The sequence below is a fragment of the Burkholderia sp. MSh2 genome, assembly GCF_000731655.1.
GTDB classification, from domain to species: Bacteria; Pseudomonadota; Gammaproteobacteria; order Burkholderiales; family Burkholderiaceae; genus Burkholderia; species Burkholderia paludis.
Genome location: NZ_JPGM01000015.1, coordinates 1 through 56862 on the forward strand (window position 1 = coordinate 1; position 56862 = coordinate 56862).

Consider the following 56862-nt stretch of genomic DNA (forward strand, 5'->3'; position numbering starts at 1 on the left):
TAAATTTCATATACCGGTTGTATTGCGAAGAGCAGCTGCAGTTGCGCTCGAAATTGCCGAAGCGACGAAAGATGGTGGTGACGCGCGTGGCGAAGATCGTGCCGGTCAGGCCAAACGACGCTTGGAGTATGGATTTTGTGGCTGACCAGCTTGCTGATGGCTCGAAATTTCGCACTTTGACGATCGTGGATGTGTTCACGAAGGAGGCGTTGGCGATCGAAGTCGGGCAACGCTTGAAAGGCGAACACGTGGTGTCTGCATTGAGCCGGATCGCCGCTCGGCACGGCGCCCCGCGGTATCTGTTTGTCGACAATGGCAGCGAATTTTCCGGGCGGCTGCTCGATATGTGGGCGTACCACTACCGAGCAAAAATCGACTTCAGCAGGCCCGGTAAGCCGACGGACAATTGCCACATTGAGACGTTTAACGGATCATTCCGCGACGAGTGCTTGAACCTACATTGGTTCGAAACGCTGGGCGAAGCCAAAGCGATCGTCGAGGCCTGGCGCCGGGATTACAACGAGAGCCGTCCTCACTCTGCTCTTAAAGAGTTGGCACCAGCTGAATTCGCCCGTCAACTGGTGCCTTTGCCGGGTTCAACCAGACCCGAAACGCCGGAAAACTCGCTCTAGATCTGGTCCGGGAAACCCAAGCGGATCACGAGCGTTTTCTGCTTGCCAAGGAATCGGTACGACAAGCGCCAGTACTTCGCGCCGTTCGGTTGGACGAGCAAGAACATCCCGTTGCCGTCCGTCAGTTTGTATGGTGCCGCGCTGGCCTTCGCGTTCCGCACCTGTATGTCAGTGAGAGGCATTGTTGGTATCTGCTGATACCAACAAAAATACCAACACTTTCTCCGGCTGTCACTGAGCAACCTTGAGTAACGATGGGAGCTAGAAGGCCGCCAGACGGGCGTGAGCGGGGCGTTTCTTGTGAATCTTGGGGGAGGTTTGGGGCTTGGCTGGTCCCCCCGACAGGAATCGAACCTGTATCTAGCGCTTAGGAGGCGCTTGTTCTATCCATTGAACTACGGGGAGAGCCGTGTCCGGGCGCTCGCGCGACAAACGCGAACCGGACGGCGATGTGGACAGCGCGCAGAGTATAGCAAACGCGTGGCGCATCGGCGGGCGGAATCCGCACCGCCGTGCATATCGTGCGATCGACGGCAGTCCGCCGCGATCGGAAAATCAGAAATCGACGACGACGAAATCTTCCTTGCCCACGTCGCACAGCGGGCAGCGCCAGTCGGCGGGAATGTCCGCGAACCGGGTGCCGGGCGCGATGCCTTCGTCGGGCAGCCCTTCCGCTTCGTTGTAGACCCACCCGCAAATCAGGCAGACCCAGCTCTGGTATTCGGTTACTTCGCTCATGTGGCGCTCGGGGTAATGATGGAAACTCGGTGATGCCGCCCGCGGCCTGTCCGGCGGACGAAAGGCGCAATGGTACCGGAATTTCGCCGAACGCCTACGCAACGTCGTTTTAAACGTGCGCATCGCGAACAACGAGCGCCATCGCGCCCGGCGGGCATGCAGTGTATGCTTCGTGAGCCTGTCAATCTGAAGGAGGAAACGATGCTCAACAAAAAGTGGATCGCGGGTGTGGCCTGTGTCGCGGCGCTGGCCATGTCGACGGTGGCGCACGCCGAAGCGCGCGTGTTCTTCGTCGAACCGCAGGACGGCGCGACGGTTTCGAGCCCGGTGCACGTGAAGTTCGGTCTGGAAGGCATGGCACTTAAGCCGGCCGGCGACATGACGCCGGATACGGGGCACCATCATCTGCTGATCGACAGCCAGCCGGTGCCGAAGGGCGTCGTGATCCCGGCCACCGATCATTCGCTGCACTTCGGCAAGGCCCAGACCGAAACCGACGTGACGCTGCCGCCGGGCCAGCATACGCTGACGCTGCAGTTCGGCGACGGCGCGCACCGTTCGTACGGTCCGGAAATGAGCTCGACGATCACGATCAACGTGAAGTAATCGCACGCGGCAATCGCGCGTGCCGCGTGCGGGCGCCCGAGGCGCCCGGCGCGGGATCGCCGGTCGGCCGTTTCGCCGCAGGAACCGCTGCCCGAAGCCGCGCACATCCGCTGCGCCCGCGCACCCACCGACGCGGTGACGGACGCCGCCGGCACGCCCTCCAGGGCGCGATCCGGCCCGTTTGCCACACTAGGCCGTTCAGCCATGCCGGTCCCGATGTCCGCGCCCGGTACAATGGGCGCTTCCGATTTCTCTCTTCGCCGTCTCCCCATGTCGCTCTATTCCATCACCGGCGCGCAACTCGCGTTCGGTCACGTCGCGTTGCTCGATCACGCGGATTTCTCGCTGGAAGCTGGCGAGCGCGTCGGCCTGATCGGCCGCAACGGCGCGGGCAAGTCGTCGCTGCTGAAGATCGTCGCCGGGCTCGCGAAGCCCGACGACGGGCTGGTTACGCGCCAGCAGGAACTCGTGACCGTCTATGTGCCGCAGGAGCCCGAATTCGAGCCGGGCGCGACGGTGTTCGATGCAGTCGCGTCGGGGCTCGCGCACACGCGCGAACTGCTCGAAGAATACGATTCGATCGCGCACCGTCTCGCGGATATCCCCGAAGGCGCCGAACACGATGCGCTGCTCGCGCGGATGAACACACTGCAGTCGTCGCTCGACGCGCACGACGCGTGGAGTTGGCGCACGCGCGTATCGATGACGCTTGCGCAGATCGGCCTGGCGGACGTCGATGCGCCCGTCGATGCCTTGTCGGGCGGGATGCAGAAGCGTGTCGCGCTGGCGCGCGCGCTGGTGTTGCAGCCCGACGTGCTGCTGCTCGACGAACCGACCAACCACCTCGACTTCGACGGCATCCGCTGGCTGGAAGAACTGCTGGTTGCGCAGCGCGCGGGCCTGCTGTTCATCACGCACGATCGCGCGTTCCTCGACCGCGTCGCGACGCGCATCGTCGACCTCGATCGCGGTCGGCTGCTGTCGTACCCGGGCAATTTCTCCGCGTACCAGACGCGCAAGGCGCAGCAGCTCGAAATCGAGCGCGTGGAAAACGAGAAGTTCGACAAGCTGCTCGCGCAGGAAGAAGTGTGGATCCGCAAGGGGGTCGAAGCGCGCCGCACGCGCAGCGTCGGCCGCATCGCGCGGCTCGTGCAGATGCGCAATGAGCGCGCGGAGCGCCGCAACACGCTGGGCAACGTGAAGCTGGATGTCGCGCAGGGCGAGAAGTCCGGCAAGATCGTCGCGGAGCTGACCGACGTGACGAAGCGCTACGGCGGCCGCACGGTTGTCGATCGCTTCTCGACGACGGTGATGCGCGGCGACAAGATCGGCTTCATCGGCCCGAACGGCGCCGGCAAGACGACGCTGCTCAAGCTGATTCTCGGCGAACTGAAGCCCGACGAAGGCACGGTGCGCATCGGCACCAACCTGCAGGTCGCCTATTTCGACCAGATGCGCGCGCAGCTCGACCAGGAAAAGAGCCTCGCGGATACGATCAGCCCCGGCAGCGAATGGGTCGAGATCGGCGGCGTGCGCAAGCATGTGATGAGCTACCTCGGCGATTTCCTGTTCGCGCCGGAACGCGCGCGTTCGCCGGTGAAGTCGCTGTCGGGCGGCGAGCGCAACCGGCTGCTGCTCGCGCGCCTGTTCGCGCGGCCGGCCAACGTGCTGGTGCTCGACGAACCGACCAACGACCTCGACATCCAGACGCTCGAACTGCTCGAGGAACTGCTGGCCGACTACGACGGCACGGTGCTGCTCGTCAGCCACGATCGCGCGTTCCTCGACAACGTCGTGACGTCGGTGATCGCCGCCGAGGGCGACGGCAAGTGGCGCGAATATGTCGGCGGCTTCAGCGACTGGCAGATCCAGAGCGCGCGCGCGGATCAGCTCGCACAGCAGGAAGCCGCGAAGCGCGCGGTCAGCGAGGCGGCACCCGTCAAGGAAGAACCGGCGAAAAGCGCCGCGGGCCGCAACGCGCAGCGCACGGTGAAGCTGTCGTTCAACGAGCAGCGCGAACTCGATTCGCTGCCGGAGAAGATCGCCGCGCTCGAAGAGGAGCAGAAAACCATCAACGCCCGGCTCGAAGACGGGTCGATCTTCGCGAAGGACCCGCAGGAGGGGACGCGCCTGACCGAACGGTTCGCGGCGATCGACGACGAATTGCTCGCCGCGCTCGAACGGTGGGAAACGCTCGAGGCGAAGCGTAAGCCGGCGTAATGCACAGGGCGCGCAATCCCGCGATTGGCGCGCCACGCGGAACCAGTAAAATACCGCGCGTCCCGGGCAGCGCAGCGCATGCTGCGCGCCCGCTTTCGGAGCAGTCCAAGCACACCGTTGTTTCGATTCGCTTTTTTACGGAACTCAACGTTTTGTCCACGACGTTATCCACACGAGGTGTGGACAATGTCCCGATGAATGACGAAATTCAGCGCCTATGTCAACGAAGAAACCCAGCGCGGCCTATAGCGAAGCATCGATCAAGGTGCTCAAGGGTCTCGAGCCGGTCAAGCAGCGCCCCGGCATGTACACCCGTACCGAGAATCCGCTGCACATCATCCAGGAAGTCATCGACAACGCGTCCGACGAGGCGCTCGGCGGCTACGGCAAGCAGATCACGGTCACGCTGCACGCGGACCAGTCGGTCTCGGTCGAGGACGACGGTCGCGGCATCCCGTTCGGCATGCACCCGGAAGAGGGTGTGCCGGTCGTCGAGATCGTATTCACGCGCCTGCACGCGGGCGGCAAGTTCGACAAGGCCGCAGGCGGCGCCTACACGTTCTCCGGCGGCCTGCACGGCGTCGGCGTGTCGGTGACGAACGCACTCGCGACGCGTCTCGACGTGACGGTCTGGCGCGACGGCAAGATCGCGGCGCTCGGCTTCGCCGACGGCGATGTCGTGAAGCCGCTGGCGACGCAGGGCGCGGGCCGCGGCGAGAAGAAGTCGGGCACGCGCGTGCAGGTGTGGCCGAATCCGAAGTACTTCGATTCGCCGAACCTGCCGCTCGGCGAGCTGCAGCGCCTGCTGCGCTCGAAGGCCGTGCTGCTGCCGGGCGTCGAGGTCGTGCTCGTCAACGAGAAGTCGGGCGAGCGCCAGACATGGAAGTATGAAGACGGCCTGCGCGGCTACCTGCTCGACGAAATGAACGGCAGCGAGCTGCTGATCCCGCTGTTCGAAGGCGAGCGTTTCGCCGATTCGCGTTCGGGCGACGACACCTTCGCCGAAGGCGAGGGCGCGTCGTGGGTCGTCGCATGGAGCGAGGAAGGCTCGCTCGTGCGCGAGTCGTACGTGAACCTGATCCCGACGCCGGCCGGCGGCACGCATGAATCCGGCCTGCGCGACGGTCTCTACCAGGCGGTGAAAAGCTTTGTCGAACTGCACAACCTGCAGCCGAAGGGCGTGAAGCTGCTCGCGGAAGACGTGTTCGCGCGCGTGTCGTTCGTGCTGTCCGCGAAGGTGCTCGATCCGCAGTTCCAGGGGCAGATCAAGGAACGCCTGAACAGCCGCGACGCGGTGAAGCTGGTGTCGTCGTTCTCGCGTCCCGCACTGGAGCTGTGGCTGAACCAGCACGTCGAGCACGGCAAGAAGCTCGCCGAACTCGTGATCAAGCAGGCGCAGGCGCGCACGCGCGCGGGCCAGAAGGTCGAGAAGCGCAAGAGCTCGGGCGTCGCGGTGCTGCCCGGCAAGCTGACCGACTGCGAGACGGAAGATATCGCGCGCAACGAACTGTTCCTCGTCGAGGGCGATTCGGCGGGCGGCTCCGCGAAGATGGGCCGCGACAAGGAATACCAGGCGATCCTGCCGCTGCGCGGCAAGGTGCTGAACACGTGGGAAACCGAGCGCGACCGCCTGTTCGCGAACAACGAGGTGCACGACATCTCGGTCGCGATCGGCGTCGATCCGCACAGCCCCGATGAAAGCGTCGACCTGTCGAACCTGCGCTACGGCAAGATCTGCATCCTGTCGGACGCGGACGTCGACGGTTCGCACATCCAGGTGCTGCTGCTCACGCTGTTCTTCAAGCATTTCCCGCAACTGATCGAGCGCGGCCACGTGTGTGTCGCGCGGCCGCCGCTGTTTCGCGTCGACGCGCCGGCGCGCGGCAAGAAGGCCGCGCAGAAGCTCTATGCGCTCGACGACGGCGAACTGGAAGCAATCCTCGACAAGCTGCGCAAGGACGGCGTGCGCGAGACCCAATGGAGCATCAGCCGCTTCAAGGGTCTGGGCGAAATGAGCGCCGAGCAGCTGTGGGACACGACGATGAACCCCGACACGCGCCGCTTGATGCCGGTGAAGCTCGGCGAGCTCGATTACGAGGCGACCGTCGCGCGCATGACGATGCTGATGGGCAAGGGCGAGGCAGCCGCGCGACGCGGCTGGCTCGAGGAAAAGGGCAACGACGTCGAAGCGGACATCTAAGCCGAGCACCTGCGCGGCCGGGCAAGACGCCCGGCCCGGCCTTACGCCACTTACGAATACGGAATTCAGATGGACGACAACACTTCCGATCTCTTTGCGGGCCCCGACGCGCCCGAGAGCGACGCGCTGACGCTCGGCAACTACGCGGAGCAGGCGTATCTCAGCTACGCGGTCAGCGTCGTGAAGAGCCGCGCGCTGCCCGACGTGTGCGACGGCCAGAAGCCGGTGCAGCGCCGGATTCTCTTCGCGATGAACGAAATGGGCCTCGGCCCGGACGCGAAGCCGGTGAAGTCGGCGCGCGTGGTCGGCGACGTGCTCGGTAAATACCACCCGCACGGCGACCAGTCGGCGTACGACGCGCTGGTGCGTCTCGCGCAGGATTTCTCGCTGCGCTACCCGCTGATCGACGGGCAGGGCAACTTCGGCTCGCGCGACGGCGATGGCGCGGCGGCGATGCGGTACACCGAAGCGCGCCTCACGCCGATCGCGAAGCTGCTGCTCGACGAGATCGACCAGGGCACGGTCGATTTCATGCCGAACTACGACGGCTCGTTCGAGGAGCCGAAGACGCTGCCGAGCCGCATGCCGTTCGTGCTGCTGAACGGCGCGTCGGGCATTGCGGTCGGCCTCGCCACCGAAATCCCGTCGCACAACCTGCGCGAAGTCGCGGCTGCGGCGGTCTCGCTGATCCGCAATCCGAAGCTTTCGCACGCGGAGCTGATGAACCTGATCCCCGGCCCGGATTTCCCGGGCGGCGGCCAGATCATCTCGAGCGACACGGAAATCGCGGCGGCCTACGAAACGGGCCGCGGCAGCCTGAAGGTGCGCGCGCGCTGGAAGATCGAGGATCTCGCGCGCGGCCAGTGGCAGCTCGTCGTCACCGAGCTGCCGCCGAGCACGTCGGGCCAGAAGGTGCTCGAGGAAATCGAGGAACTGACGAACCCGAAGCTCAAGCTCGGCAAGAAGACGCTGACGCCCGAGCAGCTCAACACGAAGAAGGCGATGCTCGACCTGCTCGACGCGGTGCGCGACGAGTCGGGCAAGGAAGCGGCGGTGCGGCTCGTGTTCGAGCCGAAGTCGCGCACGATCGACCAGACGGAATTCGTGAACACGCTGCTCGCGTACACGAGCCTCGAATCGAACGCGACGCTGAACCTCGTGATGATCGGCGCCGACGGCCGGCCGGGCCAGAAGGGCCTGCTGACGATCCTCGACGAATGGGTGAAGTTCCGCCAGCTGACGATGACGCGCCGTTGCCGCCATCGTCTCGCGAAGGTGGACGATCGCATCCATATCCTCGAAGGGCGGATGATCGTCTTCCTGAACATCGACGAGGTGATCCGCATCATCCGCGAGTCGGACGAGCCGAAGGCCGCGCTGATGAGCGCGTTCGGGCTCACCGACCGCCAAGCCGAGGACATCCTCGAAATCCGGCTGCGCCAGCTCGCGCGGCTCGAGAAGATCAAGATCGAGAAGGAACTCGAGGCGCTGCGCGACGAGAAGGCGAAGCTCGAGGAACTGCTCGCGAACGAAAGCGCGATGAAGCGGCTGATGATCAAGGAGATCGAGGCCGACGCGAAGCAGTACGGCGACGAGCGCCGCACGCTGATCCAGCAGGAAAAGCGCGCGACCTTCGAGGCGAAGGTGGTTGACGAGCCGGTGACGGTCGTCGTGTCGCAGAAGGGCTGGGTGCGTGCGCTGAAGGGCCACGGGCTCGATCCGGCAGGCTTCTCGTTCAAGGCCGGCGACAGCCTGTACGCGGCGTTCCAGTGCCGCACGCCGGACCGCCTGATCGCCTGGGGCAGCAGCGGCCGCGTGTATTCGGTCGACGTGTCGGTGCTGCCGGGCGGGCGCGGCGACGGCGTGCCGGTCACGTCGCTGATCGAGCTCGAATCGGGCTCGCACCTGATGCACTACTATGCGGCGCCGGTCGACCAGCAACTGCTGCTCGCGTCGAGCAACGGTTTCGGCTTCCTCGCGAAGGTCGGCGACATGGTCAGCCGCGTGAAGGCCGGCAAGGCGTTCATGACGATCGACGCGGGTGCGTCGCCGCTCGCGCCGATGCCGGTGCTGCCGAACGCGACGCAGGTCGCGTGCCTGTCGAGCGGCGGCCGGCTGCTGGTGTTCGGGATGGACGAGATGAAGACGCTGTCCGGCGGCGGCCGCGGTGTGATCCTGCTGGCGCTCGACGACAAGGAGACGCTCGTGCAGGCGCTCGCGATCGATCCGGCGGGCGTGGTGCTGATCGGCACAGGCCGAGGCGGCAAGGCGCAGGACGAGACGCTGTCGTATGCGGGGCTTGCGCCGCACGTCGGCAAGCGCGCCCGCAAGGGCCGCACGCCGGAGACGAAGCTGAAGGTCGTCAACGAGCTGCGTCCGCTGCTCGGCTGACATCCGGCGCGATCGAAGGCCGCACTCCCGCTTCAGCGGAAGTGCGGCCTTTTCGTTTCTTCGGGGCGGGAGATTCGGGTAAGCAAGCGTGGCGCTGTCACGCGAAACTTGCAAAATAGTGTGAAATCGCGCCTGGGGTCTGAACCGCGCGGCAGCCGGCCGGTCGAACGTCGCTCGATGCCGCGTGCGACGCGGCCGTTCGCCGTATCCAACCCATCTCAGGATTGTCGTCATGTCCCATGCTGTCGCCGTCGCGTTGTTTCTTCATCTGCTGGCCGTTGCCGTGTGGGTGGGCGGGATGGTCTTCGCGAACTTCTGCCTGCGTCCGGCGCTGTCGGATCTGTCGCCGCAGCTTCGGCTGCCGTTGATCGAAGGCGTGTTCGGCCGGTTCTTCAACTGGGTATCGGGCGCCGTGATCGTGATCCTGCTGTCGGGCGGCTTCCTGCTGATGGAATTCGGCGGCGCGCACGCGACGTGGTCGCTGCACGCGATGGCCGGGCTCGGCGTCGTGATGATGCTGATCTTCGGGCACATCCGCTTCGCGCTGTTCCCGCGCATCCGCCGGGCGGTGCAGGCGCAGAAGTGGCCGGACGGCGCGCGCGCGGTGAACGCCGTGCGCCTGCTCGTTGTCGTCAACCTCGTGCTCGGGGTCGTCACGATCGGCGCGGCCGTGCTGTCGCGCGGCTTCTGATTGCCCGGCGGCGGCGCCCGTCGTCGCATCGGCAAGCGCCGCTACGCGGCCAGCATCGCGTCGAGCAGCCATGAGCCGGCCGGGCCGAGCGGCCGGTTGCGCGACCATACCGCATCGACCCGCACGCGGCGCGGCCAGCCGCGCGCACGCAGTTCGCACAGGCGATCTTGCGCGAAGTGGTCGACCATCCAGCGCGGCAGCTCGGCCCAGCCGAACCCCAGCACGGCCATCTCCAGCAGCATCAGGTAGCTCGGCGCCAGCCAGCGCTGGGTGCCGACGACGATCCGGTCGCCGGCGCCGCGGCCCTCCGTTTTCACATACGTATTGAGGCGCAGTTCGCGCACGTCGCGCAATGCGGCGTGCGGCACTTCGGCGTCGCCGTACGCGGCGAGCGCGTGCGTGCGTCCGACGAACAGCCCGATCTCCGATTCCTCCGCGATCGTCGCCGCGCCGATATCGGCGGGGTAGGCCGCCCGCGCGGCCATCAGCCCGAGCTGCGCGCGCCCCTGCTGGATCAGGTCGAGCACGTCCTCGTGTTCGGCAATCTGGCATTCGAGCTCGAGCGCCGGAAAGCGCCGCTCGAGCGCCATCATGGTTTCCTCGTAATGCTTCGACTGGTACGTGTCGGACACGACGAGCGTCAGCCGCGCTTCCTCGCCGCGCGCGAGCCGCGCGGCCGTGCGGTCGATCGCCGCGCCCGCCTCGAGCGCGCGCTGGACCTGCGGCAGCAGCGCGCGCCCGGCCTCGGTCAGCGTCGGCGCGCGGGTCGAGCGGTCGAACAACTGCACGCCGAGATCGATCTCGAGGTTCGCGATCGCTTCCGACACGGTCGACTGACGCTTGCCGAGCTTGCGCGCGGCGGCCGTGAACGAACCGAGCAGCGCGGCTTCGGCGAATGCGAGCAGGGCTTCGGGGGCGTGGCGCATGCGATGCTCCGGGCAGTGTCATATCGGTAAAACCGATGATATCAAACTGGATTCATACGGTTGTGCCGATCAAAATGGCCGACATGAACGAAGCACACGAATCGGAGGGAATCATGAAACAGGTCAACAAAACGGTGACGGAACGGCTGCTGCATGCGCTGACGTTCGAACTGGTCGCGATCGCGCTCTGCGCGCCGATCGGCGCGTGGCTGCTCGACATGCCGGTGTCGCACGTCGGCGTGCTGACGGTGATGGTGTCGCTGATCGCAATGGCGTGGAACATGGCGTTCAACACGCTGTTCGATCGCTTCGAGCGTCGTGCGGGGCTGACGCGCACGCTGGGCATGCGGATCGCGCATGCGGTCGTCTTCGAGCTCGGCCTCGTCGCGATGGTGGTGCCGCTTGCCGCGTGGTGGTTGAACGTGAGCCTGGTCGAAGCGCTGCTGCTCGACCTCGGCATCGTGCTGTTCTTCCTGCCTTACACGTTCGGCTTCAACCTTGCGTACGACGCGCTGCGCGCCCGCTGGATCGCGCGCCGGGTCGCAATGCAGGCAGGCTGAGGAAGAGGCGGCCGCCGCCGGTCAGCGCGCGGCGGCCCACAGCCACACGCCGCACACGATCGCGACCGCGCCGTAGACGGCATAGACGGGCACCTTGAAGCGCGCGAAACACAGCGTCGCGAAGGCGCCCGTCAGCCAGTAGACGGCGTCGGCCGGTTCGCGATGCAGGATCCTCACGACGGCGACGACGAGAAAGCCGGTCGTCGCCGCGCGCAGCAGGCGCATCCCGTGCTCGAAGCGCGAATGGCGCTTGAGCCGGAACAGGTGGGTTTGCGCGAACACGACGAGGCAGCCCGACGGGATGAACAGCGCGGCCGTCGCGAGCAGCGCGCCGACCCAGCCGTCGGTCAGGTAGCCGAGGAACGGTACGACGTTCAGCAGCGGCCCCGGCGCCACGGGCGACAGCGCGAATGCGAGGGTGAAGTCGCGATCGGAGATGCCGGTTGCCGGCGAGACGAACAGCGTCTTCAGCACGGGCAGCGCGGAAAAGCCGCCGCCGAACAGCGTCATGCCGGCGCCTGCGAGGCGCGGCCACAGCAGCGCCGCCTGGTAATCGCCGGACAGCGGAACCGCGAACAGCGTGACGAGCACGCCGAGCAGCACGAGCAGGTTGCGGTCGCGGTGCGACAGCGTGAAATCGACCGCGTCGCGTTGCGGCGGCCCTGTCAGCCAGCCTGCTGCAAACGCGGCGAAGAGAATCCCGACGAACGCGGCGGGACTATGCGCGAAAGCGAGCAGAATCGTCGACAGCGCGGCGATCAGTTGCTCGAGCCGTGTGCGCGCGAGCGAGCGCAGCTGCTTGACCCACGTGACGCCGATCAGCGCGGCGAGCACCATCCCGAAATGATTGATCAGCATCGGCGCGGCCAGCGAGCGCACGAACGGCGTGCGATAGAAGACCGCGAACAGCGTCATCAGTATGGAGAACGGCAGAACGCTCGCGATGCCGGCGACCCACGCACCGGCGCGGCCGTGCAGTATTCGTCCGACCTGTATCGCGACGTTGCAGCCCACGGGGCCCGGCACGAGCCAGGCGAGCGCGACGAGATCGCCGAACACGCTCGGCTCGATGCGCCGCAGCCGCTCCACGTAGTGGCGTTCGAGCTGCGCCATCATCGAGAGCCCGCCCCACGACACCGCGGAAATGCTGGCCACGACCTTGAACAGGTCCCACAGGGACGCCTGTGCCTGCTCGACCTCGGCGGTCGCATCGATTTCGGCGGTCGTCATGATGGTGAGGTTGGCGCGGGGCCAGATCTCTCGCAGATAGCGGCGCCGGCGGCCCGCCGACACCCTGGGCCTCCCGATTGTCCACCGCGCCCCATGGCGCTGCCATGCGCGAAAACGCTAGGTCATGAACTAAACGATCGGATCGGAAAACGAAACAATTGCGGCGGCGCGCAACGCCCGCCGCGGACGCGTTGCGCTCACGCGCCGGTGCTGCCCGTCGCGCGGTGCGCGATCACGTTCGGCGGGGCGCCGCGTACGCCGAAGCGCGCGATCAGTGCGGGAATCGCGTCGGCGGGCACCGGTCGCGAGAACAGGAAGCCTTGCGCCTCGATCTCTCCGAGCGCGGCGAGCCACGTGATCTGTTCCTCGGTTTCCGTGCCTTCGACGACGACGGTCAGCCCGAGCGAGCGCGCGAGATGCACGATCGACGACACCATCACGCACACGCTGCGATCGTTCGGAATCGCCTGCACGAACGAGCGGTCGACCTTCAGCGTATCGACGGAGAAGCGGTGCAGGTACGACAGCGACGAATAGCCGGTGCCGAAATCGTCGAGCGCGATCCGGATGCCGAGCTTCTTCAGCGCGACGATTTTCTCGGACACGAGCTCCGGGTACTCCATCATCGCGGTTTCGGTGATCTCGAGTTCGAGCCGGCTCGCGTCGATGCCGGTGTCCTGCAGCGTGCGCGAGATCGTCTCGATCAGGTCGCCGCGCCAGAACTGCACGGGCGAGATGTTGATCGCAAGCGTCAGCGCGTCGTGGCCCTCGTCGCGCCAGCGTGCGATCTGCTCGCACGCGGTGCGGATCACGAAATCGCCGATCGGCACGATCAGGCCGGTCGATTCGGCGATCGAAATGAATTCGTTCGCGGAGATGATCCCGTGCTCGGGGTGATCCCAGCGCGCGAGCGCCTCGAAGCCGGTGATGGTGCGGTGCGTGAGGTCGATCTTCGGCTGGTACGCGAGGAACAGTTGCCCTTCCGCGAGCGCGACGCGCAATTGCTGTTCCCAGCGCATCAGGTGGTCGGCCCGGTGCGACAGGTGCGGCGCATAGAACTGGTAGCAGTTCTTGCCGGCGTCCTTCGCGCTGTACATCGCGAGGTCGGCCTTCTTCAGCAGGTCGATCTCGCTTTCGTTCGCGACGGTGTGCAGCGCGATGCCGATGCTCGCATGCAGGACGAACGAGCTGCCGCGCACGTCGAACGGTTCGCCGAACATCCGGATGATCGCTTCGGCGAGCCGTACCGCGCGGCGCTCGACGTCGTCGCCCTTCATCACGACGACGAACTCGTCGCCGCCGATGCGCGCGAGCGAGCCTTCGTCGCCGACCGCATCGGACAGGCGCGACGCGGTCATCTGCAGCACGATGTCGCCGGCGTTGTGGCCGAGCGTGTCGTTGACGGTCTTGAAGTTGTCGAGGTCGATGAACAGCAGCCCGAGCCGCGACAGGCTCGCCGGCATCGACACGTCGTTGCGCAGCCCGCGCAGCGTCGCGTAGCGGTTCGCGAGGCCGGTGAGCAGGTCGTATTCGGCGAGCTGGGTCATCTCGCGCTCACGGCCGAGCAGCTTGCCGATCAGGCCCGTCGCGACACCGAAGAACGCGAGCATCGCCAGCGTGATGAAGCTCGTCATCAGCAGGTAGACGTTGCGCGTATGGTAGTAGTCCGCAAATTCTTCCGTCTGCGACAGCCCGACCATCACCGCGAGCGGGTAGCCGTCGAGGTGGCGGTACGACACGATGCGCGTGAGGCCGTCGATCGGGTCGATGATCGTGCCCGTCACGCGTTCGGCGATCGGGTACACGCCGGACGCGGAAAACGCGCCCGGCGCGTTGCTGAGCGAACCCGTGCGCCGCGCGAGCACGGCGCCGGTGTCGGACACGACCGCGATCACGCCTTCCTTGCCGATCGCCGCGTTGTTGTAGAAGTCGTTCGTGAAATAGCTCGGGTCTTCCGACACGACGACGATGCCCGCGAAGCTGCCGTCCGGGTTGTTCAGGCGCCGCGTCATCTGCAGCGTCCAGTGGCTCGACACGCGGCCGAGCACCGGCTTGCTGATGAAAAGCCGGTCGTCGTTGTTGGCGAGGTGGACCTTGAAGTGCTCGCGATCGGACAGGTTGATCGGCTGCGGATGGAGCTCGGCCGTGTTCGCGAACAGGATGCCCTTCGCGTTGACGAGCGACACCTGGATCAGCGTGTCGCTGGGCACCACGCCTTTCTCGACGGCGCCCGCGAGATTGAAGTGCGCGGGCGACTTCTCGAATTCGAACTTGACGAAGCGGGTGATCTGGTCGACCTGGTGGATCGCCTTGACCGTATGCTGCTCGAGCGCGGACGACAGGATCGCCGCGGAGGCCGCGGCTTCCTTGTAGGCGCTGTCCTTTTCCACCGACAGGCGCGCGATGATCACGGCCCACAGCAGCGCGAGCGCCAGCATCCCGAGTAGCGGGATCGCGAATAGCGCACGCCGGCGCGACTTGCGCGGTGTGCGCAGCGGTCGGGGCGGCGGCGTGTGGTTGGACCGGGCGGAGCTCATTGAAACGGGCGGCGTCCTGCTCGCGTGCGCCATCCGTCGGGATGGCCTGCTAGGGTAGGGGTTGTCCCGACGTCTGTTCGTTCGCGGGACGCGCAACCATGGACAGACCTCCGAAACAACGGATTAGGCCCGATATTACTGGCTGGCGCGCTTTTGCGATAGTTGGGCAAATCGGGGGGGGCGCCGGCGGGGCCGGCGCCATCGCACATCGCGAAATGTCAGGCAGGCGCCCGGAACGTGCCGTCGACGACCGTGACGGTCTGGCCGCCGATCCACGTCGTGCCGTCTTCGTCGTAGCTGACGAAGATGCGGCCGTCGCGGCTGATCGCCGTGCCCTGGCGGGCCGTATACGACTGGCCGGGGCGGCGCCCCTGGCGCGTCAGCAGCCCGGCCACGGCGGCGTTCGCGCTGCCGGTGACGGGATCCTCGCCGAAGCCGAAGTTGCCGCCCGTCATCAGGCAGCGGATTTCGAACGTCGCGGGACCGCCTTCGGCGTGCGGCGCATAGGCCGCGAGGCCGTCCATGCCGTAGCGGCGCGTGATCGCCTCCAGCGCGGCCGGGTCGGGCGACAGGCCGATGCACGCGTCGGCCGACTTCAGCCGCACGACCAGCCACGGCGCGCCGTTGTCCACCGCGCACGGCTCGGCGTCGAAGTCGATCGCATCGCTGCGCAACGCGGCCGCCAGTGCCGCGTAGTCCGATCGCTCGAGCGGCGTGACGCGTGCCGGCGGCGTGGCGAACGCCCAGCCGTCGGCCTGCTCGCGCAGCGTCACCAGCCCGACCCCGCACTGCTGGATCAGCCGGCCCGGCGTGCGCGGCCGCGCGCCGCTTTCGAGGAACGCATGCGCGGTGCCGAGCGTCGGGTGGCCGGCGAACGGCAGTTCGCCGGCCGGCGTGAGGATCCGTACGCGGTAGTCGGCTTCCGGATCGGTCGGCGTGCAGACGAACGTCGTTTCCGACAGGTTCGTCCAGCGGGCGATCTCGAGCATCTCGTCGTCGCCGAGCGAATCGGCGTCGAATATCACGGCGAGCGGATTGCCCTTGAACGGCACCGACGTAAACACGTCGACCTGCTTGAAGCGGACCAGGCGGCTGGACATCACGGAGGGCCCGTTACGCAACTTCGGCGATCAGCTCGATCTCGACGCACGCGCCGAGCGGGATCTGCGCGACACCGAATGCCGAGCGTGCGTGCTTGCCGGCGTCGCCGAACACTTCCGCGATCAGCTCCGACGCGCCGTTCGTCACGAGGTGCTGTTCGGTGAAGTCGAGCGTCGAGTTGACGAGGCTCATCAGCTTGACGATGCGCGTGACCTTGTTCAGGTCGCCCGTATGCGCGTGCAGCGTCGCGAGCAGGTCGATCGCGATCGAGCGTGCGGCCGCCTTGCCGTCTTCCGTCTGCAGATCCGCGCCGAGCTTGCCGGCCCAGACCTTGCCGTCCTTCTTCGCGATGTGGCCCGACAGGTAGACCGTGTTGCCGCTTTGCGCGCTCATCACGTAGGCGGCGGCCGGTGCGCCGGCGGTCGGGAGCTCGATGCCGAGCGACTTCAGCTTGTCGTAGACGTTAGCCATGTATTCGGTTCCTCGTAGAGAGTCGTGACAGGAAAAAGGGGATCAGAGGCGCTCGCGCAGCAGCTTGCCGAGGCGCGCCACGCCTTCCTCGATCTTCTCGGGCGGCACCGTCACGAACGACAGGCGCAGCGTGTTCTGCTGGGCGTTGTCCGCGAAGAACGGCGCGCCCGGCACGAAGGCGACATGGTTGTCGACGGCCGCGGCGAGCAGCTTCATGCTGTCGATTTGCGCGGGCAGGTTCACCCAGATGAACATCCCGCCTTCCGGGCGGTTCCAGGTGACGCCTTCCGGCATGTGGCGTTCGAGCGCGCCGAGCATCGCGTCGCACTGCGCGCTGTACAGCTCGCGGATCGTCGGGATGTGCTCGTCGAGGAAGCCGTCCTTGATCACTTCGTGCGCGATGCGCTGCGTGAGCGTCGGCGTGTGCAGGTCGGTGGCCTGCTTGGCCTGCACGAGCTTGAAGTGGAGTTCCTCGGGCGCGATGATGTAGCCGATCCGCAGGCCCGGCGCGAGCACCTTCGAGAACGTGCCGAGGTGCACGATGTGGTCGGGCGCCATCGACAGCATCGTCGGCAGCGGCTCGCCGCGGTAGTTCAGCGCGCCGTATGGATCGTCCTCCAGCACCGGGAACGGGCTCGACTGCGCGAACGCGGCGAGCGCGCGGCGGCGCTCGACGGGCAGGCGGCGGCCGGTCGGGTTCTGGAAGTTCGGCTGCGCGTACAGCAGGCGCGCGCCTTGCGTGAGTTCGGGCGTGAGGCCGTCCGGCAGCAGGCCCTGCTCGTCGGTCGGCACCTGCACGTAGCGCGGCTCGTACAGCGAGAACGATTGCAGCGCGCCGAGGTAGGTCGGGGTCTCGACGAGGACCGGGCTGCCCGGATCGACGAGCGCCTTGCCGAGCAGGTCGAGCGCCTGCTGCGAGCCGGTCGTGATCAGCACCTGCGACACGCGCACGCTGTAGCGCTCGGCGATCCATTCGCGCAGCGGCAGGTAGCCTTCGGTCGCGCTGTACTGGAGCGCGGCGGCCGGCGCGTCGCGCAGCACGCGGTCGGCGGCGGCGCGCATGCGCTCGGCCGGGAACGTCGCGGGGGCGGGCAGGCCGCCGGCGAACGAGATGACCTCGGGGCGCTCCGTGACCTTCAGGATCTCGCGGATCGCAGAGCTCGTCAGCTTGCGGGCGCGTTCGGAAAGTTGCCAGTGCGGCGGGTGCAGGTCGCTCGGATTCATAGTCTCCTCGTTCGGGTATCGTGGTCAGTCAAGAAAGGTCGTTCGGGCGGACTGCTTCGACGCTGCCGGGTGGGCAAGCGCGAGCGCGGTCGAACCTTCGCGGCCGGGTGGGCAAAACCGTTCAGGCAAAGCAGCCATTATGGCGCACCTGTTCAGCCGGCGCGAGCCGGGCGCGCGGCAGTGGCGACTGCCGCGCGGCGCCCGAGCATCACGGTGGCGATCACGGCGATCGCGAACAGCCACGTGGACGACGTGACCGTTTCGCCGAATAGCAGCGCGGAAAAGGCGATCGTGAAGAAAATCTGCAGCAATTGCACCTGGCCGACGCGGGCGGTGCCGCCCATCGCGAGCCCCGCATACCACGCGAAAAAGCCGATGAATTGCGAAAAGAGGGTCACGTAGCCGAACGCGAGCCACGTGCGCGGCGCGAGCGGGCCCGGATGCATGACGTGCTGCTGCCACGCAAGCCAGCCCACCGGCAGCACGAGGAACGGCGCGGACACGACGAGCGCCCAGCAGATCACCTGCCAGCCGCCGATCTGGCGCGCGAGGCGGGCGCCTTCCGCATAGCCGAGCGCGCCGATGCCGACCGCGACGAGCATCAGCGCGTCGCCGGCCTGCACGGTGCCGCCGCCGTCGCGCAGCGCGAACGCGATCACCAGCGCGCTGCCGGCCACCGCGCTGATCCAGAACGCCCTCGATGGCCGCTCGTGCGACAGCCACGCCGCGTACAGCGCGACGAACAGCGGCTGCAGCCCGTTGACGACCGCGCCGTGCGCGGCCGGCACGGTTTTCATCGACCAGGCGGAGAAGACGGGATACGCAATGATCACGCCGGCCGACGTGATCGCGAGGCTTTTCAGTTGCGCGCGGGTCGGCGGCCGCTCGCGGCGCCACCACAGCAGCAGCGCGGCCGGCACCGAGGCGGCGAGCGCGCGGCCGAGCCCGTTGAGCAGCGGATTGAGTTCGGACACGACGATGCGCGTCATCGGCAGCGTCAGGCTGAAGATCATCACGCCGATCAGGCCGAGCAGCATGCCGCGTGTTTCGCGTGAATTCATGTCGTGGGCGTCTCCGTATTGGCCGTTGTTATCGTCGGGGCGGCGGGCCGCTCAGCGCAGCGTGCGCGCGCCCTGCGGCGTGTCGAATTCGGCGACGAGCACGGGCGGGCCGTCGGCGGATTCGAGGTCGAGCAGGTGGGCGGCGCCGAGCCAGTCGAGCTGTGCGCGGACGAGGTCCGCCTGCGGATGGGCGCCCTTGAGCGTTTTCAGCGCGACGCCGTCGTGCGGCAGCGCATCGGCCGGGTGGCGCGGGCCGTCCCACTGGATCAGCGACGGCACGAGGCCGTCGCCGGCTCCCTGCCACGCGGGGAACGCGCCGTCGTCGGGCACCGACAGGCCCCAGCCCAGGTCGCCGCGCCGCATCGCGACGATGGGCGGGATGCGGGCCGGATACTGGCTCTGCCACAGCGCCAGCTGGCGCGGGCGGTCGACGCGGGCGACCCAGTGCGCGAGAAACGGGCCCTGCGCGAGCCGCGCGTGCATCGCAGGATCGTCGAGGCCGAACAGCCGCGCACGCGGCGGCGCGTCGTCCGGCGCGGGCGCGTCGGGGTCGATCGCGATCACTTCGAGGTAGAGCCCGCCCCATACGCCGAACAGCGCATTGTGGGTCCGCATCAGCGGATGCCGGCCGCCGCCGGCCGGCTCGATGCCGAGCGCGCCGGCGACATGGCGTACACCGTCGTCGAGCGTGCGCGCGGCGATCACGAGATGGTCGAGGGTCAGGGAGCGGGCTGGCATGAACGTCGGTCGGGAAGCGAAAGTGTCATGGTGGGCGGGTGACGCGCCGGTTGGCTGCCGGGCCGGCCGGCGTACCGGCCGCGACCCTGGCGGGCGGACGCGGCGCCCGATGCGGCGGGCCGGAACGGCGGCCGCACGGTCGCCATTTCGGTCAACTGTAATCGTCGATACCGGCACAGTAACGGTACAATCGACGCGATAGCCTTCGGTACAGTTGTGTTGGAGCCGCCGCTCATGTCCACCGTCCCACTCGCCCAGATTCCCGCGCCGCACGATACGGCCACGCTCACGCTCGTCGACCAGCTCGTCCAGTGGGCGCGGCGGCGCATCGACGAACGCGTGTTCCGTCCCGGCATGCGGATGCCGTCGATCCGCAAGCTCGCGCTCGACAAGAGCGTGTCGCGCTTCACCGTCGTCGAGGCGTACGAGCGCCTCGTCGCGCAGGGCTACCTCGATTCGCGGCGCGGCTCGGGTTTCTACGTACGCGAGCGCACGGCCGGCCCGCAGCCGACCGACAACGTGGCGCGCGTGGCCGAGGCCGCGCCCGTGCACAACACGATCGACGTCGTCTGGCTGCTGCGCAACATGCTGCATACCGTCAGCCCGGAAAAGGGGCCCGGTCTCGGCTACCTGCCGGGCCGCTGGCTCGACGGCGAACTGATTACCGGCGCGCTGCGCGCGCTCGGGCGCCAGGCCGGCGCGCAGATGCTCGGCTTCGGCACCGCGCAGGGCTTCCTGCCGCTGCGCCAGCAACTGCAGACGCGCCTCGCCGAAGTCGAGATCGGCGCGAAGCCCGAGCAGATCGTGCTGGTATCGGGCATCACGCAGGCGATCGACCTGATCTCGCGGATCTACGTGCAGCCGGGCGACGCGGTGATCGTCGGCGATCCGGCGTGGTTCCAGATGTTCGGCCGCTTTGCCGCGCAGGGCGCGCAACTCGTCGGGATGCCGTACACGCCGGACGGCCCCGATCTCGACGCGCTCGAAACGCTCGTGCAGATGTGGCGGCCGAAGATGCTCGTGATCAACTCGGTGCTGCAGAACCCGACCGGCACGTCGCTGTCGGCGGCGCAGGCGTTCCGGATCCTGAAGCTCGCCGAGGCATACGACTTCCTCGTCGTCGAGGACGACGTGTACGGCGACCTGTGTCCGCCGAGCTATGCGGCCACGCGCCTCGCGAGCCTCGACCAGTTGAAGCGCGTGATCTACCTCGGCAGCTATTCGAAGACGCTGGCCGCCAACCTGCGGGTCGGCTATGTCGCGTGCGCGCCGGAGATCGCGAAGGCGGTCACCGACCAGAAGATGCTGGTCGGGATGACGACGCCCGAGCTCAACGAGCGCGTGCTCTACAAGATCCTGACCGAGGGACATTACCGGCGCCACGTCGAGCGGCTGCGCGCGCGGCTCGACGGCGTGCGCGACAAGACTGCCCGGATGCTCGAGCGCACGGGGCTCGGGCTCTTCACGATGCCGGCGGCCGGGATGTTCCTGTGGGCCGACACGGGCGTCGATTCGGATGCGCTCGCGGCGGTCGCGCACGAGGCCGGCTTCCTGCTCACCCCCGGCAGCCTGTTCTCGCCGCAGCAATCGCCGTCCACGTGGATGCGCTTCAACGTCGCGAACTGCGGCGATCCGGCGCTGCCGGGCCTGCTGTCGCGCTATATCGACTCGGCCATGCGGCGCGCGTCGTGACGCGGCGCGGCGCGCCGGCCCTTGAAATCGCGCGCGCGGTCCCCAGATACGCGCGCAAACCGCTTGCGCCAGGCGGTCGTCCTTCGCCGGGCCGGCATCGCCCGGCGGGCGCCTGCGCCACACCCTTCAAGTTCAAGTAAGAGGAAACAGCATCCATGGCACACGAAACGATGAGCTTTCAGGCAGAGGTCAAGCAACTCCTCCACCTGATGATTCATTCGCTCTACAGCAACAAGGAAATCTTCCTGCGCGAACTGGTGTCGAACGCGTCCGACGCGGCCGACAAGCTGCGTTTCGAAGGGCTCGCCGACAACGCGCTGTACGAGAACGATCCGAACGTGCGCATCCGCATCGCCTACGACAAGGCTGCGCGCACGATCACGATCGACGACAACGGCATCGGCATGAGCCGCGACGAGGCGATCGCGAACCTCGGCACGATCGCGCGTTCGGGCACCAAGGAATTCTTCACGAAGCTGTCCGGCGACCAGCAGAAGGATGCGGCGCTGATCGGCCAGTTCGGCGTCGGTTTCTACTCGGGCTTCATCGTCGCGGACCGGATCACGGTCGAGACGCGCCGCGCGGGCCTGCCGGCGAGCGAGGCCGTGCGCTGGGAAAGCGCGGGCGAGGGCGATTTCACGATCGACGCGATCGAGCGCACGCAGCGCGGCACGACGATCACGCTGCACCTGCGCGAAGGCGAGGACGAGCTGCTGTCGTCGCACCGCCTGAAGTCGATCATCCAGAAGTACTCCGACCACATCGCGCTGCCGATCCTGATGCAGAAGGAAGAATGGGATCAGGAAAAGGGCGAGATGGTCCTGAAGGACGAGGACGAGACGGTCAACCAGGCGAGCGCGCTGTGGACGCGTTCGAAGAGCGACGTCACCGACGAGCAGTACACCCAGTTCTACCAGCACATCGCGCACGACCACCAGGATCCGCTGACGTGGACGCACAACCGCGTCGAGGGTCGCAGCGAGTACACGCAGCTGCTGTTCGTGCCGGCGCACGCGCCGTTCGACCTGTGGAACCGCGACTACCGCGGCGGCCTGAAGCTGTACGTGAAGCGCGTGTTCATCATGGACGACGCCGAGCAGTTGCTGCCGCAATACCTGCGTTTCGTGAAGGGCGTGGTCGATTCGGCGGACCTGCCGCTGAATGTATCGCGTGAAATCCTGCAGGAAAGCCGCGACGTGAAGGCGATCCGCGAAGGCGTGACGAAGCGCGCGCTGTCGATGCTCGAGGAACTCGCGAACGCGGAAGAGGATGCCGGCAAGGAGAAGTACAAGACCTTCTGGGGCGCGTTCGGCCAGGTGCTGAAGGAAGGCCTCGGCGAGGATCACGCGAACCGCGAGCGTATCGCGAAGCTGCTGCGCTTCGCGTCGACGCACGGCGATACCGACGTGCAGGACGTGTCGCTCGCCGACTACGTGTCGCGCATGAAGCCCGAGCAGAGCAAGATCTACTACGTGACGGCCGATGCATGGCAGGCCGCGAAGAACAGCCCGCATCTCGAGGTGTTCCGCAAGAAGGGCGTCGAGGTGCTGCTGCTGACCGATCGCGTCGACGAATGGATGCTGTCGTTCCTGCAGGAATTCGACGGCAAGCCGCTCGCGAGCGTGGCGCGCGGCGACCTCGACCTCGGCGAGCTGAATGACGAGGAAAAGAAGGCGCAGGAACAGGCGGGCGAGGCGATCAAGCCCGTCGTCGAGAAGATGAAGGAAGCGCTCGGCGACAAGGTGAAGGAGGTGCGCGTGACGTTCCGCCTGACCGATTCGCCGTCGTGCCTCGTCGCGGACGACAACGACATGAGCGGCTACCTGCAGCGGATGCTGAAGGCGGCCGGCCAGAACGCGCCGGCGATGCAGCCGATCCTCGAGATCAATCCGGAACACGCGCTCGTGAAGCAGTTGAACGCCGACAGCGCCGATTTCGGCGACTGGTGCCACCTGCTGTTCGACCAGGCGCTGCTGGCGGAAGGCGGCACGCTCGACGATCCGGCGAGCTTCGTGAAGCGGACCAACGCGCTGCTGCTGTCGCGGGCCGCGTGAACGCGCGCATGCGCTTCGACGGCGGGCAGGCCGGCTGGCGCGAGACGCCGCGGCCGGGCTGCACGCTCGACCAGCGCGACTGGCTGACGCGCGGCGGATCGCTGACCGCGCATCTCGCGCGGCTTGGCCGCGTGAACGTGCGGGTGACGCGCGAGGCCGTCGACTGCCCGTGGTTCGACGAGCCGGACGCGCTTGCCTGTGCGCCGCGCGCGCCGATGTGGGTGCGCGAGGTGATCCTGTCGGTTGACGGCACGCCGTACGTGGCCGCGCACAGCATCGCGCCGCTTGCCGCCAGCAAGGGCGTGTGGCAGGCGATGCGGCGGCTGCGCACGCGGCCGCTCGCGGAGCTGCTGTACAGCGATCCGCAGGTCGAGCGCTCGGCGCTCGTCAGCCGGCGCGTGATTGCCGGGCATCCGCTGTATGCGCTGGCGAGCCATGCGCTCGGCGCGGGCGTGCGCGCGCCGCATGCATTCGCCGCGCGGCGCTCGGTGTTCCAGCGTCACGGCAAGCCGCTGATGGTGACCGAATGCATGCTGCCGGCGCTGTGGCGTCATCTCGACGCGCACGGCGACGGGCCCCGATCCGTCGGGCCGCGTGGAGACGCATGATGCTGCAGGGGTTTCCGCCGGTCGTCGGGCCGGATACGCACACGATGATACTCGGCAGTTTTCCGGGCGAGGCGTCGCTCGACGCCGTGCAGTATTACGCGCATCCGCGCAACCAGTTCTGGCGGCTGCTCGGTACGGTGCTCGGCGAGCACGGGTTGCACGAGCTGGCATACGACGCGCGGCTCGCACGCGTGCTCGCGCACGGCATCGGCATCTGGGACGTGCTCGCCGCGTGCCATCGTGAAGGCAGCCTCGATTCGGCGATTCGCAACGCGGCGCCGAACGATTTCGATTCGCTGCGAGAACATGCGCCATTGCTGAAGCGCGTGTGCTTCAACGGCAAGACGGCCGGGCGGTTCGCCGACGTGATCGGCCGGGCCGGGTACGACACGCTCGTGCTGCCTTCGTCGAGCCCGGCGAATGCGATGCTGTCGTTCGAGCAGAAGCTCGCGCAGTGGCGGGGGATTGGCGGCTGACGTCGGCAAAAGTGCCGTGAACGGCGGGCATCGCGCCCGACGCTCGATTGTTCTTGCGCCATCTTCATCTGGGCGGCTCGCCCTTGATCCGGCGTACCGTAGTCGGCGGTGCGATCCAGCCCTGCCTGCGATCGGCAAGCCTCATCCCGATCCCGAGCGTTTCGCCGTCATGCAAGACACGCTCGGTGGCAGAAGCAGTTCTTGCTCGACGTCGACCGATGGAGCGGTGACGGCTTTCAGGTAACTTCCCCCGACACGGTTGAGACGCATTGTCGACCGAGCTAACCGTTTTCGTGCACTGACCGAGCGACAGCGTATGACGGTGGATCTGTCCCTGGCGTTCCGCACGCCCCACCAATGCTATCCTCTCGTCCGCTTATCCAGCATCACCCAGCGAGATTCACACATGACCCGACTGATCAAGCGCGCGTCCGCCGAGGCGCGCGCGTTCAAGCAAGGCAAGCCGTCCTCCTACAACGGCTCCGAAAAACTCCAGCCGCCGCGCGTGAAGCGCCGCCCGGACATCGACGAACACGACGACGTGCCGGTGCTCGAAGCGCCGCGCAAGCCGCGCTTCGCGCCCGTCACGTTCTCGGAAGAGGGCGGCGTGCGCTTCCTGCACTTCGGCACCGAATGGGTGCAGGGCGCGATGCGTATCTCGAAGCCGCTGCATATCGAGCTCGAATACGCGCAGCAGATGATGGCGTGGCTGCTGTTCCTCGAAACGCCCGAGCGGATCGTCCAGCTCGGGCTCGGCACCGGCGCGCTGACCAAGTTCTCGCATCGCTTCCTGTCGAATGCGAAGGTCGAGGCCGTCGAGCTGAATCCGGCCGTGATCGTCGCCGCGCGCACGATGTTCGCGCTGCCGCCTGACGACGCGCGTCTCGCCGTGCATGAAGCCGACGCATGGGATTTCGTCAACGATCCGGCCAACCGCGGCACGACGGGCGCGATCCAGATCGACCTGTACGACGCGACCGCACGCGGCCCCGTGCTCGACAGCGTCGCGTTCTACCGCGCGGTGCGCGGCTGCCTCGCCGACGCGGGCATCGCGACGATCAACCTGTTCGGCGATCACCCGAGCTTCGTACGCAACATGAAGCACCTGAACGCGGCATTCGATCACCGCGTGATCGCGCTGCCGGAAGTGCACGACGGCAACCGGATCGCGGTCGCCTTCTCGGGCCCCGCGCTCGACGTGCCGTTCGTGCAGCTCGACGCGCGTGCGAAGCTGATCGAGGACACGCTGAAGCTGCCCGCCCGCAAGTGGGTGAAAGCCTTGAAAGAAACGACCGGCGCGCGCGACGCCTCGTTCGCGATCTGACGCTTCATGCGCCGGCGGCATGCCGGTGCAACCACGCGACAAGGGGCGGATCACCTCGGGTTCGCCCCCGCTTGACCGCGTGCTCGCGGCTCCTATACTGGCGCGAAGCCAGGGGAGCCGCAGCCTACCCGTTTTGCGCTCCTCTCGGCGCCGTACCCGCTCAACAAGATCGATAACCGGGAAAGATGAGGAGACGTCATGGCTCACGATGCCGACGCCAACCGGGCCGCGAAGCGCTGGCTCTGGCTGCTGGTCCTGCCGCTGATTGCGATGGTCTGGGTGCCGTCGTACAGCAGGATCGAACCGCAGTTGTTCGGTTTTCCGTTTTTCTACTGGTACCAGCTGCTTTGGGTCTTCATTAGCGCGGTGATCACCGCGTTCGTCTATTTCAAGACCAGAAATGCGTGGAAGGCGAGCGGCCCGCAGGGAGGTGCGCGATGAATCTCGGCGCAACCTTCGTCTTCGTCCTGCTTTTCATCGGCGTCACCATCATCGGCTTCCTGGCCGCGAACTGGCGGCGCGGCGATCTCGCCCACCTCGACGAATGGGGCCTCGGCGGACGCCGCTTCGGCACGATCGTCACGTGGTTCCTGCTCGGCGGCGATCTCTATACGGCATACACGTTCGTCGCGGTGCCCGCGCTCGTGTTCGGCGCCGGCGCGATGGGCTTCTTCGCGCTGCCGTATACGATCCTGATCTATCCGTTCGCGTTCGTCGTGTTCCCGAAACTGTGGAGCATCGCGAAGCGGCACCGCTACGTGACGGCCGCCGATTTCGTCAATGCACGCTACGGCAGCCGGATGCTCGCGCTGGCGATCGCGGTGACGGGCATCGTCGCGACGATGCCGTACATCGCGCTGCAACTGGTCGGCATCGAAGTGGTGATCGGCGCGCTCGGCTTCGACACGACCGGCTTCGTCGGCGATCTGCCGCTGATCATCGCGTTCGCGATCCTCGCCGCCTACACGTATACGTCGGGGCTGCGCGCGCCCGCGATGATCGCGATCGTGAAGGATATCCTGATCTACGTCACGATCGCCGCGGCAGTCATCGTGATTCCCGCGAAGCTCGGCGGTTTCGGACACATCTTCGCGAGCGTGCCGCCCGCGAAGCTGCTGCTGAAGGCGCCGGATGCGGCGAGCCTGAACGGCTACAGCGCGTACGCGACGCTCGCGATCGGCTCGGCGCTCGCGCTGTTCCTGTATCCGCACTCGGTCACGGCGATCCTGTCGTCGTCGTCGGGCAACTCGATCCGCCGCAACATGGCGATGCTGCCCGCGTACTCGTTCGTGCTCGGCCTGCTCGCGCTGCTCGGCTACATGGCGCTCGCATCGGGCGTGAAGGACATGCCGCAGTACGCGCCGTACTTCAAGGCGTTCGGCCCGAACTTCGCGGTGCCCGCGCTGTTCCTCGAGTATTTCCCGTCATGGTTCGTCGGCGTCGCGTTCGCGGCGATCGGCATCGGCGCGCTGGTGCCGGCGGCCATCATGTCGATCGCGGCCGCGAACCTGTACACGCGCAACATCCACCGCGAGTTCGTGAACCGCAACATGTCGCACGAACAGGAAACGCACGTCGCGAAGCTCGTGTCGCTGATCGTGAAGGTCGGCGCGGTCGCGTTCATCCTCGGGCTGCCGCTGACCTACGCGATCCAGCTGCAGCTGCTCGGCGGCATCTGGATCATCCAGACGCTGCCGGCGATCGTGCTCGGCCTGTATACGCGCATGCTTGATCACCGCGGCCTGCTGGCCGGCTGGGCGGCGGGCATCGTGTGCGGCACGTGGATGGCGGTCTCGCTGAAGCTCGCGAGTTCGATCTTCACGATCCACCTGTTCGGCCTCGCGATTCCCGGCTATGCGGCCGTGTGGTCGTTGATCGTGAACCTGGTGGTGTCGGTGGTGGTGAGCGTGCTGGTGCGTGCGATGGGCATGGCGCATGCGGAGGATCGCACGCGGCCGGAGGATTATCTCGACGTCGTCGAGGGCTGATTCCCCCACCTGCTGTTGCAGTTTCGACACGACGCCCGCGACGCAAGTCGCGGGCGTTTTGCATGGGGCGCCGCGAATGCCCCGTGTGGCCGTGCATCCTTTTGCGCCGATCTCCAAGCGATTCTAGGGCGTCCGAGCCGTGGCGAAAATCGGTGCAAGACCGATTGGGAGGCGCGTGGCCCGCTTGCCAATAATGCGTCCCGCCCGGCTGAACCGGGTGATTCGATCTCCACACGATCCGACTATATGAGGGACGCAATGACGAAGATTTGGGTTCTGGTATTGGGCATGTGCTGCGTGGCGCTGGCCGGCTGCGTCAACGCGTACTACCGGTGAGGCGCGCCATGAGAGTCCTGCTGATGTGGGCGCTCGTCGCGCCGATCCTGCTCGCCGGTTGCGCGAACATGTACTACCGTTGACGGCGGGCCGCGATGAAAACGATCTTGTCGGCCGCCATGCTGTGTGTGGCGCTTGCCGGCTGCATTTCGGTGTACGGCCCCGGGCAGCGCTACGCGGCGCGCGATGCGCCGGCTGAAAAACACGGCGAGGCCGACGGTGCGGCCGGCGCGGCCGACTCGTCCGGCAGTGACGCCGCATCGCGCATCGTGATCGGCAATCGCAAGTATGACGAAGTGTGGGCGACGGTTGCGCAGTTCTACGCGGACCACAAGCTGGCGGTGCGCGTCAGCGATCGCGATGCGGGGCTCGTCGCCGCCGCGTATGCAGATTATCCGAACGCGGACAACTTTCTGGATTGTTCCGGGCTGAAGCAGACGTCGAACGTGACGCACACGCTGAAGGTCGTCACGCGCATCGACGAAGCGACGCAAGGCGTAACCGTGTCGATCGACGTCGCGGGCATGGCCGGCGTGGTAGCGGCCGGCAAGCAGAAGGGCGCGCGTGTCGCGTGCCGCTCGAACGGCACGTTCGAGCAGGCGCTGGCGGAGGTGTTGCGCAAGTGACGGGCTCGCCCGGACGCCGCGGTTGCGCGCGGTCCGGGCGGCCGACGCGTGCGTTACTGGCCCGCGCGTTTCGCGAGGTCGTCGCGCTGCGACAGATCCTCGACGTTGACCATCCAGTGCACGCCGAAACGATCCTTTGCCATCCCGAAGCCGAGCGCCCAGAACGTCTTGCCGAACGGCATCGTCACTTCGCCGCCGTCGGCGAGCGCGTTGAACAGCTTCCGGGCTTCCTCGACCGTCGCCGGGTTCAGCGACAGCGAATAGCCGGCGTGCATGCCGCCGCCGGGCTGGCTGCAATCACCATCCGAGCACATGATCATCGAGTCGCCGATCGTGAAGCTCGCGTGCATCACCTTGTCGGCCATCTCCGGCGTCATCGGGTAGTCGGGGTTCGGCGGCGCGTCCTTGAAGTGCATCTTGAACATCGTCTTCGCACCGAGCGCCTTTTCGTAGAACTGAAGGGCTTCGTCGGCACGACCGTAGAACGTCAGGTACGGTTGAACTTGCATCGTTGTCTCCTGTGATGGGCCGGCCCGCGCATCCGCGCGGGTGCGGCATCGTGCAAGACTGACTGGGGAAGGGCGCATCGGGAAGCGGCCGTCGCACCCGTGACGTGGATTGTAGTGCGCGTGCTTGACGATGGAATGAAAAATAAAAACGGCCGCGAACCTGACGTTCGCGGCCGTGTGCGCCGTGCTTGCCGACGGCTGTTGTCAGCGTTGCCGACAGCCGGCGACGCTTATCGCGGCTCAGCGCAGCGAGTCGATCAGCTTCTCGAGCTTCACCGCATCGGCGGCGAATACGCGGATGCCTTCCGCGAGCTTTTCGGTTGCCATCGCGTCGTCGTTCAACTGGAAGCGGAACGCTGCCTCGTCGATCGCGACGCGCGTGGCGGGCTGGTCCTGCAGCGCTTCCGGCGACAGCTTGCGCGTGACGGTCTCGTTGCTGTCCTGCAGCTTCTGCAGCAAGTCGGGACTGATCGTCAGCAGGTCGCAGCCGGCCAGCTCGGTGATCTGGCTGGTCGTGCGGAAGCTCGCGCCCATCACTTCGGTCGTGTAGCCGAACGTCTTGTAGTACGTGTAGATGCGGCGCACCGATTGCACGCCCGGATCGTTCGCGCCGCCGTCCTTCTCTTCATTCCACGCTGCGCCGGCCTGCTTCTTGTACCAGTCGTAGATGCGGCCGACGAACGGCGAGATCAGTTGCGCGCCGGCTTCCGCGCACGCGGCGGCCTGCACGAGCGAGAAAAGCAGGGTCATGTTGCACTTGATCCCGTCCTTCTGCAGCACTTCGGCCGCGCGGATGCCTTCCCAGGTCGACGCGAGCTTGATCAGGATGCGTTCGCGGCCGATGCCGGCTGCTTCGTACAGCTTGATGAGCTCGCGGCCCTTGTCGATCGAGCGTTGCGTGTCGAACGACAGGCGCGCATCGACCTCGGTCGACACGCGGCCCGGGATCAGCTTCAGGATCTCGGTGCCGAATGCGATCAGCAGGCGGTCGATGATGAAATCGGTGCTTTCGGTGCGGTGATCGCGGACGGTCTTCTCGAGGATCGGCTTGTACGCATCCTTCTGGACGGCCTTGAGGATCAGCGACGGGTTCGTGGTCGCGTCCTGCGGCTGGTATTGCGCGAGCTGCTGGAAATCGCCCGTGTCGGCGACGACGGTCGTGTACTGCTTCAGCTGGTCGAGTGCGGTAGTCATGGCGATTCGGAAGAAGGGCGCAAGGCGCCGGGTTCTCACGGGCCGCGCGAGCGCGGCGGCGAAGCGAAGCGGCGCCGGGCGCCGCCTCCGATCCGCTATTCTAGGCCCGATTCGTGTCGGACACGTTCTGGCGTGTCCGTTGGCCGCGGCGCCGGGCGCCGCGCCGCGTCACGCGGGGCGGCGCGCGTTCAGGATCACCTGCGTGACGATCCCCGCGACGAGTCCCCAGAATGCCGAGCCGATCGACAGCAGCGTGAGGCCCGACGCGGTGACCATGAACGTGACGAGCGCGGCTTCGCGCTGCTTCACGTCCTGCATCGCGTTCGCGAGCCCGCTCATGATCGAGCCGAACAGCGCGAGCGCGGCGACGGAGACGACGAGCGCCTTCGGCAACGCGGCGAACAGCGCGGCGATCGTCGCGCCGAAGATCCCCGCGATCAGGTAGAACGTGCCGCACCACACGGCGGCCGTATAGCGCTTCGCGCGATCCTCGTGCGCTTCCGGGCCGGTGCAGATCGCGGCCGTGATCGCCGCGAGGTTCACGCCGTGCGAGCCGAACGGCGCGAGCAGCAGCGACGCGAGGCCGGTGGTCGCGATCAGCGGCGACGACGGCGTCTGATAGCCGTCCGCGCGCAGCACCGCGATGCCCGGCACGTTCTGCGACGCCATCGCGACGACGAACAGCGGAATCCCGATGCTGACGATCGACGCGAACGAGAACGCGGGCATCGTGAACACGGGCTTCGCGAGCGCGATGCGAAAGCCGCTGAAGTCGAGCAGGCCGAGGCCGCCGGCCACCGCCGTGCCGACGACCAGCGTCGTCACGATCGCATAGCGCGGCGCGAGCCGCTTGACGATCAGGTACGTGAAGAACATCGCGAGCACGAGCGCGGTCTGGAACTGCGCGGCGCGGAAGATCTCGATGCCGATCTCGAACAGGATGCCCGCGAGCAGCGCGGCGGCGATGCCGGCCGGAATCTTGCGCATCAGCGTGTCGAACAGCCCGCTCACGCCGATGGCCGTCAGCAGCACCGCACAGACGACGAACGCACCGATCGCCTCGGGGTAGGGCACGCCGGGCAGCGATGCGATCAGGAGCGCGGCGCCGGGCGTCGACCACGCAACGACGACGGGCGCGCGAAAGCGCAGCGACAGGCCGATCGTCGTCAGCGCCATGCCGATCGACAGCGCCCAGATCCATGACGAGATCTGCGCATCGGTGAGGTGGGCGGCGCGGCCGGCCTGGAACATCAGCACGAGCGAGCTCGTGTAGCCCGTCATCATCGCGACGAAGCCGGCGACGAGTGCCGAGACGGAGGTGTCGGCGAAAAAGCGGCGGCCGCCGGCGCGGCTGGCGCTCGCGGTGGGCGAGGGGTTCATGCTGTCTCCGGGGGAGGCCGCTCGGACGCGGCCTTCGTGTCTTGGTGGTGGGGCGTTACTTGCTGAGGGCGCGCATCGCGGTTTCGAGGCCCGCGAGCGTGAGCGGGTACATGCGATGGCCGAGCAGGTCGCGGATCACCGCGACCGACTGCCGGTATTCCCATAGCCGCTCGGGCTCGGGATTCAGCCATGCATGATGCGGGAACTGGTCGGCGAGCCGGCGCAGCCACACCGCGCCGGCTTCGGGGTTGTTGTATTCGACCGAGCCGCCGGGCTGCAGCACCTCGTACGGGCTCATCGTCGCGTCGCCGACGAAGATCAGCTTGTAGTCGGGCGTGAACTTGTGGAGCACGTCCCACGTCGCGGTGCGCTCCGAGTGGCGGCGGCGGTTGTTCTTCCACAGGTGGTCGTACACGCAGTTGTGGAAGTAGAAGAATTCCAGGTGCTTGAATTCGGCCTTCGCGGCCGAGAACAGCTCCTCGGTGCGCTTGATGTGGTCGTCCATCGAGCCGCCCACGTCGAGCAGCATCAGCACCTTCACGTTGTTGTGGCGCTCGGGCACCATCCGGAGATCGAGCCAGCCCGCGTTCGCGGCCGTGCTGCGGATCGTGCCGGGCAGGTCGAGTTCCTCGGCCGCGCCTTCGCGCGCGAAGCGGCGCAGCCGCCGCAGCGCGACCTTGATGTTGCGCGTGCCGATCTCGACGGAATCGTCGTAGTCACGGTACGCGCGCGCTTCCCACACCTTCACCGCGGTGCGGTTGCCGTTCGACGGGCCGCCGATGCGCACGCCTTCCGGGTTGAATCCGCCGTGCCCGAACGGCGACGTGCCGCCGGTGCCGATCCACTTGTTGCCGCCCTCGTGGCGTTCCTTCTGCTCGTCGAGCAGTTGCTTCAGGCGCTCCATCAGCTTGTCGAGGCCGCCCATCGCTTCGATCTGCGCCTTTTCCTCCGGCGACAGTTCGCGTTCGAGGCGCTTCTCGAGCCAGTCGAGCGGGATGTCGAACGCCTCGGAGGGCAGCGTGGATACGCCGTGGAAATACGCGCCGAACGCCTGGTCGAACTTGTCGAAGTACTGCTCGTCCTTGACGAGCGTCATCCGGGCGAGGAAGTAGAACGCATCGATCGACGGCGAAATCAGCCCGGCCTTCAGCGATTCGAGCAGCGTCAGGTATTCCTTCACCGAGACGGGCAGCTTGGCTGCGCGCAGCGCGTAGAAGAAATTGAGCAGCATGGCCGGGCCTTCGCGGGTTGAGGGGGGTTACCGGTTGTGCCGGTTCATGTAGACGAGGCGCTCGAGCAGGCTCAGGTCCTGCTCGTTCTTCAGCAGCGCGCCCGCGAGCGGCGGCACGATCTGCTTCGCGTCCGCGCCGCGCAGCGCGTCGGCCGGGATGTTCTCGGCGAGCAGCAGCTTCAGCCAGTCGAGCAGTTCGGACGTCGACGGCTTCTTCTTCAGGCCCGACACGCCGCGCAATTCGAAGAAACTCTCGAGCGCCGCGCGCAGCAGTTCCTCGCGGATGTCCGGGAAGTGAACCGCGACGATCTTCTGCATCGTCGACGGATCGGGAAACTGGATGTAGTGGAAGAAGCAGCGGCGCAGGAATGCGTCGGGCAGCTCCTTCTCGTTGTTCGACGTGATGATGACGAGCGGGCGGTGCTTCGCGCGAACCGTTTCGCGCGTCTCGTACACGTGGAATTCCATCCGGTCGAGCTCGCGCAGCAGGTCGTTCGGGAATTCGATGTCGGCCTTGTCGATCTCGTCGATCAGCAGCACGCTCGGGTGCTCGGCGTCGAACGCCTGCCACAGCACGCCCTTCACGATGTAGTTCGAGATATCCTTCACGCGTTCGTCGCCGAGCTGCGAATCGCGCAGCCGCGAGACGGCGTCGTATTCGTACAGGCCCTGCTGCGCCTTCGTCGTCGACTTGATGTGCCACTGCAGCAGCGGCATGTCGAGCGCGGCGGCGACTTCCTCGGCGAGCATGGTCTTGCCGGTGCCGGGCTCGCCCTTGATCAGCAGCGGGCGTTGCAGCGTCAGCGCGGCATTGACCGCGAGCTTCAGATCGTCGGTGGCGACGTAGTGCGAGGACCCTTCGAAACGCATGGCGGCGCTCTTCTCAATCGGGGAAAAAAACCCAGTATAAGTCAGAAGGGCTGTCCGGTTGGGCCGCGCCCGCGTATCGTTGCAGGGCTGTGGCGGGGCGAGCGGGGGTGCCTTATGGACGCGTTCCCCGTCGGCGCGGTACAATCTGGCCGTTTTTTTTGGCCTGCGTGGCGACCTGACAAGCAAAACGGCGCGGGCCGTTGCCGCTATGGCGCCAGTTTCCCCTCAAGCTAGGTTACAAGAGCTATGAACAAATTCGTCGGCAAACACGTCGTTGTCGCAGCGCTCGTGGCGCTCGCGGGCAGCGCGCAGGCGGCCGGTGTGGTCGGCAACCCGAAGGACGGGGCGAGCAAGGCCGCCATGTGCATCGGTTGCCACGGCATCCAGGACTACCGCGCGGCGTACCCGGAGGTCTACCGGGTGCCTGTCCTCGGCGGCCAGAACCAGCAATACCTCGAGAACGCGCTGAAGGCCTACCGCAAGAAGGATCGTCACTTCCCGTCGATGAATGCGATCGCCGGCTCGCTGACGGATCAGGACATCGCGGATCTGGCGGCCTACTACGCCGCCCAGAAGGCCGACTCGAAGGACAACCCCTACAAGTAAGCGCGCGCCGCCGATCTCTCCGGCGGGACAGGAGCATTCATGAACAACGCATTCAAGACGGCGGCGGCTGCACTGGTGGCCGGCCTCGCGATCGGGTCCGCGCATGCGGCAGATACCGTGAAGGGCAAGGAACTGGTCGAGTCGCACAACTGCGCGGCCTGCCACGGCGCGCAGATGAACAAGCCGATCAACGCGGAATACCCGCGCCTCGCCGGCCAGCACGCCGACTATCTGGTGTGGGCGATGCGCCAGTACCAGATGGGCCTGACGAATCCGCTGCTCGGCCGCAACAACGCGATCATGCAGGCGCAGGTGCAGAGCCTGTCGGTCAGCGACATGAAGGACATCGCGGCCTACATCGAGTCGCTGAAAGAAACCGATCTCGTATTCAAGAAGTAAGCGCGGCGGGCCCGAACGGCTCGCGCGGCAGGAAAGCGTACCCCGCCTCGGCGGGGTATTTTTTTGTCCGCGGCCCGGCGCCCGGGCCGCGCTGCTCAGTCGCGCGACGCGCGGCGCAGGATGCGCTGCAGGTACGCGTCGGTATCGGGCGGCGTGTTCGTGCGCTGGGCTTCCCAGATCGTCTCGCCGAGGCATTCCATGATCGCGTGCTGCGCGTCGTGGGTCGAGTCGAGCTTCGCCGCGAGCTTGTCGTGCGCGGCGCGGATGCCGGGCGGCTGGTCGATCGACAGTTGCTCGCTGATCGCGAGGTGCATCGACAGGTGCAGGAACGGGTTCGTGCGACCTTCCTCGGGCGTGTACTCGCGCGCGGCGGCCCCGCCGGCGTCGGCGAGTTCGTCGTGGTATTCGGGATGCTCGACGATCCAGTCGGCCGCCATCGCTTCCAGCGGCGTCAGGATCTCGCCGGCGCGCTGCTTGCGCCAGGTCTCGGTGAAAAAGCGACGCACTTCGTCGCGGCTTGGATTGAACATGGTGGGGAAACGTCGTGATTCGGACGGCGTCGTGCCGCGTCGGGCATTGTACGCCGGGTCGGCGGACGGCGCTGGCGGCCGGCGGGAGCGGCCGCGCGGTGGCGGTGGCAGCTGTGGCAGAGGTCGCCCGCGCGGTGCCGGTGCGCGGCACCGGCTCGCCGCCGGGGCAGCGCGCTTGGCTCGCCACCGCCGCGCCGTTACACTCGATCGATTTTCCCGCCGCCAAGTCGATCGCACCCGTCCCGTCATGACCGCCGCCGCCCGTCCTTCGTCCGCCGCCCTGCAGGGCACGTTCTACGTCGCGCTGTCCGCCGCCGCATTCGGCGCGATGGCGATTTTCGGCCGCTATGCGTATGCGGCCGGCGTCGATGTGCTCGGACTGCTGATCGTGCGCTTCGCGATCGGCGGCGCGGTGCTCGCCGCGATCGCGCGGCACCGCCGCGTTGCGTGGCCGCGCGGGCGTGCGCTCGCGCCCATCGTGGCGATGGGCGCGCTCGGCTACGTCGGCCAGTCGTTCTGTTACTTCAGCGCGCTGCAGCATGCGCAGGCGAGTCTCGTCGCGCTGCTGCTGTACCTGTATCCGGCCTTCGTCACGCTGCTGGCCGCATGGTGGCTCGGCGAGCGCCTCACGCGCGCGAAAGCCTTCGCGCTCGTGCTGTGCGTCGCGGGTTCGGCGCTGATGGTCGGCGGCGGGCATGGCGAACCGCTCGGGATCGCGCTCGCGCTGGCCTCCGCGGTGATCTATTCGCTGTACATCGTCGGCGGCACGAAGGCGACGCGCGGCGTCGATCCGCTCGCGACCACCGCGATCATCTGCCTGTCGTCGACCGTGACGCTCGCGGCGATCGCCGTCGTGCGGACCGTGGCGTTCGGCGCACCGCCGCGCTGGCCCGCGACGGCCGACGGCTGGGCGTCGATGCTGGCGATCGCGCTCGTCTCGACGGTCGCGGCGATGCTCGCGTTCTTCGCCGGGCTCGAGCGGCTGGGGGCTGCGCGTACGTCGATGCTGTCGACGCTCGAGCCGGTCGTGACGGTGGCGCTCGCGGCGCTATTGTTCGGCGAAGCACTGTCGCCGCTGCAGTGGGCGGGCGGCGTCGCGATCCTCGCGGCCGTGCTGGCGCTGGTCCGGGCGGGCGGTGCGGCCGCCGACGATGCGACCGCGACATCCAGCGCGTAGCCGGGAAGGGGAAGGGGGAGCGGGCGTCGCGATGGCGCCCGCGGGGCCGGTTGCGCCGGAACGAATCGAGCGGCCGGCACGGTGCGCCGCTGTCGTGCCCGGCGTTTACTCGTTGGGCGGCGGCGTCTTCGGCCTGAACTCGCACAGCGGCTCGATCGCGCAGTGCCAGCATTCGGGCTTGCGGGCCTTGCACACGTAGCGTCCGTGCAGGATCAGCCAGTGATGCGCATCCTGCAGGAATTCCTTCGGCGTGAACTTCTCGAGCGCCGCCTCGACGGCGCGCACGTCCTTGCCCGGCGCGAGCCCCGTGCGGTTCGCGACACGAAAGATATGCGTGTCGACCGCGATCGTCGGCTGGCCGAACGCGGTGTTCAGCACGACGTTCGCCGTCTTGCGGCCGACGCCCGGCAGGCTTTCGAGCGCCTCGCGATCGGCCGGCACCTCGCCGTCGTAGCGATCGAGCAGGATGTGGCACGTCGCGACCACGTTCTTCGCCTTGGTCCGGTAGAGGCCGATGGTCTTGATGTACCCGGCGACGCCTTCCTCGCCGAGCGCGACGATTTGTCGCGGGGTGTTCGCGACCGGAAACATCTTCCGCATCGCCTTGTTGACCGATACGTCGGTTGCTTGCGCGGACAGCATCACGGCGATCAGCAGCTCGAACGGCGTCGTGTATTCGAGCTCGGTGGTCGGATGCGGATTGAGGCTCTGCAGCGTTTCGTAGATCGCGCGTCGTTTGCTGGCGTTCATGGAGCGTTCTGGTCGGGCGGCGCGGACCGGCCGCCGGGGTCGTCGTTGCCGGCGTCGTGCTCGTCGCCTGGCGTCGCGGCTTCGGCGTCGCGCAGCGCCTGCTGTTCGGCGAGCCGCTTGCGGCGGGCCTCGGCCGCATCGATCTGTGCCTGGACGGCGGCGCTCACGCCTTCGGTGTTCTTCGGCCCGGCGTCTTGCCCGGCCAGTTCTTCCTTCTTCTTGCGCGCCCGTTCGAGCGCGGCGGCGATGATCGCGCGTTTCTTCGCTTCGGCGTCGTCAGCGGCCGGTGCGGGGGGCGGCGTGTCGGGCTGGGGGCCGGGCTGTGCGGCGGCGGCGGGCTTCGCTGCGCCGGACGCGCGGCGGGCAGCCGCGCGCGCTTCGGCGGCGTCGCGTTCGCGGCGCTGACGGGCGAGCCGCAGGTCGTGGCGTTCGCGCGCGGCATCGGCCTGTTCCTGCGACCACGCGTCCCAGCCGGTGCGCTCGCCGGTCACCGGCAGCATCGCGATGCAGTCGACGGGGCAAGGCGGCACGCACAGGTCGCAGCCCGTGCACAGCGACGCGACGATCGTGTGCATCTGCTTCGGCGCACCGACGATCGCGTCGACCGGGCACGCCTGCATGCACAGCGTGCAACCGATGCACAGGCTTTCGTCGATGAAGGCGACGGCGCGCGGATGCTCGCTGCCGTTGACGGGGTTCAGCGGAATCACCGGTTTGCCGAGCAGACCCGCGAGGCGCGCGATGCCTTCGGCGCCGCCGGGCGGGCACTGGTTGTAGTTCGCGTCGCCGGCGGCGATGGCCTCGGCGTACGGGCGGCAGCCGTTATAGCCGCACTTCGTGCATTGCGTCTGGGGAAGCAGATCTTCGATGCGATCCGCGAGTATTTTGGAATCGGTCACGGTGACTACGGGCGCGGCAGCGCCGAATGGCTCTCGGCCACGTCGGGCGCGGCCGGAAAGGTTTGCCAAAGCTCGATTATCGCCGATTTCCCGCATTGCGCTGGACGCCGTCTGTGCGCATAATCGAACCGCTTTTTTGCAGGGGCTCAGCAGGAGGGCGGCCGCCCGCGGCGCGCCCGTTCCCGGGCGGCCGGCGCCGAGGCGGTGGGGTGCCGGTCCGGATCACGCGGCTCACATAGCAAAACGCCACCATGAATCAGCCAAAAATCAAAAGAGATCCTGAAGGTACGCGGCGCCGCATCCTGATGGCGGCAGCCGAAGAGTTCGCGAGTGGAGGGCTGTTCGGCGCGCGCGTCGACCAGATCGCGCGCCGGGCCGAAACCAACGAGCGCATGCTCTATTACTATTTCGGCAGCAAGGAGCAGCTGTTCACGGCCGTGCTCGAACACGCGTTCGCCGCGCTGACCGAAGCCGAGCGCGTGCTCGACCTCGACGGCGTCGCGCCGGTCGAAGCCGTCACGCGGCTGGCCCATTTCGTTTGGGACTACTACCGCGACCACCCGGAGCTGCTCCGGCTCATCAACAACGAGAACCTGCACGAAGCGCGCTACCTGCACAAGTCGACGCGGATCCGCGAGATGATGTCGCCGATCGTCGCGAAGCTCGGCAACGTGCTGACGCGCGGCCAGAAGGCCGGCCTGTTCCGCGCCGACGTCGATCCGCTGCGCTTCTACGTGACGCTGTCGGGGCTCGGCTACTACATCGTGTCGAACCGCTTCACGCTTGCCGCGACGCTCGGCCGCGACTTCACCGACGCCGACGAGCGCGCCGAGATGGTCCGGATGAACACCGAGGTGCTGCTCGCGTATCTGCTGCGGCGCTGACCGGCGTCCGTTACCGGCGTGAGCCGGCGGCCCGGGCGGGCGCCGGATGCGAAAACGCCGCCGTGCGCAGGCAACGGCGGCGTTTTGTCGTCGGGGCGCGCGGCGTCAGGCGGCCTTGCGCGTGCGTACGGTCTTGGCGCGGGCGCCGCTGCCGGCGCGCTTCGTGGCCGGTGCGGCCTTGGCGGGCACGGCGGCAGCCGGCGCCTTTGCACGCGTGCGCTTCGCCGCGGCGGCCCGCGTCGTTTCGGTCGGCGCGTCGCCGGCCGCCGGCACGGCCGCGAGCGTCGCGGTGGCCGGCGCTTCCGGGCGATCCTTCGCGGCGCCGTGCTTCGGCTCCGGCTCGTGTTCTCGGATGAAGTCGCGCAGTTGCGGGTAAATGATCGTGCGCCAGCGGCGGCCCGAGAAGATCCCGTAGTGACCGCACTTCTCGGCGGTCAGGCTGCGGCGCTGGTCTTGCGGAATGCCGGTGCACAGCTCGTGCGCGACGTGCGTCTGGCCGCTACCCGAGATGTCGTCGAGTTCGCCCTCGACCGTCATCAGCGCGGTGTGCCGGATGTCCTGCGGGCGCACGCGCTCGCCTGCGACGTCCCACGTACCCTCGGCCAGCCGGAATTCCTGGAACACGACGCGGATCGTCTCGAGGTAATACTCGGCGGCCATGTCGAGCACCGCGTTGTATTCGTCATAGAAACGGCGGTGCGCCTCGGCGTCGTCCTCGTCGCCGCGCAGCAGGCTCTGGTAGAAATCCCAGTGCGACTGGGCATGCCGCTCCGGATTCATCGCGACGAAACCGGTGTGCTGCAGGAAGCCCGGATACACCTGGCGGCCTTCGCCCGGATAGTTCGCCGGCACCGTGTGGATCACGTTGTTCTCGAACCACGCGGTGGAGTGCTGGGTGGCGAGCGAGTTGACCGACGTCGGGCTGCGGCGTGCGTCGATCGGGCCGCCCATCATCGTCATCGTGAGCGGCGTATCCTCGCCGCGGCTCGCCATCAGCGAGATCGCCGCGAGCACCGGCACCGTCGGCTGGCACACCGAGATCACGTGCAGGTTGCGCGCGCCGATGTGGCGGATGAATTCCTGGATGTAGGCGATGTAGTCGTGCAGGTGGAACGGGCCGACCTCGACCGGCACCATCCGCGCATCGATCCAGTCGGTGATGTAGACCTTGTGATCCTGCAGCAGCGTGCGCACGGTGTCGCGCAGCAGCGTCGAGTGGTGGCCCGACAGCGGTGCGCAGACCAGCACGACCGGCTCGTCCTTCAGTTGCGTGACGGCGTCGGCGTCGTCCGAATAGCGTTTGAAACGCAGCAGCCGGCAGAACGGCTTCTCGACGATCGTCTGCTCGACGATCGGGATGTTGTGGCCGTCCTTGACGATCTGATGAATGTTGAATTCGGGCTTCTCGTAATCCTTGCCGAGCCGGTACATCAATTCGTAGGCGGCGGCCATCCGCGTCGCGCCCGGCATCAGCGAGAACGGGCTCGACGGATTGGCGAACGATTTGGACGCGGCCTGGGCCCAGGCCGTCAGCGGGCTCAGCATGGCCCGCTGGAATTCGTGCAGTTGGTAAAGCATGCAGGCTACTCCCGCGTGGGGGACGGTGCGCAAGGGCGGCGTGGGGCGTCGCGGCGTGCCGTATGGGTCAGCGGCCGGCCATGTTGCACTGCGGCCGGACAATCGCGACGATCATATCGGACAAAGATGGGTGGTGCAATGCAACATTTCCCCGATTTTTCATCAAAGTTTTGCGATTTGACGTTCTCTGAACAACCCGGCCGCGCACGCGTTCAGCGCCCCGTGGCGACGGCCGGCGCGGGCTGGCCTGCCGCGCGCGCCATCGCGTCCTCGTGGTGCATCAGGTTCATCGCGGTATGCACGAGCGCCACGTGGGAGAACGCCTGCGGGAAGTTGCCGACCTGCCGTCCGGCCACCGGGTCGTATTCCTCGGCGAGCAGCCCGAGGTCGTTCGACAGCGCGAGCAGCCGGCTGAACAGGCGGTGCGCGTCGTCGATGCGGCCGAGCAGCGCGTAGTTGTCGACCAGCCAGAAGCTGCACGCGAGAAACGTGCCTTCGCCGGGCGGCAGGCCGTCGTCGTAATCGGTCGTGCGGTAGCGCATCACGAGCCCGTCGTGCAGCAATTCGCGCTCGATCGCATCGACCGTGCCGGCGATGCGCGGGTCTTCCGGCGGCAGGAAGCCGAGCAGCGGCATCAGCAGCACGCTCGCGTCGAGCTCGTCGCTGCCGTAGCTCTGGGCGAACGCCTGCTTGCCCTCGTGCCACGCGTTGTCGCATACGTCGGCGTGGATCCGCTCGCGCAGCGCGCGCCAGCGGTCGAGCGAGCCGGGCAGCCGGAACATCTCCGCCGACTTGATCGCACGGTCGAACGCGACCCACGCCATCACCTTCGAGAACGTGAAATGGCGGCGCCCGCCGCGCGTTTCCCAGATGCCTTCGTCGGGTTCCTGCCAGATCTTCTCGAGGTGATCGAGCAGCGCGCATTGCACGGACCAGACGGTGTCGTCGGCCTGCAGGCCGCCCACGCGCGCGAGGTGCAGCGCGGCCATCACCTCGCCGAACACGTCGAGCTGGAGCTGGTTCGCGGCACCGTTGCCGACCCGGACCGGCTTCGAGTCCTGGTAGCCGGGCAGCCAGTCGAGCTCCATTTCCGGCAGCCGCCGTTCCCCGGCGATTCCGTACATGATCTGGATCTGCTCGGGCGACCCGGCCATCACGCGGCCGAGCCACGTGCGCCATGCGCGCGCCTCGTCGTAGTAGCCGCCGCGCATCAGCGCGAGCAGCGTGATCGTCGCGTCGCGCAGCCAGCAGTAGCGATAGTCCCAGTTGCGGTTGCCGCCGATCTTCTCGGGCAGCGACGTGGTCGGCGCCGCGACGATGCCGCCGGTCGGCTCGTAGGCGAGCGCCTTCAGCGTGATCAGCGAGCGGCGCACGGCGGCCGCGTAGCGGCCCTGCACCTGGCAGCGGCCCGACCATTCGAGCCAGTAGTTCTCGGTGCGCGCGAGCATCGACAGCGGGTCGCGGGCCGGCGGCAGCCGCAGGTGCGACGCCGCGTAGCCGAGCGAGAACGGCACGCGCTGGTCGGCGCTCACCGTGAATTCCGCGAGCGTATGGAGGTTTTCCCCGGTGAGCGGCACCGGCGTGCGCAGCACGACGGTGTCGGGGCCCGCGATCGCCTTCATGCCGTCCTCGCGGGTCAGTCGCGTGACCCACGGGATCGAGAAACCGTAGTCGAAGCGCAGCACGAGCTCCATGCGCATCTTCATCTTGCCGTGGCGGCCGACGACGATCCGCACCAGTTCGGACCAGCCGTTGCCGGGCGGCATGAAGTCGATCACGGTGACGGCGCCGTCGGCGCTCTCGTAATCGGTTTCGAGAATCAGCGTGTCGCCGCGATAGCGGCGGGTCGTGTGCGTGACCGCGGCGTCGGCGGCCGGCGCGAGCAGCCAGCGGCCGTGCTCGGGCGTGCCGACGAGCGCCGCGAAGCAGGCGCCCGAATCGAAGCGGGGCCAGCACAGCCAGTCGACGGAGCCGTCTTTTGCGATCAGCGCGGCCGTGTGGCCGTCGCCGACGAGGGCGTAGTCTTCGATCAGGGCGGGCATGGGCAGGCGATCCTTTGGTATTCGCGTTCACGATGCGGACGGCAGCGGCCGGGCTGAGCGCACCGGCGTCGCGCCCCGCGTATACTCGGCCGGGCGGCGGAGCGCATGAACGGCCGGCGCTTCGTCCTATCTCAACACTTGAAGCGACTCGATGCAAGGAGGATTCAATGCCCAACCGTTTACGTGAGCGTGACGCACGCGCTTCGACACGAGGGTTCCCGCTCAGGTTCGCTCACTGGATGAAAGGTTTCGCAATCGTGCTCTCCTTGTCCGCGACCCATGCAATGGCGCAGCAGCCGGCCGCGCCGGCCGACGGCGTCTACAACCTGCTCGTCGGCACCTACACGGGCGGCGGCAGCGACGGCATCTATGTTTACCGCTTCGATACGAAAACCGGCAGCGTCGCGCCCGTGTCGTCGGCGAAGACGGTGAATCCGTCGTACCTGTTGCCGAGCCGCGACGGTCGCACCGTCTACGCGGTCAACGAACTGCCCGGCGACGACGGGCCGGCGTCGCAGCGCGGCGGCATCAGCGCATTCCGCTTCGACGCGAAGACGGGCGCGCTGAGCTTCATCGACCGCGTGTCGTCGGAAGGGAACGATCCTTGCTACCTCGCACTGTCGCCGGACGGCAAGTACCTCGTGACCGCGAACTACTCGGTCGCGGCGGATCCGGGCGGCAGCTTCGCGGTGTTTCCGCTGCGTGACGACGGCGCGGTCGGCCCGGCCGTGCTGACCGTGCACCACGAAGGCACCGGGCCCGTGAAGGGCCGGCAGGACGGTGCGCACGTCCATTCGACGGTGTTTTCGCCGGACGGCCGCTACCTGTTCGTGCAGGATCTCGGCGCGGACAAGATCTACGGCTACCGCTACACGGTGGACGGCAGCCGCGGGCTGATCGGCCCGACCGACACGCGCTACACGCCGGTGAAGGCCGGCTCGGGCCCGCGTCACATGGTGTTCGGCGCCGACGGCCGGTTCGCGTACGTGACGAGCGAGCTCAACGCGTCGGTCGAGGTGTTCGGCTACCACGACGGCAGGCTGACGCCCGTCGAGACCGTGTCGATGACCGCGCCCGGTTTCAAGGGCAAGGTCGGCGGCGGCGCGATCCACCTGTCGCCGGACGGCCGCTTCCTGTACGTGAGCAACCGCGGCGATGCGAACGACCTCGTGATCTACGCGGTCGACCAGGCCGACGGCCGGCTGAAGCAAGTCGGCCGCCAGCCGAGCCTCGGCAGGACGCCGCGCGAGTTCCTGATCGATCCGACCGGCAAGTGGCTGATCGTCGGCAACCAGGACAGCGATACGTTCTACGTGTTCCGCCGCGACGTCGCGACCGGGGAGCTCGCCTCGGATCCGCGGAAGGTGGCGGTCGGCAAGCCGGTCGACTTCAAGCTGGTGCCGGTGCAGTAAACGAACGAGGGCGCTGCGGATGCAGCGCCCTTCGGGTTTCGGGGCGGCCGGTTTCCCGGTGCGCCCGTATCAACCGGCGGCGGCCGGCCGGCGCGCTCAGTCGGCCGCGGCCGGCACGAGCACCTCGCGGCTGCCGTTGATGCCCATCGGCGAGACCAGGCCGGCGGCTTCCATCTGCTCGACGAGGCGCGCGGCGCGGTTGTAGCCGATGCGCAACTGCCGCTGCACCGACGAGATCGACGCGCGCCGCGTGCGCACCACGAACGCGACGGCTTCGTCGTACAGCGGATCGGCTTCCGCGTCCGGCGCATCGCCGAACAGATCCTGCGTCGCGCCGTCGGCGGCCGGGCCGTCGAGGATCCCCTCCTCGTATTGCGGCTCGCCGAACTGCTTCAGGTACTCGACGATCCGGTGCACTTCCTCGTCGGCGACGAACGCGCCGTGCACGCGCTGCGGATAGCCGGTGCCCGGCGGCAGGAACAGCATGTCGCCCATGCCGAGCAGCGATTCGGCGCCCATCTGGTCGAGAATCGTGCGCGAATCGATCTTCGACGACACCTGGAACGCGACCCGCGTCGGGATGTTCGCCTTGATCAGGCCGGTAATCACGTCGACGGACGGACGCTGCGTCGCGAGGATCAGGTGGATGCCGGCCGCACGCGCCTTCTGCGCGAGCCGGGCGATCAGTTCCTCGATCTTCTTGCCGGCGACCATCATCAGGTCGGCCAGCTCGTCGATCACGACGACGATCAGCGGCAGCGTCGACAGCGGCTCGGGATCGTCGGGCGTCAGCGAGAACGGGTTGCCGATCTTCTTTTCCTTCGCTTCGGCGTCGCGGATCTTCTGGTTGAAGCCCGCGAGGTTGCGCACGCCGACGGCCGACATCAGCCGGTAGCGCTTCTCCATCTCGCCGACGCACCAGTTCAGCGCGTTCGCCGCGAGCTTCATGTCGGTGACGACCGGTGCGAGCAGGTGCGGAATGCCTTCGTAGACCGACAGCTCCAGCATCTTCGGGTCGATCATGATGAGCCGCACGTCCTCGGGCGTCGCCTTGTACAGCAGCGACAGGATCATCGCGTTGATCGCGACCGATTTGCCCGAGCCCGTCGTACCGGCGACGAGCATGTGCGGCGCCTTCGCGAGATCGGTGACGATCGGGTGGCCCGTGATGTCCTTGCCCATCGCGATCGTCAGTTGCGAGGCCGAGTGCTGGTACTGGCGCGATTCGAGGATCTCCGACAGGCGGATCATCTGCCGCTTCGCGTTCGGCAGTTCGAGGCCCATGCAGGTCTTGCCGGGAATCGTCTCGACGACGCGGATCGACGTGAGGCCGAGGCCGCGCGACAGATCCTTCATCAGCCCGACGATCTGGCTGCCGCGCACGCCGAGCGCGGGTTCGATCTCGAAGCGGGTGATGACCGGGCCGGCCGACGCGCCGACCACCGTCACCGGCACCTTGAATTCCTGCAGCCGCTGTTCGATCACCTGCGCGGTTTGCGCGAGGTGCTCGTCGGTGATCGTTTCGACGTCGCCGGACGCGGGTTCGAGCAGGTCGAGCGTCGGCAGTTCGACGTTGAACGACGCGGGTGCGTGGAATTCGAACGCGTTCGGGCGCGGCGGGCGCGCCGGCGTATCGGGGGCGGGCTGCGGCGGGGCTTCGGCCGGCTCGGTCGGTTCGGTTGGCTCGGTCGCCGCCATGGCGGTTGCCTCGACAAGCGGAGCGACGGGAAGCGTCGGCACGACGGTGGCAGCAGGCGGCGCGGCGAGATGCGCGCCAGGGAGCGTGGCTGCCGGCTGCGGTACCGCGGCCGGCACGGCTGCCGGTGCGGCGGAAACATTCAGTACGGACCAGCCGGCCGGCGACGGGGGCGTCGTGGGCGTGGGCGAGGCGGTGAACGTCGTGGCGGCGATGGCGGCCGGCGCGGATGCGGACGGCGGGGCCTGCGTCGCGGCGGTGGCGCCGAAGGGCGGCGGGGAGCCCGCGCCCGGATGCGCCGGAGCTGCCGCCGCCGTGGCCATTGCTGCGGCGGTGCCGGGCGACGTTGCCGTCATGCCGGAAGCGGCCGGTGGCACCGGCAGGCTGGCCGCCGGTTGCAGTGCGGCTGCGCCGGAGGTTTCGGATGTGCCGATTGCCGTGCCGGTCGACGAGCCTGCCGGGGGGGGCGGCAGCGTCGGTGCGGGTGCGGAGGGCGGAGCGGCGACCGAACCGAACGAGAACGTCACGGGGGCGGCGGCAACCGCTGCCGGCGTGGCTGCCTGGACGGGCGCCTGCCCCGGGGAGCTGGATGATGCAGCCGGCGTGGCGGTCGCTGCTGACGCGGCTGCGGGTGCAGCGGTCGGGGCGATCGGTGACGGTGCCGATACGTTGGCGGGCGAACTGTCGGTGACGCTTGCCACGCTGGCCGGCGCAGCCGCCGCGATTGCCGCGACGGTCGACGCCGATGCAGATCCGGCCAGCTGCGAGAGCGAAGCCGGCACGATGCCGGTCAAGCCGATCGGGGATGCCGGCGCGACAGGGGCAACGGTCGATGTCGAGACAGCCGGTCGAGCAATCGCACCGGGTGCGGCGCCGGTCGCTCGATCCGGAGAAACGGCCGGCGTGACCGGCGTGCCGCTCGACGCGAAGGCAGGTGCCGGCGCGCTCGAACCCTGGGCGGAGCCGCCGATCGGCGGCGTGGCGGCGGGCGAAGCAGCTTGCGCAACGGCAAACGGCTGGGCAGCGGCCGGCGATTTCGGCAATTCCGTGAAGGCCGGCGCATGAGGCGTGGCCGGTTGCGCGGTCGGTTGAATCGACGGCGTCCGTGCCCAATCCGTCGCTTGCGCGGTGCGCTGACCGATGGCCGGCGGCGGTGCTGCGCGTTCCGCCGTATCCGGCCCGGCGGTTTCCGACGTATCGGTCGATGCGGCCGGTGCCGAGGTTGCCGCAAACGGCCTGGTTTCGGCATGGGCGCGCGACGTCGTCTCGGCGGTCGACAACGACGGGAGGGCCGCGAATGGCGCGAGGCTCGCGACGGGTTTCGCGTCGACGTCGGCACCGGCGATGTCTCGCGTCGCGCCGTCCGCTGCCGCGCGATCGATTGCAGCGGCCGGTTGTGCGTCGTATGCGTCGTCGGTATCGATGGATACGGGTGGCTCGTGTGCGGCGATGTCGTGAACCGTTCCGGCCCTGGCCGGTACGGCGGCGGCATGGGCCGGTTCCGGTCCCGTCGCGGCCGTCGACGATTCGGCGACCGGCTTCCATGCGGACGCGTCGAACGCGGAAACCGGCGCGTCGGCGACGTCTTCCCACGGAGCGAGATCGATGGGCGCGCCGAACGACGGCGCGGGCGCGATGCCCGGGGCCTGCGGGGCGTTTGCGGTATCGACGTGGCGGATCTCGTCGCCGGCGCGGTGTGCAAGCGCGGCTTCGCCGGACGAGGCGGGCGCGACGGCGGCGCCGAAGGCCGGGGTACCCGGATCGGCAACCGGCGCCAGGAAATCGGGCGCGGCCGGCATGAACGCGTCGAGCACGATCGGCGCGGTGTCGTCATGCGCAGGCGTTGCGGCGTGTTCAACGGGAACATCGGCGGCATGCGCCGCGATGCCGTGAGTCGCGGTGAAGGTCGCCGCCGTAGCCGCGGTAGCTGCCGTAGCCGCCGCCATTCCGGCCGCAGCCGCTGCCATGCCGCCGCCCACGGCGGCTGCCGCGGCGTGCGTTGCGTCGGTCGGGGGCGTAGTGCCGAGCGTCGCCCATTGCGCCGTGCTCGCTTCGATCGAGCGCAGCGTATCGTGCACGCTCGGCGCCGGCGTGATCGGCGCGGCGGGCTTTTCCGTCCACGCGTAGAGCGGCGCGCGCGCCGGCGTCGGCGGCGCCGGGCGGCGTCGCGCCGCGTCGGGCGTCGGGCCGGCCGTGCCGGCTCCCGCGACCGGTCGCACGGGCGGGCGGGGCGGTTGCGCAACGGCCGGCCGCGGCGTGACCGCGGCGCGCGGCGCGCTCGGCTTCGACGCGGCGCTGGCCGGACGAGCGGCGGTCGGACGCGGGCGGACCGGCTCGAACCCGACCGGCAGCGGGGCCGGATCGGGGCGCGGCACCTGCGAGTTCGCTGCCGCGCGCGCGAGGCTGGCGGTACTGCCGGTCGTCGGCGGCGGCATTGCGCTGCCGGGCGGGGTCGGTGCGGGGGCCGCCGGCATGCGCTGCGGCGCGGCCGGCTTCAGCCAGCCCGACGGCGCGACAGGTTCCGCGTGCGGGCGCGGCGGCGTCTTGCTGCGCGGCTTCGGCCGCGCCTGCGGGTCGGGTTTCCACAGCGTCGGGCGCGAATAGCGGCCGTTCTGGCGCGGCGCCATCGAATTGATGGTATGTGCGGTGGTCGGCTGTACGACGTCGTCGTCGCGATGCAGCGCGCTGCGCGGCAGGTCGGCGATTCCGCGCGCGTCGTCGTCGCCGCCGTCGCGCGACAGCTTGACGCCGAACGACGTGTCGACCCATGCGGCGAACTGCCGCCAGCCGATTCCGATCAGCCAGGGCAATCCGGCGAAGAACAGCACGACCATCGCGACCGGCGTGCCGATCGGGCCGAGCACGTGGGCGAGGCCGGCCGAGAGCGCATGGCCGAGCGCGTCCGTGTCGGGGCCCGACAGCGGGCTCGTCAGCGTGCAGCTCGCCACGAACACCGCGACGAAGCCGAGCCACAGGCGGATCGAGCCGCGGCCGGCGAGCCCGCCGCCACCGGGCAGCATCGCCTGCACGAGACGCCAGAAGAGAAGGAGGAACCAGACGGCGGAGATGCCGAACCAGCCGAAGACTACCGTGTGCATGCTTTGAAACAGGAGTGGGGAGGGGCGCGCAAGGCGCGACCCGCCGAGTTTAACCGGCCGGCGAACAGGACTCCAACACGACGCGAATCCGCTTCACGCCGAGCGAGGCGTGAGCACGGCATACGCGCGTGGCGCGCCACGCAAAGGCGGTCGGTCGGCCTTTGCGCGCGCCGTGCATCAGGGGCGCCGGTGCGTGAAGGTCAGCGTCGCGCCGTCGGCGGTCACGATCTGCAGTTGCTGCGGCTCGCGCATCTGCACGCCGGTCTTGTCGACGTGGGCGAGCGCGTCGAGGAACGCGGGTTCGAGCTGGCCGCCGAGCGTATTCGGGCAGGCCATCCGCGTGCCGGCGAGCGGCCCGAAGTTCAGCAGGCCGTTCTTGATCGCGTAGGTGCCCATGTAGCGGTTGCAGCCGGAGAACCCGCTGGCGCGCCGGATGCCCGATTCGGTCGACAGCGCGAGCTTGATCGGCTCGCCGTTGTCGCCGTGCGGGATCGTGCGCGGCGTGCCGTCGGCGTTCAGCCAGCCGGTGAGTTCCCAGCTCGTGTCGTCGAGCAGCTGGACGGCGGCCGGGTTGAACGGGTCGGGCGCGGGGGCGGCGGAATCGGGGTGGGTCGGCATCGCGCAGGCGGCGAGAAGCGTGGCAAGCGTCAACGCGCACAGCGGCGCGCGCAACGGGCGAAGCAGGCCGGTGCGTGCGCGTGTGGCTGCGGACAGGTGGGACATGAGCCTCGTTCCTCTTCGGATTCTGATCAAGGCGTAAGAGTAACGCACCCGCCCCGCGGCAGGCGAGCCGACACTTCGCGCGTGAAAACGTTCGCGACCCGGGCGCGGGCCGGCGTCGGCGCGGCGCAACGCCCCGGATCCGTGCCGCGTCGCGTGTTAACATCGGAGCCGTTTTCGTCCTCCACCAGAAGCGGGAATTCACATGCAGATCGGTCAGCGGCTCGGTACGCCGCTTTCACCCTCGGCCACGCGCGTCATGCTGCTCGGCGCCGGCGAGCTCGGCAAGGAAGTCATCATCGCGTTGCAGCGTCTCGGCGTCGAAGTCGTGGCGGTCGACCGCTATCCGGACGCGCCGGGCCATCAGGTCGCGCATCGCGCGCACGTGATCGACATGACGGATGCCGCCGCGCTGCGGGCGATCGTCGAAGCCGAGAAGCCGCACCTGATCGTGCCCGAGATCGAGGCGATCGCGACCGACGCGCTCGCGGCGATCGAGGCGGCCGGCCTCGCCGAGGTGATTCCGACCGCGCGCGCGACGCAGCTCACGATGAACCGCGAAGGGATCCGCCGGCTCGCGGCCGAGTCGCTCGGCCTGCCGACGTCGCCGTATGCGTTCGCGGATTCGTTCGAGGCGTTCGAGGCGGCCGTCGCGAAGATCGGCATGCCGTGCGTCGTGAAACCGGTGATGTCGTCGTCGGGCAAGGGGCAATCGGTCTTGAAGACCGGGGCCGACGTGCGGCCCGCGTGGGACTACGCGATGGCGGGCGGGCGCGTGAATCACGGCCGCGTGATCGTCGAGGGCTTCATCGATTTCGACTACGAGATCACGCAGCTGACCGTGCGCGCGATCGACCCGGCGACCGGCGATACGCGCACCTATTTCTGCGAGCCGGTCGGCCACGTGCAGGTCGCGGGCGACTACGTCGAGTCGTGGCAGCCGCAGCCGATGAGCGCGGCGGCGCTGGAGAAATCGCGCGAGATCGCGCACAAGGTGACCGAGGCGCTCGGCGGGCGCGGGCTGTTCGGCGTCGAGCTGTTCGTGCGCGGCGACGACGTGTGGTTCTCCGAGGTGAGCCCGCGGCCGCACGATACGGGCCTCGTCACGCTCGCGTCGCAGCGCCAGTCGGAATTCGAGCTGCATGCGCGCGCGATTCTCGGGCTGCCGGTCGATCCGGCGCTCGGTACGCCGGCTGCGTCGGCCGTGATCTACGGCGGGCTCGACGAGCGCGGGATCGCGTTCGAAGGCGTGCGCGACGCGCTTGCGGTGCCGGGCGCCGACCTGCGCCTGTTCGGCAAGCCGGAAAGCTTCGCGAAACGGCGCATGGGCGTGGCGCTGGCGACCGGCGCGACCGTCGACGAGGCCCGCGAACGCGCGAAGCGCGCCGCCGCGGCCGTCCGGCCCGTGTCGGCCCGCTGATTGCACCAGGAGAGAACGATGGCGCCGAAGTGGTTGCGTATCGGAAAGCTGGGCGTCGCACTGGCGCTTGTCGCGAGTCTCACGGGTTGCGGCCTCGCGGCCGCGCCGTGCCGGGTCGCATCGGCCGGGCTCAAGATCGTGCCGCTCGTCGGCCATGTCGCGGCCGCGCCGACGGATGCGTGCGCGGACGTGATCGATCCCTGAGCGAGGCCCGCGCGCTCGCCCACCATGAATGGCGCGCCCCGCGAGGGCGCGCTCCCACCCGTCTCGTGAGAGGACCCGCATGATTCGCCAGACCTTCGCCGCGCTCGCGCTGGCCGGCGCCGCCGTTTCCGTCGCGCATGCCGCGCAACTGACCGTCGAGGAAATCGACGCCGATTCGCGCCAGTTCGCCGTCTACCAGTGCGCGAACCAGAAGCAGCCGGTACGCGTGTCGTACTGGCTCGCGGGCAACGGCCAGAGCTTCGCGCTCGTGCCGGTCAACGGGCGGCAGATGCTGTTCGTCGATACCGTATCGGCGTCGGGCGCACGCTACCAGGCCGGCCGCTATTCGTGGTGGACGAAGGGCAAGGAAGCGATGCTGCGCGACGAGATTGCCGACCAGAGTGCGCCGCCGCTGCTGGGCGATTGCGTGCAGGTCGACAAGAAAAAGAAGAAGGGCTGAGCGCCGGGTACGGGCGTGGGGCGTGCCGGCCGCGGTCGGTTCGTCGCCGTCTGGCGGGCCGCCGGGCTTGCCGGGCGGGGTTGCGAGCCGGCCGCCGACGATCCGGCGCGACTTCCCTGGATCAGGCCCCTGATATTATCCGCCCGCCTATCGGGGCTGCCCGATCGGGCAGCTCGGCGGTCGTACGGGCCCGCCCCGGCCGGCTGAACGAACCGCCGTCGAGGTCGTTCGCGGCGTTGTCACGGACAGATGGCCGCGCAGTGCTACAATACGGCCCTTTCCGCCGGCATTCGCGCCGAACGGAGTCCGCACGGCCTGGCGTCCAGCGTTCGCATTGAACCGGTCCCAAGCGCCAGAGCGGCGCCGCGCGGCGCGCCGCGGCTCCGTCTATTTCCGAATTGTGATGAGCGCAGGCCCGGCTGGCCTGACGCACGATGTCCCCGCCGCGCCTTTTGAGCGAAACGCCACCATGTCCGATTCTGTCGCCAAGCCCGTCGACGCAACCTTCGATCAATTCGGCCTTGCCGCCGATATCCTGAAAGCCATTGCGGAGCAGGGCTATACGACGCCGACGCCGATCCAGGCGCAGGCCATTCCGGTCGTGCTCGCCGGCCGCGACGTCATGGGCGCCGCGCAAACGGGTACCGGCAAGACCGCGAGTTTCTCGCTGCCGATCATCCAGCGCCTGCTGCCGCAGGCCAACACGAGCGCGTCGCCCGCGCGCCACCCGGTGCGCGCGCTGATCCTCACGCCGACCCGCGAACTCGCCGACCAGGTCGCCGCGAACGTGCACGCGTATGCGAAGCACACGCCGCTGCGCAGCGCGGTCGTGTTCGGCGGCGTCGACATGAACCCGCAGATGGCCGAGCTGCGACGCGGCGTCGAGATCCTGATCGCGACGCCGGGCCGCCTGCTCGACCACGTGCAGCAGAAGACGGCCAACCTCGGCCAGGTGCAGATCCTCGTGCTCGACGAGGCCGACCGGATGCTCGACATGGGCTTCCTGCCCGATCTGCAGCGCATCCTGAACCTGCTGCCCAAGGATCGCCAGACGCTGCTGTTCTCGGCCACCTTCTCGCCGGAAATCAAGAAGCTCGCGTCGACCTACCTGCGCAATCCGCAGACGATCGAGGTCGCGCGCAGCAACTCGACCAACGCGAACGTCACGCAGATCGTCTACGACGTCGCCGAAGGCGACAAGCAGGCGGCCGTCGTGCAACTGCTGCGCGATCGCGGCCTCAAGCAGGTGATCGTGTTCTGCAACAGCAAGATCGGCGCGAGCCGGCTGGCGCGCAACCTCGAGCGCGACGGCGTGGTCGCGTCGGCGATCCACGGCGACAAGACGCAGATCGAGCGGATGCAGGCGCTCGACGCGTTCAAGCGCGGCGAGATCGAGGCGCTGGTCGCGACCGACGTGGCCGCGCGCGGCCTCGACATCGCCGAGCTGCCGGCCGTGATCAACTTCGACCTGCCGTTCAGCGCCGAAGACTACGTGCACCGGATCGGCCGTACCGGCCGCGCGGGTGCGACGGGCGATGCGCTGTCGCTGTGCAGCCCGAACGAGCGCAAGCAGCTCGCCGATATCGAGAAGCTGATCAAGCGTCCGCTCGACGTGCAGACGCTCGTGCTCGACAAGCCGGCGCGTCATCGTCACGACGACCGTGGTGAGCGTGGCGACCGTGGCGACCGTGGCGAGCGCAACAGCGAGCAGCGGGGCGGCGAACGTGGCGGTGAGCGCGCCGGTGAGCGCGGCGGCCGTCGCGATCGCGACGAACATCGCGGTGCGTCGGGGCGCCGCCCGGGCAGTTCCGAGCGCGGTCATCACCGCCGCCACGAGGCGCCGGTCGACGATTTCTTCCTGAAGCCGTATGAGCCGTCGGCCTCGGCGAAACAGCCGGACGACGTGCAGCCGGCGCAGCAGCCGGAGAAGAAGGGGCCGAAGCGTCAGGTCGCCGCGCTGCTCGGCGGGTTCGGGATGCCGCGCAAGCCGTCGGCATAAGCCGGGCGGAGGGAACGGTGCGGCGCGCGAGCGCCGCGGGACAAGCGGGTGCATGCGACGAGCATGTGCCCGTTTTTCATTGGGGCCGTGGCCGGCGGGCTGGGAGGATGCTGATTGGCGCGCCGGCGGGCGATGCATCTGCCGTGCTGCCGGCTGAGATGGCCGCCCAACCGGGCGCGCCGGCCGCCGTCAGCTCGCCTGCGGCCCGAAGCGCCGCGCCCACGCGGCCGTCGCCGCCGCGTAGAACGCATCGAGTGTCGTACCGGCGAGCGCGCCGTCGGGCGCGAGGCCCAGATGTGCGGCCGCGGCCTGCAGCGCCGGCAGCGGATCGTCGCGCTCGAGCGCGGTCGCGCCCGTCTGCTTGCTGAGTTTTTCGCCGTTCGCATCGACGACGACGGGCACATGCAGGTATTGCGGGGTCGGCACACCGAGGCAGTGCTGCAGGTAGATCTGGCGCGCGGTCGAGTCGAGCAGGTCGGCGCCGCGCACGACGTGCGTGATGCGCGCCTCGGCATCGTCGACGACGACCGCGAGCTGATAGGCCCATTGCCCGTCCGCGCGCTTCAGCACGAAATCGCCGACTTCGGTCGCGAGGTTCTGCGATTGCGTGTGTTGCCAGCGATCGTCGAACGTGACGATCGCGGCGTCGCCGTCCGGCAAGCGCAGCCGCCACGCGCGCGCGGGCTTGCCATGCAGGCCGGTGCGGCAGGTGCCCGGGTAGGCGAGCGTCGTGTGGCGTTCGTGCGCGGCGCGCAGCGAATCGGCGATTTCCTTGCGCGTGCAGCCGCACGGATAGACGAACCCGGCTGCGACGAGCCGTTCGAGCGCGGCCGTATAGGCCGCATCGCGCGTGCTTTGCCAGACGGGCGGTTCGTCCGGCGTCATGCCGAAATGCGCGAGTGTCGCGAGGATGCCGTCGGCCGCGCCGGGGACCGTGCGCGGGCCGTCGAGATCCTCGATGCGCACGAGCCACGCGCCGCCGTGTGCGCGCGCGTCGAGCCAGCTCGCGAGCGCGCCGACCAGCGAGCCGAAGTGCAGCGGGCCCGTGGGCGACGGCGCGAAGCGGCCGCGATAGGCGGTCATCAGGGCGCGGGGCAGCGCGCGGTTACGCGGCGCTGGCCGCCGGTGCGCAGGCCGGGCACGACTCGCCGGGCACGTAGCTCGGCGATTGCTGCGCCTCTGGCGTAACGACCGCGCGGCACGCGAAGCACGTGACGTTCTCGGTGGGCTGGAGCTGCGGATTCAGCGCGGTGCGGTAGTCGAACACGAAGCAGTCGCCGTGATAGTGCGCGCCGCCGACTTCCTCGAAGTACTTCAGGATCCCGCCTTCGAGCTGGTACACGTTCTCGATGCCGATTTCCTTCATGTGGATCGCGGCCTTCTCGCAGCGGATGCCGCCCGTGCAGAACGACACGACCGTCTTGCCCTCGAGGTCGGCGCGGTTCGCGTCGATGACTTCCGGGAATTCGCTGAACTTGTCGATCCGGTAGTCGAGCGCGTCGTCGAACGTGCCGACGTCGACCTCGAACGCATTGCGCGTGTCGAGCATCACGACCGGGCGGCCCGTGTCGTCGTGGCCGCGGTCGAGCCATGCCTTCAGCGTGCGCGCGTCGACGAACGGCGCGCGGCCGAGTTCCGGCTTGATCGCGGGCTTCTTCATCGTGATGATCTCGCGCTTCAGGCGCACGAGCATGCGGCGGAACGGCTGCGAGTCGGACAGGCTCTCCTTGAACTGCAGCGTCGCGAACTTGCCTTCGAACAGCGGATCGTGGCGAATGTACGCGATGAACGCGTCGGCGGCTTCACGCGTACCGGCGATGAACAGGTTGATGCCTTCCGGCGCGAGCAGGATCGTGCCGCGCAGGCCGAGTTCGTTGCAGCGGGCGGTGACGAGCGGGCGCCATTGCTCGGTCGCGTCGAGCGACACGAAGTGGTAGGCGGCGAGGTTGACGATGGTCATGATGGTCCGACGGGAAAACGGCCGCACGGCGGCCCGCAAAAAAGGGTGCGAAGCCGGGGCGTGGATTCGAAAAACCGTATTATCCCGCAAACCGCGCCCGGGCCGGCATCCGGCCGTTCGGCCAGTCGCGCGACGTAGGGTCGCGCGCATCGGCCGAACGGCCGGTGCGGGGATTTTTTGGGCAGCCGTCGCGGCGGGGCGGCTACAATAGCGCCCATGTCAGATCCTCGCTTCGTCCATCTCCGCGTTCACTCCGAATTCTCGATTGCCGACGGCATCGTGCGCATTGACGACATCGTCAAGGCGGCGGCCGCCGACGGTCAGGGTGCGCTCGCGCTCACCGATCTTGGCAACGCATTCGGCCTCGTCCGTTTCTACCAGGAAGCCCGCGGCAAGGGCATCAAGCCGATCGCCGGCTGCGACGTCTGGATCGCCAATCCGGACGATCGCGACAAGCCGTCGCGGCTGCTGCTGCTCGTCAAGGACAAGACCGGCTACCTGAATCTCTGCGAGCTGCTGTCGAAGGCTTGGCTCACGAACCAGTACCGCGGCCGCGCGGAACTCGACGCGAGCTGGCTCGACGGCGAGCTCGCGCAGGGGCTGCTCGCGCTGTCGGGCGCGCAGCAGGGCGACATCGGGCTCGCGCTGGCCGCCGGCAACGAAGACGCCGCGCGCCGTCACGCCGAACGCTGGGCGAAGGTGTTCCCGGGCGGCTTCTACATCGAGCTGCAGCGTTATGGCCAGCCGGGCGCCGAGGCGTACATCCAGCAGGCCGCGACGCTCGCCGCGGCGCTGAAGCTGCCGGTCGTCGCGACGCACCCGACGCAGTTCATGACCGACGACGATTTCACCGCGCATGAAGCACGCGTGTGCATTTCGGAAGGCGACATCCTCGCGAACCCGCGGCGCCAGAAGCGCTTTACGACCGACCAGTACTTCCGCACGCAGGAAGGCATGGCCGCGCTGTTCGCCGATCTGCCGTCGGCGATCGCCAACACGGTGGAGATCGCGAAGCGCTGCAACCTGAAGCTCGAGCTCGGCAAGCCGAAACTGCCGCTGTTCCCGACGCCGGACGGCATGTCGCTCGACGACTACCTGGTCCAGCTGTCGAAGGAAGGGCTCGAGACGCGGCTCGTACAGCTGTATCCGGTCGAAGCCGAACGCGACGCGCAGCGCGACACGTACTACAAGCGCCTCGAATTCGAGTGCGGGACCATCACGAAGATGGGCTTTCCCGGCTACTTCCTGATCGTTGCGGACTTCATCAACTGGGCGAAGAACAACGGCGTGCCGGTCGGCCCGGGTCGCGGCTCCGGCGCCGGTTCGCTGGTCGCGTACGCGCTCGGCATTACCGACCTCGATCCGCTGCGCTACAACCTGCTGTTCGAGCGCTTCCTGAACCCGGAACGCGTGT

Annotated in this window: 48 protein-coding genes, 1 tRNA gene and 1 pseudogene (1 of these 50 only partly in view); 25 read left to right on the forward strand and 25 right to left on the reverse strand. The window is 68.1% G+C overall.

Going from position 1 to position 56862, the window contains the following annotated elements; genetic code table 11:
* A partial coding sequence (locus tag GQ57_RS11250) for an IS3 family transposase (protein ID WP_034197916.1) occupies positions 1-632 on the forward strand: 632 nt, incomplete at its 5' end.
* 23 nt (positions 633-655) lie between these two features.
* Here the strand turns inward: GQ57_RS11250 and GQ57_RS11255 are convergent.
* The 3 genes and pseudogenes from GQ57_RS11255 to GQ57_RS11265 form a co-directional block, all read right to left on the reverse strand.
* Positions 656-814: pseudogene (locus tag GQ57_RS11255) on the reverse strand (Arm DNA-binding domain-containing protein); the annotation flags it as partial.
* Between the two features lie 148 nt (positions 815-962).
* A tRNA-Arg gene (locus tag GQ57_RS11260) sits at positions 963-1037 on the reverse strand.
* Between the two features lie 150 nt (positions 1038-1187).
* Positions 1188-1370, reverse strand: coding sequence for a rubredoxin (locus GQ57_RS11265; RefSeq protein WP_006398668.1), 183 nt, complete (start codon positions 1368-1370; stop codon positions 1188-1190).
* Positions 1371-1571: 201 nt separating this feature from the next.
* On the opposite strand from GQ57_RS11265, the gene GQ57_RS11270 reads away from it, so the two are divergent.
* The 5 genes from GQ57_RS11270 (at position 1572) to GQ57_RS11290 (ending at position 9478) form a co-directional block, all read left to right on the forward strand.
* On the forward strand, positions 1572-1976 hold the full coding sequence (locus GQ57_RS11270; RefSeq protein WP_031402915.1) for a DUF4399 domain-containing protein: 405 nt from the start codon (positions 1572-1574) through the stop codon (positions 1974-1976).
* Between the two features lie 270 nt (positions 1977-2246).
* The gene (locus GQ57_RS11275) at positions 2247-4196 is read left to right on the forward strand and encodes an ATP-binding cassette domain-containing protein (protein ID WP_031402916.1); all 1950 of its coding nucleotides are present in this window, start codon (positions 2247-2249) and stop codon (positions 4194-4196) included.
* Between the two features lie 217 nt (positions 4197-4413).
* Entirely contained in the window at positions 4414-6396 is a 1983-nt protein-coding gene (locus tag GQ57_RS11280) for a DNA topoisomerase IV subunit B (RefSeq protein ID WP_034197917.1), read from the forward strand.
* 69 nt (positions 6397-6465) lie between these two features.
* Positions 6466-8787, forward strand: a complete 2322-nt coding sequence (gene parC / locus GQ57_RS11285; RefSeq protein WP_034197918.1) for a DNA topoisomerase IV subunit A — start codon at positions 6466-6468, stop codon at positions 8785-8787.
* A 232-nt stretch (positions 8788-9019) separates the two neighbouring features.
* Entirely contained in the window at positions 9020-9478 is a 459-nt protein-coding gene (locus GQ57_RS11290) for a CopD family protein (RefSeq protein WP_031402919.1), read from the forward strand.
* A gap of 41 nt (positions 9479-9519) precedes the next feature.
* On the opposite strand, the gene GQ57_RS11295 is transcribed toward GQ57_RS11290, so the two are convergent.
* Positions 9520-10404, reverse strand: a complete 885-nt coding sequence (locus tag GQ57_RS11295; RefSeq protein ID WP_034197919.1) for a LysR family transcriptional regulator — start codon at positions 10402-10404, stop codon at positions 9520-9522.
* 113 nt (positions 10405-10517) lie between these two features.
* Between GQ57_RS11295 and GQ57_RS11300 the strand changes: the two genes are divergently transcribed.
* A complete protein-coding gene (locus GQ57_RS11300; RefSeq protein WP_031402921.1) occupies positions 10518-10964 on the forward strand; it encodes a multidrug/biocide efflux PACE transporter in 447 nt (148 codons plus the stop codon).
* Between the two features lie 21 nt (positions 10965-10985).
* On the opposite strand, the gene GQ57_RS11305 is transcribed toward GQ57_RS11300, so the two are convergent.
* The 7 genes from GQ57_RS11305 to GQ57_RS11335 form a co-directional block, all read right to left on the reverse strand.
* Positions 10986-12194, reverse strand: coding sequence for a chromate transporter (locus GQ57_RS11305; RefSeq protein ID WP_031402922.1), 1209 nt, complete (start codon positions 12192-12194; stop codon positions 10986-10988).
* Between the two features lie 197 nt (positions 12195-12391).
* Positions 12392-14731, reverse strand: coding sequence for a bifunctional diguanylate cyclase/phosphodiesterase (locus GQ57_RS11310; protein ID WP_031402923.1), 2340 nt, complete (start codon positions 14729-14731; stop codon positions 12392-12394).
* A 218-nt stretch (positions 14732-14949) separates the two neighbouring features.
* Complete coding sequence (locus tag GQ57_RS11315) at positions 14950-15831, reverse strand: PhzF family phenazine biosynthesis protein (RefSeq protein WP_031402924.1); 882 nt, start codon at positions 15829-15831, stop codon at positions 14950-14952.
* 13 nt (positions 15832-15844) lie between these two features.
* Positions 15845-16303 carry a RidA family protein gene (locus GQ57_RS11320; protein WP_031402925.1) on the reverse strand — a complete coding sequence of 153 codons (459 nt, stop codon included), beginning with the start codon at positions 16301-16303 and terminating at the stop codon, positions 15845-15847.
* Between the two features lie 42 nt (positions 16304-16345).
* Positions 16346-17527 carry an aminotransferase-like domain-containing protein gene (locus tag GQ57_RS11325; protein ID WP_031402926.1) on the reverse strand — a complete coding sequence of 394 codons (1182 nt, stop codon included), beginning with the start codon at positions 17525-17527 and terminating at the stop codon, positions 16346-16348.
* Positions 17528-17679: 152 nt separating this feature from the next.
* Positions 17680-18588, reverse strand: coding sequence for a DMT family transporter (locus GQ57_RS11330; RefSeq protein WP_031402927.1), 909 nt, complete (start codon positions 18586-18588; stop codon positions 17680-17682).
* A gap of 51 nt (positions 18589-18639) precedes the next feature.
* Entirely contained in the window at positions 18640-19326 is a 687-nt protein-coding gene (locus GQ57_RS11335) for a VOC family protein (protein WP_034197920.1), read from the reverse strand.
* A gap of 234 nt (positions 19327-19560) precedes the next feature.
* On the opposite strand from GQ57_RS11335, the gene GQ57_RS11340 reads away from it, so the two are divergent.
* The 8 genes from GQ57_RS11340 to GQ57_RS11375 all read left to right on the forward strand — a co-directional run bounded on the left by GQ57_RS11340 (position 19561) and on the right by GQ57_RS11375 (position 28430).
* The gene (locus tag GQ57_RS11340) at positions 19561-21018 is read left to right on the forward strand and encodes an aminotransferase-like domain-containing protein (protein ID WP_034197960.1); all 1458 of its coding nucleotides are present in this window, start codon (positions 19561-19563) and stop codon (positions 21016-21018) included.
* 155 nt (positions 21019-21173) lie between these two features.
* Positions 21174-23072, forward strand: a complete 1899-nt coding sequence (gene htpG, locus GQ57_RS11345; protein WP_031402930.1) for a molecular chaperone HtpG — start codon at positions 21174-21176, stop codon at positions 23070-23072.
* Positions 23073-23080: 8 nt separating this feature from the next.
* Positions 23081-23680: a chorismate--pyruvate lyase family protein gene (locus GQ57_RS11350; RefSeq protein WP_031402931.1), complete on the forward strand. Its 600-nt coding sequence runs from the start codon at positions 23081-23083 to the stop codon at positions 23678-23680.
* Entirely contained in the window at positions 23680-24156 is a 477-nt protein-coding gene (locus tag GQ57_RS11355; RefSeq protein ID WP_034197961.1) for a DNA-deoxyinosine glycosylase, read from the forward strand. The genes GQ57_RS11350 and GQ57_RS11355 overlap by 1 nt, the downstream gene beginning before the upstream one ends.
* Before the next feature lie 406 nt (positions 24157-24562).
* Positions 24563-25480: a spermidine synthase gene (locus GQ57_RS11360; protein ID WP_034197921.1), complete on the forward strand. Its 918-nt coding sequence runs from the start codon at positions 24563-24565 to the stop codon at positions 25478-25480.
* A 198-nt stretch (positions 25481-25678) separates the two neighbouring features.
* Complete coding sequence (locus tag GQ57_RS11365) at positions 25679-25921, forward strand: DUF3311 domain-containing protein (protein ID WP_031402934.1); 243 nt, start codon at positions 25679-25681, stop codon at positions 25919-25921.
* A complete protein-coding gene (gene mctP / locus GQ57_RS11370) occupies positions 25918-27468 on the forward strand; it encodes a monocarboxylate uptake permease MctP (RefSeq protein ID WP_034197922.1) in 1551 nt (516 codons plus the stop codon). Before GQ57_RS11365 ends, mctP begins: the two co-directional genes overlap by 4 nt.
* Before the next feature lie 431 nt (positions 27469-27899).
* Positions 27900-28430: a hypothetical protein gene (locus GQ57_RS11375; protein WP_034197923.1), complete on the forward strand. Its 531-nt coding sequence runs from the start codon at positions 27900-27902 to the stop codon at positions 28428-28430.
* Between the two features lie 53 nt (positions 28431-28483).
* Here the strand turns inward: GQ57_RS11375 and GQ57_RS11380 are convergent, their stop codons facing one another.
* The 5 genes from GQ57_RS11380 to GQ57_RS11400 all read right to left on the reverse strand — a co-directional run bounded on the left by GQ57_RS11380 (position 28484) and on the right by GQ57_RS11400 (position 33614).
* The gene (locus tag GQ57_RS11380; RefSeq protein ID WP_034197924.1) at positions 28484-28939 is read right to left on the reverse strand and encodes a VOC family protein; all 456 of its coding nucleotides are present in this window, start codon (positions 28937-28939) and stop codon (positions 28484-28486) included.
* A 240-nt stretch (positions 28940-29179) separates the two neighbouring features.
* Positions 29180-30133: a transaldolase gene (gene tal, locus GQ57_RS11385; RefSeq protein ID WP_034197925.1), complete on the reverse strand. Its 954-nt coding sequence runs from the start codon at positions 30131-30133 to the stop codon at positions 29180-29182.
* Positions 30134-30301: 168 nt separating this feature from the next.
* A complete protein-coding gene (locus tag GQ57_RS11390; protein ID WP_031402939.1) occupies positions 30302-31513 on the reverse strand; it encodes a benzoate/H(+) symporter BenE family transporter in 1212 nt (403 codons plus the stop codon).
* A 55-nt stretch (positions 31514-31568) separates the two neighbouring features.
* Positions 31569-32744 (reverse strand): vWA domain-containing protein, encoded by a 1176-nt coding sequence (locus GQ57_RS11395; RefSeq protein WP_031402940.1) that lies wholly within the window; start codon positions 32742-32744, stop codon positions 31569-31571.
* A gap of 27 nt (positions 32745-32771) precedes the next feature.
* Positions 32772-33614: an AAA family ATPase gene (locus tag GQ57_RS11400; RefSeq protein WP_021158556.1), complete on the reverse strand. Its 843-nt coding sequence runs from the start codon at positions 33612-33614 to the stop codon at positions 32772-32774.
* 246 nt (positions 33615-33860) lie between these two features.
* Between GQ57_RS11400 and GQ57_RS11405 the strand changes: the two genes are divergently transcribed.
* Both GQ57_RS11405 and GQ57_RS11410 read left to right on the forward strand, forming a co-directional pair.
* Positions 33861-34220 (forward strand): c-type cytochrome, encoded by a 360-nt coding sequence (locus GQ57_RS11405; protein ID WP_006763764.1) that lies wholly within the window; start codon positions 33861-33863, stop codon positions 34218-34220.
* Between the two features lie 39 nt (positions 34221-34259).
* Entirely contained in the window at positions 34260-34619 is a 360-nt protein-coding gene (locus tag GQ57_RS11410; protein WP_031402941.1) for a c-type cytochrome, read from the forward strand.
* Between the two features lie 95 nt (positions 34620-34714).
* On the opposite strand, the gene GQ57_RS11415 is transcribed toward GQ57_RS11410, so the two are convergent.
* Complete coding sequence (locus GQ57_RS11415; RefSeq protein ID WP_031402942.1) at positions 34715-35149, reverse strand: DUF1841 family protein; 435 nt, start codon at positions 35147-35149, stop codon at positions 34715-34717.
* A 247-nt stretch (positions 35150-35396) separates the two neighbouring features.
* Between GQ57_RS11415 and GQ57_RS11420 the strand changes: the two genes are divergently transcribed.
* Entirely contained in the window at positions 35397-36326 is a 930-nt protein-coding gene (locus GQ57_RS11420) for a DMT family transporter (RefSeq protein WP_031402943.1), read from the forward strand.
* A 105-nt stretch (positions 36327-36431) separates the two neighbouring features.
* Here the strand turns inward: GQ57_RS11420 and nth are convergent, their stop codons facing one another.
* Both nth and rsxB read right to left on the reverse strand, forming a co-directional pair.
* Positions 36432-37076, reverse strand: coding sequence for an endonuclease III (gene nth / locus GQ57_RS11425; protein ID WP_034197926.1), 645 nt, complete (start codon positions 37074-37076; stop codon positions 36432-36434).
* Entirely contained in the window at positions 37073-38071 is a 999-nt protein-coding gene (gene rsxB, locus GQ57_RS11430; protein WP_034197927.1) for an electron transport complex subunit RsxB, read from the reverse strand. Before rsxB ends, nth begins: the two co-directional genes overlap by 4 nt.
* Before the next feature lie 155 nt (positions 38072-38226).
* Here rsxB and GQ57_RS11435 point away from each other — a divergent pair, with 155 nt between their 5' ends.
* Positions 38227-38859, forward strand: a complete 633-nt coding sequence (locus tag GQ57_RS11435; protein WP_034197928.1) for a TetR family transcriptional regulator — start codon at positions 38227-38229, stop codon at positions 38857-38859.
* A 105-nt stretch (positions 38860-38964) separates the two neighbouring features.
* On the opposite strand, the gene GQ57_RS11440 is transcribed toward GQ57_RS11435, so the two are convergent.
* Together GQ57_RS11440 and GQ57_RS11445 are read right to left on the reverse strand one after the other, a co-directional pair.
* On the reverse strand, positions 38965-40437 hold the full coding sequence (locus GQ57_RS11440; RefSeq protein WP_034197929.1) for a polyhydroxyalkanoate depolymerase: 1473 nt from the start codon (positions 40435-40437) through the stop codon (positions 38965-38967).
* A 212-nt stretch (positions 40438-40649) separates the two neighbouring features.
* A complete protein-coding gene (locus GQ57_RS11445; RefSeq protein ID WP_031402830.1) occupies positions 40650-42479 on the reverse strand; it encodes a glycoside hydrolase family 15 protein in 1830 nt (609 codons plus the stop codon).
* A gap of 167 nt (positions 42480-42646) precedes the next feature.
* Here GQ57_RS11445 and GQ57_RS11450 point away from each other — a divergent pair, with 167 nt between their 5' ends.
* Positions 42647-43891 carry a lactonase family protein gene (locus GQ57_RS11450; protein WP_152603237.1) on the forward strand — a complete coding sequence of 415 codons (1245 nt, stop codon included), beginning with the start codon at positions 42647-42649 and terminating at the stop codon, positions 43889-43891.
* Between the two features lie 96 nt (positions 43892-43987).
* Here GQ57_RS11450 and GQ57_RS11455 read toward each other — a convergent pair whose 3' ends face one another.
* Entirely contained in the window at positions 43988-48685 is a 4698-nt protein-coding gene (locus GQ57_RS11455) for a DNA translocase FtsK (RefSeq protein WP_034197931.1), read from the reverse strand.
* 177 nt (positions 48686-48862) lie between these two features.
* Positions 48863-49408 (reverse strand): META domain-containing protein, encoded by a 546-nt coding sequence (locus GQ57_RS11460; protein WP_034197932.1) that lies wholly within the window; start codon positions 49406-49408, stop codon positions 48863-48865.
* 202 nt (positions 49409-49610) lie between these two features.
* Here GQ57_RS11460 and purT point away from each other — a divergent pair, with 202 nt between their 5' ends.
* The 4 genes from purT to GQ57_RS11480 all read left to right on the forward strand — a co-directional run bounded on the left by purT (position 49611) and on the right by GQ57_RS11480 (position 53488).
* Entirely contained in the window at positions 49611-50825 is a 1215-nt protein-coding gene (purT, locus tag GQ57_RS11465) for a formate-dependent phosphoribosylglycinamide formyltransferase (RefSeq protein WP_031402834.1), read from the forward strand.
* An 18-nt stretch (positions 50826-50843) separates the two neighbouring features.
* Positions 50844-51029 (forward strand): DUF6726 family protein, encoded by a 186-nt coding sequence (locus tag GQ57_RS11470; protein WP_031402835.1) that lies wholly within the window; start codon positions 50844-50846, stop codon positions 51027-51029.
* Positions 51030-51108: 79 nt separating this feature from the next.
* The gene (locus tag GQ57_RS11475) at positions 51109-51489 is read left to right on the forward strand and encodes an MliC family protein (protein ID WP_031402836.1); all 381 of its coding nucleotides are present in this window, start codon (positions 51109-51111) and stop codon (positions 51487-51489) included.
* Positions 51490-51892: 403 nt separating this feature from the next.
* Positions 51893-53488, forward strand: coding sequence for a DEAD/DEAH box helicase (locus GQ57_RS11480; protein ID WP_034197933.1), 1596 nt, complete (start codon positions 51893-51895; stop codon positions 53486-53488).
* A gap of 189 nt (positions 53489-53677) precedes the next feature.
* On the opposite strand, the gene gluQRS is transcribed toward GQ57_RS11480, so the two are convergent.
* Positions 53678-54574: a tRNA glutamyl-Q(34) synthetase GluQRS gene (gluQRS, locus tag GQ57_RS11485; RefSeq protein WP_174923290.1), complete on the reverse strand. Its 897-nt coding sequence runs from the start codon at positions 54572-54574 to the stop codon at positions 53678-53680.
* A gap of 19 nt (positions 54575-54593) precedes the next feature.
* Positions 54594-55448, reverse strand: coding sequence for a sulfurtransferase (locus tag GQ57_RS11490; RefSeq protein WP_031402839.1), 855 nt, complete (start codon positions 55446-55448; stop codon positions 54594-54596).
* 216 nt (positions 55449-55664) lie between these two features.
* Between GQ57_RS11490 and dnaE the strand changes: the two genes are divergently transcribed.
* A protein-coding gene (gene dnaE, locus GQ57_RS11495) for a DNA polymerase III subunit alpha (RefSeq protein WP_031402840.1) crosses the window boundary here: on the forward strand, positions 55665-56862 show its beginning. The gene runs 2336 nt beyond the window's last position; 1198 of the gene's 3534 nt are visible here — the first part of the coding sequence; the start codon lies at positions 55665-55667; its stop codon lies off the right edge, out of view.

Bases quoted from the DNA above. Each gene is read 5' to 3' on its own strand.
- GQ57_RS11265 (WP_006398668.1), bottom strand. From the start codon at position 1,370: ATGAGCGAAGTAACCGAATACCAGAGCTGGGTCTGCCTGATTTGCGGG.
- GQ57_RS11270 (WP_031402915.1), top strand. From the start codon at position 1,572: ATGCTCAACAAAAAGTGGATCGCGGGTGTGGCCTGTGTCGCGGCGCTG.
- GQ57_RS11275 (WP_031402916.1), top strand. From the start codon at position 2,247: ATGTCGCTCTATTCCATCACCGGCGCGCAACTCGCGTTCGGTCACGTC.
- GQ57_RS11280 (WP_034197917.1), top strand. From the start codon at position 4,414: ATGTCAACGAAGAAACCCAGCGCGGCCTATAGCGAAGCATCGATCAAG.
- parC (WP_034197918.1), top strand. From the start codon at position 6,466: ATGGACGACAACACTTCCGATCTCTTTGCGGGCCCCGACGCGCCCGAG.
- GQ57_RS11290 (WP_031402919.1), top strand. From the start codon at position 9,020: ATGTCCCATGCTGTCGCCGTCGCGTTGTTTCTTCATCTGCTGGCCGTT.
- GQ57_RS11295 (WP_034197919.1), bottom strand. From the start codon at position 10,404: ATGCGCCACGCCCCCGAAGCCCTGCTCGCATTCGCCGAAGCCGCGCTG.
- GQ57_RS11300 (WP_031402921.1), top strand. From the start codon at position 10,518: ATGAAACAGGTCAACAAAACGGTGACGGAACGGCTGCTGCATGCGCTG.
- GQ57_RS11305 (WP_031402922.1), bottom strand. From the start codon at position 12,194: ATGACGACCGCCGAAATCGATGCGACCGCCGAGGTCGAGCAGGCACAG.
- GQ57_RS11310 (WP_031402923.1), bottom strand. From the start codon at position 14,731: ATGAGCTCCGCCCGGTCCAACCACACGCCGCCGCCCCGACCGCTGCGC.
- GQ57_RS11315 (WP_031402924.1), bottom strand. From the start codon at position 15,831: ATGTCCAGCCGCCTGGTCCGCTTCAAGCAGGTCGACGTGTTTACGTCG.
- GQ57_RS11320 (WP_031402925.1), bottom strand. From the start codon at position 16,303: ATGGCTAACGTCTACGACAAGCTGAAGTCGCTCGGCATCGAGCTCCCG.
- GQ57_RS11325 (WP_031402926.1), bottom strand. From the start codon at position 17,527: ATGAATCCGAGCGACCTGCACCCGCCGCACTGGCAACTTTCCGAACGC.
- GQ57_RS11330 (WP_031402927.1), bottom strand. From the start codon at position 18,588: ATGAATTCACGCGAAACACGCGGCATGCTGCTCGGCCTGATCGGCGTG.
- GQ57_RS11335 (WP_034197920.1), bottom strand. From the start codon at position 19,326: ATGCCAGCCCGCTCCCTGACCCTCGACCATCTCGTGATCGCCGCGCGC.
- GQ57_RS11340 (WP_034197960.1), top strand. From the start codon at position 19,561: ATGTCCACCGTCCCACTCGCCCAGATTCCCGCGCCGCACGATACGGCC.
- htpG (WP_031402930.1), top strand. From the start codon at position 21,174: ATGGCACACGAAACGATGAGCTTTCAGGCAGAGGTCAAGCAACTCCTC.
- GQ57_RS11350 (WP_031402931.1), top strand. From the start codon at position 23,081: ATGCGCTTCGACGGCGGGCAGGCCGGCTGGCGCGAGACGCCGCGGCCG.
- GQ57_RS11355 (WP_034197961.1), top strand. From the start codon at position 23,680: ATGCTGCAGGGGTTTCCGCCGGTCGTCGGGCCGGATACGCACACGATG.
- GQ57_RS11360 (WP_034197921.1), top strand. From the start codon at position 24,563: ATGACCCGACTGATCAAGCGCGCGTCCGCCGAGGCGCGCGCGTTCAAG.
- GQ57_RS11365 (WP_031402934.1), top strand. From the start codon at position 25,679: ATGGCTCACGATGCCGACGCCAACCGGGCCGCGAAGCGCTGGCTCTGG.
- mctP (WP_034197922.1), top strand. From the start codon at position 25,918: ATGAATCTCGGCGCAACCTTCGTCTTCGTCCTGCTTTTCATCGGCGTC.
- GQ57_RS11375 (WP_034197923.1), top strand. From the start codon at position 27,900: ATGAAAACGATCTTGTCGGCCGCCATGCTGTGTGTGGCGCTTGCCGGC.
- GQ57_RS11380 (WP_034197924.1), bottom strand. From the start codon at position 28,939: ATGCAAGTTCAACCGTACCTGACGTTCTACGGTCGTGCCGACGAAGCC.
- tal (WP_034197925.1), bottom strand. From the start codon at position 30,133: ATGACTACCGCACTCGACCAGCTGAAGCAGTACACGACCGTCGTCGCC.
- GQ57_RS11390 (WP_031402939.1), bottom strand. From the start codon at position 31,513: ATGAACCCCTCGCCCACCGCGAGCGCCAGCCGCGCCGGCGGCCGCCGC.
- GQ57_RS11395 (WP_031402940.1), bottom strand. From the start codon at position 32,744: ATGCTGCTCAATTTCTTCTACGCGCTGCGCGCAGCCAAGCTGCCCGTC.
- GQ57_RS11400 (WP_021158556.1), bottom strand. From the start codon at position 33,614: ATGCGTTTCGAAGGGTCCTCGCACTACGTCGCCACCGACGATCTGAAG.
- GQ57_RS11405 (WP_006763764.1), top strand. From the start codon at position 33,861: ATGAACAAATTCGTCGGCAAACACGTCGTTGTCGCAGCGCTCGTGGCG.
- GQ57_RS11410 (WP_031402941.1), top strand. From the start codon at position 34,260: ATGAACAACGCATTCAAGACGGCGGCGGCTGCACTGGTGGCCGGCCTC.
- GQ57_RS11415 (WP_031402942.1), bottom strand. From the start codon at position 35,149: ATGTTCAATCCAAGCCGCGACGAAGTGCGTCGCTTTTTCACCGAGACC.
- GQ57_RS11420 (WP_031402943.1), top strand. From the start codon at position 35,397: ATGACCGCCGCCGCCCGTCCTTCGTCCGCCGCCCTGCAGGGCACGTTC.
- nth (WP_034197926.1), bottom strand. From the start codon at position 37,076: ATGAACGCCAGCAAACGACGCGCGATCTACGAAACGCTGCAGAGCCTC.
- rsxB (WP_034197927.1), bottom strand. From the start codon at position 38,071: ATGCGGGAAATCGGCGATAATCGAGCTTTGGCAAACCTTTCCGGCCGC.
- GQ57_RS11435 (WP_034197928.1), top strand. From the start codon at position 38,227: ATGAATCAGCCAAAAATCAAAAGAGATCCTGAAGGTACGCGGCGCCGC.
- GQ57_RS11440 (WP_034197929.1), bottom strand. From the start codon at position 40,437: ATGCTTTACCAACTGCACGAATTCCAGCGGGCCATGCTGAGCCCGCTG.
- GQ57_RS11445 (WP_031402830.1), bottom strand. From the start codon at position 42,479: ATGCCCGCCCTGATCGAAGACTACGCCCTCGTCGGCGACGGCCACACG.
- GQ57_RS11450 (WP_152603237.1), top strand. From the start codon at position 42,647: ATGCCCAACCGTTTACGTGAGCGTGACGCACGCGCTTCGACACGAGGG.
- GQ57_RS11455 (WP_034197931.1), bottom strand. From the start codon at position 48,685: ATGCACACGGTAGTCTTCGGCTGGTTCGGCATCTCCGCCGTCTGGTTC.
- GQ57_RS11460 (WP_034197932.1), bottom strand. From the start codon at position 49,408: ATGTCCCACCTGTCCGCAGCCACACGCGCACGCACCGGCCTGCTTCGC.
- purT (WP_031402834.1), top strand. From the start codon at position 49,611: ATGCAGATCGGTCAGCGGCTCGGTACGCCGCTTTCACCCTCGGCCACG.
- GQ57_RS11470 (WP_031402835.1), top strand. From the start codon at position 50,844: ATGGCGCCGAAGTGGTTGCGTATCGGAAAGCTGGGCGTCGCACTGGCG.
- GQ57_RS11475 (WP_031402836.1), top strand. From the start codon at position 51,109: ATGATTCGCCAGACCTTCGCCGCGCTCGCGCTGGCCGGCGCCGCCGTT.
- GQ57_RS11480 (WP_034197933.1), top strand. From the start codon at position 51,893: ATGAGCGCAGGCCCGGCTGGCCTGACGCACGATGTCCCCGCCGCGCCT.
- GQ57_RS11490 (WP_031402839.1), bottom strand. From the start codon at position 55,448: ATGACCATCGTCAACCTCGCCGCCTACCACTTCGTGTCGCTCGACGCG.